Raw genomic sequence first — 41,283 nt, forward strand, 5'->3', positions numbered from 1 at the left:
GGAAAACCGAACGCCCATCCTGCCAGGCGTAACCACGGCGGAGACGGCCTCCACTACTTCACGCAGAAAGCGCAGGCGGTTGGACAGGCTACCGCCATAGGCATCGGTGCGGAAATTGGCCCGTTCGGAGATAAACTGATTGATCAGGTAGCCATTGGCCGCGTGGATCTCCACCCCATCGAACCCGGCGGATAGTGCGTTGCGCGCTGCCTGCGCATACATCTCCACCAGTTCATGGATTTCGGGGATGGAGAGTGCGCGTGGCATGTCGGGAGGCACTAGCTTTCCCGTGCCCGGCCCGGTGGGGATGAACACGTTCACGCCTGTTGCCGCAACGGCAGACGGGGCGATCGGAGCTTCATGGTCGGGTTGCAGGGCGCGGTGAGAGACCCGACCGACATGCCATAACTGCGCGAAGATGGGTCGCTGCTTTGCATGCACGGCATCGGTGATCAGTTTCCAGCCCGCGACCTGCTCAGGTGAGTAGATGCCCGGTGTCCAGGCATAGCCCTGCCCGCGGGGTTCGATCTGCGTGCCCTCGGTAATCAGGAACCCCGCCTGCGTACGCTGCGCGTAATATTCGGCCATCAGCGCGTTGGCGATGTCCCCGGGCTGGGTGCTGCGGCAGCGTGTCAGCGGTGGCAGGAAGATCCGGTTTTCCAGAGACAGGTCGCCCAGCCGCACAGGTCCGAATAAAGAAGGTGAAGACATAATCAACCCTGTTTACAAATGCAGGCCATCCGTCCGGCCTGCATGTAAACATTGACCCACCCTCTGGTGTGCGCAAGAACGCACATAAACCGCCACTAGTGTCAGGAATGATACCATGCCCCGCATCCGTCACACCACGCTGGCCTGTAGCCCCGGCTGCACGGTGGAAGCCACGCTCGAACTGTTCGGGGGCAAGTGGAAGGCGCTGATCCTGTATCATCTGTTCGAGGACGGGGTGCTGCGGTTCGGCGAACTGCGCCGCCGCCTGCCCAACGTCACGCAGCGGATGCTGACCAACCAGTTGCGCCAACTTGAGGCGGATGGGCTGGTGTCACGCACCGTCTTCCCCGAGGTACCGCCGCATGTGGAATATGCCCTGACCGAGTTGGGAAAGACGCTGAAGCCGGTCATTCAGGCGCTCAAGAAGTGGGGGGATCGGTATGCGCATTCTGTCCAGCGGAACACAGCTGCTGATTGAGATTGACGGCGAAGCGTTATGGACAATTCCTGCAGCAATCTGCCTGTCGGCATAGCAGAAGCAGAGCGGACAGGCAGCAGTCGCCCTCATCGCGGCCATGTATAAGCTTGCTCAAGGTTTCAATAAGCAGACATTCTATGTTGGCGACGCAAGCCACGCCGCCAGTTGCCGGACCATGGATCTGGCGACACGACCCGCCCCCAGCAGGGTAGCGCATGCAGGACCACACCAGGAGCCATAACCCAGCAGCCAGAGACGTGGCTCCCTGACGGCCTGCTGCCCGTTAACGCGGATCAGCCCGTCCGGCTCGATCACGTCGAGTGGCGCAAATGCGGAGAGCGCGGGTCGGAAGCCGGTACACCAGATGATCGCGTCGATGGCTTCTTCCCGCCCGTCGGGCCAGACGACGCCCGTTGCGGTCATACGTACAAACGGGCGCACCGCGTGGAGCACGCCTCGCTCCCTGGCGGCGCGCACAGGTGGTACCATGACGATATCGCCAAAACCGCTGGCAGGCATGGCCGACGGGCCGCCGAGAACGCGAGCGGTCGCCCGCTCGAACAGAACCCGTCCATCCACGTCATCGGGCAGGAAGACGGGGTCATGCAGCGTGACCCATGTTGCCTGAGCGACAAGCGACAGCTCCGCCATAATCTGTGCCCCGGAGTTGCCCCCACCCACCACCAGCACACGTCGGCCGGCAAAGGGCGCGGCATTCCGGTAATGGCTGGAATGGAGTTGCGTCCCGCCGAAGAGGTCACGCCCCGCGACATCGGGAACAAAGGGGGCTGACCACGTACCGGTCGCCCCGATAACCGCACGGCCAAGAAAATCACCCGCGCTGGTTCTGACAGTCAGAAGTTTTCCGTTCGCGCGCTCCACACACTCGACCATGACCGGACGGCGGATCGGCGGCGCATAGCGCGCCTCGTAGCGGTGCAGATAGTCCAACACCTCGTCACGGGTCGGATAGCCGCCATCCGGCGTGTCTGGCATCGGCCAGCCGGGCAGCGAACTGTAGGACGCGGGTGAAAACAGATGCAGGGAGTCCCAGCCATGCACCCATGCACCACCCGCCTGCGTCCCGTTATCAAGAATGACGTAACGCAGTCCGGTCCGTCGTAGAAAATACGACGCGGCGAGGGCCGCCTGACCGCCTCCCACGATCACAACATCGAACTGTTCCGCCATTGCCCGGCTCACAGACTTTCCGGGAGACGGAATTCCGCCTTGCGTTCGCTGTAGCGATCAACGAGGTAGTCGGTCCGGTCGCGCAGCAGCCATGTGAACTTCATCAGCTCCTCCATGACATCTACCATCCGGTCATAGAGGGGGGATGGCTTCATCCGGTCATCGTCACCGAACTGGGTATAGGCCATCGGCACGCTGGACTGATTGGGGACGGTGAACATCCGCATCCACCGGCCCAGCACCCGTAGGGCATTGACGGAATTGAAGCTCTGCGATCCGCCCGAAACCTGCATGACCGCCAGCGTGCGGCCCTGCGTCGGGCGGATCGAGCCTTCGGTCAGGGGCAACCAGTCGATCTGGTTCTTGAACACGGCAGTGATGTTGCCGTGCCGTTCGGGGCTGCACCAGACCTGGCCTTCAGACCAGATCGAGAGTTCCCGCAGTTCCCGCACCTTCGAATGACTTGCGGGCACGGAATCCGCTACCGGCAGGCCGGTCGGGTCGAACACCCGTGTCTCGGCCCCCAGCACCTTCAGGATGCGTTCTGCCTCAAGCACCAGCAACCGGCTGAAGGATCGGGGGCGCAAAGAGCCGTAGAGAAGAAGGATACGCGGCGGATGGTCATCCCGTGGGTGTGGCTCAAGCCGCGCGAGGTCAATCCGTTCGAGATATTCAGGATGCAGGGCGGGCAGCTCAGATTCGGTCATAGATATCGGTCCCTTCGTGCATTACGGATGGCTGATCCGGGGCAGCCACAGAGCCAGCGCCGCGAGTGTTGCCAGCAGGACGGGCGGCGTAATCGCCAGTCCAACTTTCATATACTGCCCCCATGTGACCCGATGGTTCTTGGATGCCAGCACATGCAGCCACAGCAGTGTTGCGAGACTACCAATCGGCGTGAATTTTGGCCCGAGGTCGCAGCCGATGACGTTGGCATAGATCATCAGGTCGCGTGTCAGCGGCGTGATGTCGTGAGCCTGTTGGATCGCCAGCGCCCCGACCAGCACACTCGGCATATTGTTCATGATGGACGACAGAACAGCCGCCAGAAAGCCGGTGCCGATGGTGGCCGTGAACGTCCCCTGATGGCCAAGCCAGACCAGTGCGGTCGCAAGGTAGTCAGTCAGCCCGGCATTGCGCAGCCCGTAGACCACCAGATACATGCCCAGGGAGAAGATCACGATCTGCCACGGGGCGCCCCGCAGCACCTTGCGAACAGGGATCACCCGGCCATACCCGGCGACGAGCAACAGGGTTCCGGCGGCCAGGCAGGCTACGACACAGACCGGGATATGAAACGGCGCTGTCAGGAAATAGGCCGCCAGAACGAGGGCCAGCAGCGGAAATGCCGCCCGGAATACATGGTGGTCACGAATGGCCGTGGCAGGTGCGGGCAGTTCGGCGACGGGATAGGTCGCAGGCACCTGCCGCCGGTACCACAGCCACAGGACGGCAAGCGTTGCACCAAGTGCTACCAGATCGACAGGGACCATGATCGCGGCATAGCGATCGAACGCAATGCCAAAGAAATTGGCGCTGACGATGTTCACCAGGTTGGAGATGACAAGCGGCAGGCTGGTGGTATCCGCGACGAAGCCAGTGGCGATAATAAAGGCCAGCGCCGCAGCAGGGCTGAGGCGAAGCTGCGTGAGGATGGCGATGACGATGGGCGTCAGCAGCAGGGCCGCGCCGTCATTGGCGAACACAGCCGCAATGGCCGCTCCCAGCACCACGATCAGCGGGAACAGCGTCCGGCCTCGCCCTTTGCCCCAGCGCACGACGTGCAGGGCGGCCCAATGGAAGAATCCGGCCTCATCCAGCAACAGCGAGATGACGATCAGCGCGATAAAGGTAAAGGTTGCGTCCCAGACGATGTGCCAGACGACAGGAATGTCGTGCCAGTGGATCACGCCAGCCGCCAGGGCCACGGCGGCGCCTGCCATGGCACTCCAGCCGATACCCAGCCCCCGAGGCTGCCAGATGACAAAAACCAGCGTGGCAACGAAAATCAGAAGCGCCAGCATCAGACGATCCGCTTGCCGGATTCATCGACGATCTTCTCCCCGTCCTCTTTGACGAAAGCGCCTCTCTGCGGGTTGGGCAGGATGTCCAGAACCACCTCGGACGGACGGCAGAGTGCCGTACCCAGCGGGGTGACGACGATGGGCCGGTTGATCAGGATTGGATGCGCCATCATGGCGTCGATTAGGTCGTCATCGCTCAAGGCCGGATTATCGAGGCCAAGCTCATCATAGGGCGTGCCCTTGCGCCGCAGGAGATCGCGAACCGAGATCCCCATGCGCGTGATCAGACTGACCAGTTCGGCGCGCGATGGCGGTGTTTTGAGGTATTCGATGATGGTTGGCTCGATCCCCGTATTTCGGATCAGGGCAAGCGTATTGCGCGATGTGCCGCAATCCGGGTTATGATAGATCGTGACGCCGGTTGGCTCGATGCCAATGTCGCGCAATTTCGTCACCAGACTTGCAGTCGCAAGCTTGGCCAGCGGCAATGCGACAAGCAGGGAAATCCGGTTCTTCAGACCCTTGAACGCCGAGACGAACGCTCGCTCCCGGTCGGCATCGGTTCCCGAAACATTACTCGGATCGGGAATGCCCCAATGGGCCGTGATGGGTTTCCCCGGCCATACCGGACAGACTTCTCCAGCAGCGTCATCGCAGACGGTAAAAACGAAATCCATAACGGGAGCGTTCGCAACAGCAAACTCATCCCAGGGCTTGGAACGCAGTCCCTCGGTCGGGTAGTCGAAGTTCGCCAGCACTTTCAAGGCGAGAGGATTGACCTGCCCCTTGGGATGGCTACCGGCGGAGAAGACCCTGAACTGGCCGGCACCATCCTTGCGCAGGATGCTCTCGGCCAAGATTGAACGTGCGGAATTACCCGTACACAGAAACAAGACATTGAAGACGCGATCGGTCATTGGGGGGCTCACTCGGATGGGCAGCAGGACGACAGTTCTGCAACCAGTGGCTCACAAAGTTCAGGGCTTTGCCCGCAGCAGTCCTTGACGAGAAACAGCATCAGTTCCCGTAGGCGCGGCAGGCAGGCACGATAGACAATCACACGGCTATGGCGCTGCGAGGTCAGCAGGCCAGCACGGGTCAGAGTGGCGAGATGGGCCGAGATCGTGTTCTGCGGGACATCGAGATGCCGCGCGACGTCTCCGGCCGGCAGCCCGTTCGGTTCGTGGCGCACCAGCAGGCGGAAGATTTCCAGCCGCGTGGACTGCGACAGGGCGCCGAGTGCGGCAAGGGCGGATTCTGTATCCATAAATCGACGATCACGGATATGTTGTCGTAAGTCAAGCTATTCTATGTGAGAAAACAGAGATCAGGACCGTCGGCTTCGTTAATTTTGATGCTCAGACCAGACCTTCCGCCCTCCCCCCCCGTTGCTGCCATTAGTCTACGCTTCGAAACCCCTGACAGCCCGAAGTCAGTCATCACACAGTTTGGAAACTCTACTCGCGCGCGTCACTGAGGGTACGGGCACGCTGGTATTACGGCTTCAAGCCTCAATGCGCACGAGAATCTTTTTCCCCTTGATGCGCCCGTGCTTCAGGGCGGAGAGGTTTGCCGGCAGGTCATCGAACGCGGTGACTATATGCGGCTGGAGGCCGAGGGCACCAATCCGCACAGCGTCGAGCAACTGCGCTCCGGCCTGGCGCCACTCCCGCCAGTTCTCCGCCGTCGCATGGCCGTGCGCGCTGTTCAGCGCGACTTCATGCAGGGACAGCGCCGTCGTGAACGGCGGCAGAGGCAGTGATTCCAGCCGATCCTGAATGCAGACCAGATGTCCGTTATACCCCACCAGTGGCGCCAGACCGCGTGCATACGCCCCGCTCGTGGTGTCGAATACAGCAAAGAGGCGGCGCGGCCCGAGAGCTACGGTCAATTGCGCACGCCAGCGCTCATCGCGATAATCGAACGTACCGGCAACGCCCAACGCAAGCAGCCGTTTGTGATGAGCCGGCGACGCGGTCGCCCAGACACGCCAGTTCCGACGCAATGCCAGTTGCACCAGGATCAGCGACACAGCGCCGCCAGCCCCGGTCACCAGTACATCCCGGTTCGGCATATCCGGTACCTTGGCGAGCGCCTGCCACGCCGTCAGCCCCGGACACGGAATTCCGGCGGCGCTCTCGTCGCTGACACCGTCGGGAATAACGAGCGCACAATCGGCATCCACGATCGTATATTCCGCGAAGCTACCCGGTTTGCCGATCCCCTGATGATATGCGATCCGCGTTCCCAGGGGGATACTCACGCCGTCGCCGACCTCCGCGACGATTCCGACACCGTCCACGCCCGGCACATGCCCCGGCCTCCGTCCGTCGGGACTGGCGGCAATGACTTTCCAGTCAACGGGATTGAGCGCGATCATGGTATTCCGCACGACGATCTCACCCGGTCCTGGAGACACGAAGGCCCGGTCCACCAGTTGAAGCTGTTCGGGCTCGCCCGGCGCGTGCCAGCTCCAGGCACGGTATGTCGTTACGGAAGCGTCCATCACCGATCGTCCCTCTTGCGCTGTAAAAGCAGCGTCTGCTCCGCTCGGAAACAAGCGCTGCCTTTCAGAAAATATCCGCATTTCTCCGCGACCCTGCACGACGTCGCGTGTTCCGGTGCGATGATACAGACCGTGCGATCCACGCCGCGCCCGTCCATCCATGCCAATGCAGCCTGAAGGGCTTCGGTCGCAAATCCCTTGCCATGCGCCCAGCGCGCCAGAACCCAGCCGGCTTCCGGCGCAGCGTCCAGAGATGGCTCGATATCGCGCTTCCAATCGGCGAAGCCGACATCGCCGACATAGCGCCCATCCGCTTTCGTGCGGACACACCAGTATCCATAACCCAGAAGATCCCACAGGCCCCGATAGCGAAGAAGGCGAAACCAGCACTCCTGTTCCGACGATGGAACACAGCTGATGTGTCGAACGACATCCGGATCGCTCCACATCGTATGTAGATCGTGGAAATCCGTCATCTGATGAAGCGAGAGACACAATCTTTTGGTTTCGATCACAGTGGTCTCCCTTCCCGATCACCAATACACAGGGCACGTTCCACAGCATGCCGGAGCGGTTCCATGTCGCCCTCGGTCGTGATCCAGAGCGTTGCCCCTTCGAGTTGCGCGAGTGTATCCGTCGCGACGGATACCGGTTCAGAAACTTCCCCGGCGTCCAGAATCCCGGCCATCGCATCGCGCAATCGTGCGAAAAACGTCCGCACCGCGTCCCGAGCGTCCGGTGTCTGCGCCGTCACGCCATACGCGAGATGCAATCCCACGCAGCGCCCTCGTGCCTCGAACGTCTCCGCGATCCTCCCGATCAGCATCCGCCAGGCAGCACGCCAGTCCCCCGCTGGATCCGGAAGATCGACCAGCGTATCGTCGAGAGTCAGGGCCAGCACTGCTGGCACCAGCGATTCCTTCGACGGAAAGCGCGTGTAGAGGCTTTGCGGACGCAGACCCACGCGATCGGCCAGATCGCGCATGGATGCCCCTTCGTAGCCATATTCGCGAAACAGTTCGCGGGCTTCGACAACGATCTGGTGGATAGGAACGGGTTCTCTCATTTCGCCTTTGACTCACGAACAGTCGTTCGTCACACTAGAGCCCATGGTGCTGCCGGGCAAGCTCCGTCTGTCTCCTGCCCTCTTAATTTCCAACCACAGGACACTCCGTGATGCTTCTCTATGATCTGGACGTCTCCGGAAACTGCTACAAGATCCGGCTTTTCGCGGCCCTGACCGATACGAAGCTGGATCTCGTTCCGGTCGATCTCGCAGCAGGTGAGAACCATGATCCGGATTTCCGGAAACTGAACCCGTTCGGGGAAGTCCCGGTTCTGGTGGATGGTGACTTCACACTTCGGGACTCTCAGGCCATCTTGGTTTACCTTGCCGCCCGGCTGGCGGACCGCGCTTGGTGGCCTGAAGACGCCATGTCACAGGCCACCATCACGCAATGGCTTTCAGTGGCGTCGAGCGAGGTGCGCAACGGCCCCAACGCCGCCCGTCTGATCCGGAAATTCGGGTATCCCCTCGATATGGGCACTGCCATGCGCTGGACCGACAAACTCCTGCCGGTGCTTAATGCGCATGTCGAGACACAGGACTGGTTTGCGCTCCGCCGGCCTACAATTGCCGACTGCGCTCTCTTTCCCTACCTTGCACTAGCACCCGAAGGCGGTATCAGCCTTACCCCCTACCCGGCTCTTATGCGCTGGCTCGATCGCGTCCGCGATCTACCGGGTTTTATCCCCGTACCGGGTCTCTACGGAGATTGCTGAGACATGAAGGCAGTTCCTGCCGTTTTGAGGTCATATCACAGCAATATGTGCAGAAAGCAAAGATCTAAGCGGGAAATATCAGCCATGTTCGGCATGAATCGTCCCCAATGACTTCCTCGGCCAGAGAGTATATAACGCTGGCAGAAAAAGGAGTGTCAGCACGGTACCGGCGGCAGTTCCGCCAATCAGAGTAAATGCCAGTGCTCCCCAAAAAATCGACTCAGTCAGTGGAATGAATGCCAGGACTGCCGCCAGGGCCGTCAGGATGACAGGGCGTGCCCGTTGTACCGTGGCTTCGACAACTGCATCGGAAAACTCCATGCCGTCTGCCAGATTAGTGTGGATCTGACCAATCAGAATCAGCGTATTGCGCATCAGGATGCCTGAAAGACCGATGAGACCAAGGATCGCATTAAACCCGAAGGGCTGGTGAAACAGGAGAAGCGTGGGAACCATTCCGATGAGGCCGAGAGGTGCCGTCAGAAAGACCATCGTCATCGCCGATAGAGATCGGGTTTCGACAACGATAACCCCGAGCATGAGCAGAATCATGATCGGAAAAATCGGTGCCATTGCTGCGTTGGCCTTCGCGGACTCTTCGGTATTACCTCCCGTTTCAATACGATACCCTTCTGGAAGGGTCGTTCGCAAAGGCTGCAGCACTTTGTCCAGTCGCGCGGCGACCTCGGGCGGCTGAAGCTGATCATTGATATCCGCCTGCACGGTCATCGTCGGAATGCGATCTCGCCGCCACAGAACAGGCTCTTCGCTGCGATATTCCAGCATGCCGATCTGCCGCAGCGGGATACGACGGCCGTCACCGGCAATGATATCCTGATCGAGAAGCCGGGCCGGGTCTGCACGAGACTGGCCGTCGGAGCGCACGATCAGATCAACCGACCGAATATCCTTGGTAGCCTGGGCCGCGCTTATGCCCTGCAACATAAATCGGGTTTGACGCGAGACAGTGTCAGGTGAGAGACTCAACTGCGCCAGCCTGCTCTGATTCATCACGAAATGCAGGGATGGCTGTTTTTCTCCCCAGTCGGTATTCACCTGCCGCGTCTCGGGATCGGCCCGGACAATATCGCTGACCTGCTGAGCGATATGACTTACTGTTTGGGCGTCCGGCCCCATGACGCGGTACATGATCGGAAAATGCGTATAAGGACCAAAGACGAACTCGGTCGCACGCACCCTGGCCTCTGGCGCCAGGCCCTTCGCGACTTCCTGGCGCAAGCTATCGCGCAGCCTGTCTCTCTGCTTCGCGTTTGCGGTCATAATAACGATTTTTGCAAATGCCGGATCAGGCAGTTCCGGATTATACGCCAGAAAGAACCGGGGAGCGCCCCCACCGATATAGCTTGTGACGCTGAGAGTTTCAGGCTGCTTCTGTAGCCAGTCACTGACTTTCCTTGCTGCTTCGGCCGTGCTTTCGATGGGTGCTCCTTTCGGCATTATTACTTCTGCCAGCAGCTCCGGTCGATCCGAACTGGGAAAAAACTGCTGCCGCACAAATCCCATACCGACAAACGCCAGCACGAACAGGCAGACCACGCCTGCACAGACGGCCTTATTATGAGTTATTACGCTGCGGACCAGCCGCCTGAAACGCTCATACCGTGCGGATTGATACGGTGGCTGCGCATGTGCTGCCCGGAGATCAGGCAGAAATTTGACACCCAGATAAGGCGTAAAAATAACGGCGACAAACCATGACGTGATGAGAGCGAACGCGACGATCCAGAAGATGTTTCCTGCGTATTCACCTGCGGCTGATTGTGCAAAACCGATAGGTGTAAAACCAATGATCGTCACGAGTGTTCCCGCGAGCATCGGTGCCGCCGTGTGAGACCATGCGTAGGACGCGGCCGCAATACGGTTCATGCCCTCCTCAAGCTTCACGACCATCATTTCAATAGCAATGATCGCGTCATCGACAAGAAGTCCAAGTGAGATGATCAGGGCGCCAAGCGTGATCCGATCGAGCGCGCGCCCCGTTACAAGCATGAGGATCATGACGATTGCCAGCGTCAGAGGCACGGCAGCTGCCACAACGAGACCCACACGAAAGCCGAGGCTGATAAAGCTGACCAACATGACGACGCTCAACGCCACGAAGAATTTCAACATGAACTCGCCGACGGCCGCGTGAATATTTTGCGCCTGATTAACGATCCGCGTGAGCGTAATCCCGACCGGCAGGCTCCGGTTGATCCCATCTTCAGCATGAGACAGCGCAGCACCGAGCTTCAGGCCATTCCAGCCAGGCCGCATGACAACATTGAGAACCAGGCTGGACTGGTTGTTATGACGGGTCAGAAAATCCGGTGGTTCCTCATAACCTGTGTGGACCGCCGCGATATCACCCAGTCGAACAGTCCGGCCCCCCACACTGATCGTTGTGTTTCCGATAATGTCCGGTCGCGACAGTGGTTGCCGCGTACGAACATAAATCCGACTGGCACTGGTTTCGACAAAACCCCCATCTACAACATCATTCCGTTCCTGAAGCGTCTGGATAACGTCCGTTACGCTCAGGCCGAGTTCCGCCAGCTTCGAGTGTGAGAGATCGATATACAGCCGCTCCGGCTGCTCCCCGACAATCGCTACTTTTTGGACCCCTGGCACATGCAGAAGCTTCTCTCTCACGGTCTCCGCAGCACGGGTCACCAAGAAGAGCGGAACATCCCTGCCTTCAAGGGTATAAACCGTGAAGACCACGTCGGAATATTCGTCGTTGACGAAGGGGCCAATAGCACCTCGTGGAAGCACATGCGCGCTGTCCCCCAGTTTCTTCCTCGCCTGATAGAACTCCTCCGGCACGGCAGATGGAGGTGTATTGTCCTTGAGGGTGAGCATCATGACCGCCATGCCGGGGCGTGCCATTGTTTCCACCCGGTCATACCAGGTCAGCTCCTGCAAGCGCTTTTCCAGCGGATCGGCAACCAGATCCTGTACCTCCTCTGCTGTAGCGCCTGGCCATAGAACAGTAGCTGTCAGCGTCTTGACGGTAAAACTTGGTTCCTCTGCACGGCCGAGTGCAAAGAAAGCATAGGCACCGGATAGGGCGAGCGCGACGATCAGGAACAGCGTGATCGCCTGTTCCCTAACCGCCCATGCCGAGAGATTGAACGCCTTCATTGCATCTGCGCCTGGTCAGGCGCGATCGTCACAACTTCCCCCGCATGGAGGTCATGGACACCAGCAGCGACCACCTGTAATTCGCCGGAAGCACGCAGGTCGCGCATTCTCTGATCGGGCATTATAACAGCCGCGCTGCCTTCAACACGCCGGAGAGGCACCGGGTGAAACGCGACCTTCTTGTTAGATGGTTCGATGATCCATACGCCCGGTGCGCTTCCCATATCGAAAAGAGCAGAAAGAGGAACGACCATATCGTCGGACAGTGACGATGTCAGCGTAACAGTGAGCGTCTGTCCGATCCGTAAGTTCGTCGGAAAATTCGGGATGATGTACCGTGCGTTCACCGTTCTCGTTGCAGTATCTTCAATAGCGGCGATCTGGCGGAGCGACGCGGCGCGCGTGATGATCTGATCGCTCTTTGCATCTGAAACGATCGCTGAAGAGCCGATAGGAAGATTCATGTCTTCGGGGAGATCAACCGACGCCTCCAGAGGACCGGCTGATGCGAAGGTCAGGACCTGTTGGCCTGCCGATACAACATTACCGGCCTCGGCAAAAACGGAAAGCACCGTACCGTCATGGTCGGCCCTCAAAACCGTATAGTCGTCCCGGTCAGTCGCGATCCTGCGATTGGCGTCCGCCGCCATGAGTTGTGCGTGGAGACTTTCGGCACGACTGCGTATTCCATCGTAGAAAGACTTCGACACGGCGCCCGTCTGATCCAGACCCCGATAACGACGTTCGTCAGCCGCTGCATTCTCCCAGGCCGCACGCAAGGATGCCGCATTAGCGCTCTGGCTGGTCACGTCATGCGCAAGATCGGTTCTGTCGAGGGTCATCAGTACATCACCGCGATGTACGACCTGACCCTCGTCGACCTTCCGGGAAACTATTTTCCCCGCAACACGAAAGGCAAGCGTGGGCTGCACGCGTGCTGCGACGACAGCGGGATATATCGGGGACGAAGAGGTCGTGCTGCCGGGAACAATCACAAGGACGGCACGCGGAGCCGTGCGCGGATCTGACGGCGTATGCCTATTGCAACCAACTACGGGCATGAGGAGCAATATGCCCAGCCACTTCCCGAAAAACCGTCTTCTTGGCGGCATTCAAATTGCTCCCTCGATACATCGTGGGAGCCATCTTCGCCGCGAGTGATTATATTGTCAATTCGTCACTTGTTAATTCTATACTGAAAGGCTCCTCAGCACCAGGCCGGCCAGGAGAGAGGCATCCTCAATAAGGGTATTATGATTGAACTCGAGAAGCACGGGATGTCTGACAGGCTGGAGTGCAAGGACCACTCCACGGCAGGCTTCTTCTAGTGGAGTCTTGCGCTCAAACTCTCCTGCGTCCCTGCCATCGGCAATCACCGATCTGACGTGTGACAGCAATTCCGCGTCGAAGTCGGCGGCCGTCGACCAGCCTTCTTCCAGAGCCGCGAGCACAATGTCGTGCATTTTCCGGTCATTGAACAGAAGGTCGATTCCGTCACGGGCAAGGGTCAGAAAGATGAGGCGAAGCCTCTCCGACGCTGGTTTGCCGGAGCCCATGGCATCCTTGACGTCCGCCATCACCCGCTCGTGACACTGGCGACAGATCTCTTCGCCGATAGCCCGTTTGGAATCAAAGAACTTGTAGATATATGCAGTCGAGAGACCGATCGCCTTGGCAAGGTCAGCGACAGTCGTTTTCTTGTATCCATAGTGGCGGAAATGCTCATTGGCGGCATCGAGAATCTGCTCCCGCCGCTCATGGTCTATCGGGCCTCTCTGACCTTTGCCTGCTGACTGCATCCGAACCTCACGTCGAAAAAGGGAACACTTAATTCATACGTTGAGCTACTCACGTTGACAATGAGTGACGATTTATGGAACACGTCATACGACACACTCCATGCGGCTGCACCAATTCATGACAGAGGTTCCCCAGGTGATTCAGAACCGTACCCTGAAGGAAGGAACGCGTTGCCTTATTTACCCAGGGGCGAGACGCCGCCCCGCCGCAGCCATTATTCGACAGTCGGTATTCGCCGCAGTGATGTCATGCCTGACGGCATGCGCTGTCGGTCCGAACTATCGGACACCACAAATATCGCTTATCCCGTTCCACAATGTCAGCAAAACAGCGTTCTCGATATCTTCCTCGGAGAACGCGGTTTCTTGGTGGAAATCATTTCATGATACAGAACTCGATAAAATTGAGTCCCGAGTGCTTACCCAGAATCTTGATCTGAAGGCAGCCTATGCGAGAGTGCTTCAGGGACGGGCAATCGCGCGCTCAGCAGCCGCACAGATGTTACCAACTCTCGATTTTTCCCCTCAGGTTTCGGCGACAAGATTGTCCGAAGAAGGACTCATCGGTCACATTGTTCGGGAAATTCCACACTTCAATCGGGATTATCGCGAGTACAACGTCGGTGGGGTGGCAAGTTGGGAACTGGACATCGCCGGCGGTTTGAGAAGAGCACACGAAGCCGCACGGGATGAGTTTCAGGCTGCTGAGGCAGAAGGTGATGGTACGAGACTGAGCCTCGCGGCCGAGGCTGCCGATACATACCTCCGCATCCGGGGCGATCAGGCCCGGCTACGCATAGCCAGGGATGTTTTCACCTCCAACCAGAAGATGATGGACCTTATCCGGCAGCGTCGCAGTCGAAATGTTGCCGACGACCGGGAATTGTCCTCTGCTACAGTAGTCGTCGAGGCCGCCCGGCAAAACATGATCGATATAGAAAAAGATGAGGAAACGCAGTCAAACCGACTTGATGTCCTGATGGGAACACAGCCCGGAACATACGCTGTAGAACTCAGGATTTATGCTGAATTACCCGCTGTTCCCGCACCATCCGCGAATGCGCAGCCTCTGGAAGTTCTCCGGCGTCGGCCCGATGTTATCGCCTCGGAAAGAAGACTGGCAGCAAGCAACGCCCGCATCGGCGAGGCTCTGGCAAATTATTATCCAAAAATATCTCTTCAGGGCGCGCTGGGTTTCGAAAGTATGAGCCCGCAACAGCTATTCACTGCGCCTGGATTCCAGCCGACTGCGACAGGAGCATTACGATGGCGCATTTTCGATTTCGGAAAAATATCCAGCGATGTCTCCCGTGCTCGTGGTAGTTACGCAGAGGCGCTCGCCAGCTATCAGGCCACCATGTTACGCGCAGCAGAAGATGTAGAAGATGCATTCTTTCATCTTTCCCAGACACGGCAAGCGATCGCGTCACAAATGCATAATGTTGAAGCGTTGCACCATGCTGCGGCTCTCACATGGCAGTCCTATACAGCGGGCACTCTGGCTCTAAATGATGCCCTTCAAGCAAACATCACCTTATTGAACGCGCAGGATCGACTGGCATCCATGCGGGCAGAAGAGGATCGCGCCGCAGTTGAATGCTTTCGCGCACTTGGGGGAGGCTGGCAGTCGTGAATATTACCGATCGCATCATGAATGTTCTTATCCGGCGCGGCGAAACTCTCACAACGTCATCCGATCTCGATCAAGTGTCGCCTGAATATGATTTCAAAGAACAACATGCAATCAAGGTCAGAAGCGATCAGAACTCATTGTTCAAAATCGCTTTGGCATTCAAGCTGAGGGACGACCCTCTTATCCGTTTCTTCCTTTCGCTACGCTTTCCGGCGCGACGTCTGAAAGCATCTGATGCAACGGATATGTTTGATTTTGAAGATTTTATCGTCCTTCGCGAAATTCCCTCCAAAGAAATCATACGCGGCCTTTTAGGCACATTCGATTCTTCGAATACATCTCCTGTGATGCGATCCCCCTCTGATTTTATCCATTTTACTCGGCCCGGTTTCTATAAAGTGTTTGTATCAATTATGGTAACGTCAATTACAAAAGGCGAGTGCCTCCTAACTACAGAAACGCGAATAAAATGCACAGATAGAAAAACAAAGCGGCTATTTCTTCCCTATTGGATATGCATCCGGTGGGTAAGTGGTATTTTACGGCTACGAATGCTAAATCACATCAAGAAAATTTCTGAACAGGGCGGAGACATTAATGTCTCCGCAAGATGAGTTTTATCAGCGTCATTTTATTTAGCTATGTTTTCGGAGGCGTAACAACACCCAATCACAGGATAAAACTGCCATGTTTATTCTGCCCATCTATGCTCGTTTTATACAATTAACGGACAATACGGTTTTGAAACCATGCCGTGGCAAGATGGTGTGACGGGCCATGCGGCGCCCACCGTTCGATCTGTGGCAACTCCTATGCGTGCGGGCAATCGCCGAGCAAGGCAGTATCCACGGCGCGGCACGTTTCCTGAACACCCGGCAATCGGCCGTCAGCCGCTCCCTGCACAACCTCGAAGAGCGGCTGAATGTCAGGCTGTTCACCCGCTCCCCGGCCGGTGCTACCCCGACAGCCTTCGGTGAAGAATTTATCCTCTGGACCCAGATGATCCTGGATAACGTGGCTGGCATGAACGCCCGCGCTCGGCGGACGGGCAAGGGCGAGAATGGCCAGATCTCCATCGGCATCCAGACCTGCGTCCTGCCTGGACGCCTCTCGGCCTTCACGGCGGAGTTCCGTGCTACGCATCCCGATATCATCTTTCGCTATTCCGAGGGCACAGGCAAGAGACTGGTGCGTCGGCTCCAGCGCGGACAGATCGATTTCGCGGTCGTCACACGTCGCAATCTGACGCCAGTCCTGCGCGTCATGCCCCTTTGGAGCGACCGCATCGTGGCGGCGCTCTCCACCGATCACCCTCTGGCGACACGACGGGAAATCTCATGGCAAGATCTGCGTCATGAAACATTCCTGATCGGACGTGATAATGCCGGTCATGATTTCAAGGAACTTATCCGGCGAAAACTCGGTGAAACCGATATCCATCCCAGAATCCGTCATCATGATATCGGCAGCAATCGGGTTGTCGCACTCGTCCAGAACAAGGAAGGCATCGCGCTACTTCCGGCCTCGTGGCTGCCGCTGATCCGCGATCAGCATGGCCACGACATCGCGATCATGGAAATCCGTGACGCAGGCGGTTCCTCCCATCTGGAATTCGGCATTGTCTGGCGGCCCGACAATGAGAATCCCTGCGCCCAGAGCTTCGCCCGATATATCGAAGCCCATCAGCCGTGGCCGTGAGGCTACTTTTCCGACGATGCTGCTTTTGCCTGCCTCCGCGCCCTGGCGAATCCCTTGTCCGACATCATGAACTGCCGAAGCATGGGCGCGACCAGCCGGGCCGGGTCCATCGCCCCATCGTTGCCGGAAAGAAGTGCCGCATAGGCAAGCAGGTCACGATGGAGGTCGGCGGGTAGCGCCACGGTCATTCTGACCGGTTTCTCATCGGGAAGTTCCCGGATTTTCAGGTCCGTCATCGTATATGTCCTTGATCCCGGTAGGGTTTGAGTAGCAGGTCGTGCCCGACCAGAACGGTAAAGGGCAGCCCCGGCCGATCGGTCAGGGTGGGCTGGACGTTCAGACTGCGATCGATCAGCCGGTTACCGACCATGGAAAACCCGTTGCTGGCGCCAGAACGGATCGCCTGCATCAGGTTGTTCTCGTTCCATGACGTCCCGGCTTCGGAGCCCACGCTGAGCAGGGTCGTGGCCAGGGCGGCTTTGAACAACTGCCCCCAGTGACTGTTCACCTCGTCGGACAGGCCGGACTGGCCAATGGCGTCGCCGCCGGGCAGCTTTTCCAGCACCAGGCTTTCGCCATTCGGGAAAATCAGCCGGGTCCAGATAATCTGGGTGCGCTGCTGCCCGAAGGAGACGCTGCTGTTATAGGCCCCGAACAGCAGGCTGCCCTGTGGGATCAGCAGGAAGCGCCCGGTCGGGCTGTCATAGACGTTCTGGGTCACATGGCCCACGATCTGGCCCGGTAGGTCAGAGCTGATTTTCGTGTTCAGCGCGCCAGCGATCGCCGTGCCCGCCTGGAGAACGTAGGGCGAGACCAGCGGCATGATGCGATCGGGGCTGGTTGTCGCGCGATCCGGCTGCCCTTCCAGGAAGGCAATGTTTCCAGCCTGTGGTCCGTCCGTGGTGGACGCCCGCCCCTGAGAGGCAGGAGCGCCCGGCACGGGTGGCATCGCCTGGTCACTGGCACGGTCGCGCTCCCCCGTCTGCACGAACAGCCGGCTGGCGATCGCCGCCTCGGCCTCCTGCGCGGCGCGGTGGTCTTCGGTACCGGAGGCCGCCTTCCCCTGCCCTTGCGCATGCAGGATGGCGCGCCCGAGATCACCGGGCAACGCTGGCCCGAGTTTCGGCACGTCCTTGCCGATATAATCGGAGGGCAGCCCCGCCAGCCCGTCGGCCGAGGGACGGACATCGGTATCCTGTGTGGCCGACGTGGACGGCGGCCTATGGCTGGCCTGAAGGGCGTAACCCAGCGCGAAGGCCACCGCGACCATGCCGACCCCGCCCAGCGACCAGACCACGGTGCGCGACAGACGCACCACGCGCGGCCGATCGGCCCGCAGACGCAGATCGGGCGGCGGCGTTGCAGCACCTGCGGGATTTTCGCCCACTGTCGGCGCCTGCCCGGTCATGTCCGCCGTCCGTCGGTACGGACGATGCGCACCCGTTGCTCGGAATGCTTGTCGCCCAGCCGCAGTTCGGCGGCGGCAAACAGGCGATCCACGATCATCCAGTTCTGCCGCACCCGGTAATTGACCAGTTCCGGCCCACCATCGGCCCCCAGCACAAAGAGCGGGGGCAGTTCCCCCTGCCCGATCCCGGATGGGAAAGCGATATAGACCTTATGCCCATCATCGAAAGCCCGGCTGGGTAACCAGGGCGGTGTGGCGCCTTTCACCGGCTGGATGGCGTAACGGAAATTCAGCGCGTCGAGATCCAAACCCACGTCCACAGGAGCAATGTCATCGGCCGCATCGTTTTGCCGGTGCAGGGCGATCAAATCATCCTCGGGATAGTCCCACGATACCGACGCCATATACGTCACCGGCGTGGAGCGCAGTTCGGCGAGATAGGTGCGCCGATCCGTATTGACGATCAGGTTGGTAGCCAGGTCCGGCCGGGTCGGCTTGACCAGGATATGGATGCGCTTCGTGGCCCCCGCCCCGCTCTCGGTATCGCCGATGATCCAGCGCACGGTATCGCCAGCGGCCACCGGCCCGGTGCCGACCAGCTTTTCACCCTGCTGGAGCATGATATCGGTGATCTCACCGGGCGAGGCATAGACCTGATAGAGCGCGCCGGCAGAATAGGGATAGACCTGCACCGCGTTCACATAACCGGCCCGCGTCGGCTGGATACGCGCCGCCAGATTGGCCTGCGTCACGCGCACGGTCGGGTCGGCGACTTCGGGCACCGGATGGGCCGTGCGTCGTGGCGGCAGCGGCTTGAGCTGGCCCGGCAGGGGAAGGATTTTTGGAACCTCCACGACCTGCACCGGCTTCGGCGGATCGGGCTGGCGCAGGGCCTGAGCGGCATCATCGTAGCGGATGATCGGCGGGTGGTAATGCTGCGCGCAGCCTGCAAGAGGCAGGACAAACAGCGGGAGGAAACGAAGAGCACGACGGATCATTGGCCCAGCTCCTTCGACCAGTTGATGGCGGAGACGTAGATACCCAGAGGATTTTTCCGCAGATGATCGGCGTCACGCGGTGTGCGCAGGACGACCGAGACGATGGCGGTCCAGCGCTCGGTGCCAACAAAAGCGCCGTCGCGGTAATGGCGCTCGCTCCAGGCCACACGAAAGCTGCCGGGCGAGGCCCGGATCACCGAGGCGATATCCACCTCGACCTGCTCGTGCCCGATCCGCGAGAACGGATCGTTGAGGCGGGCATAATCGTTCAGCGCCTGCGCGCCCGACGTGGTGGTGAAATCATAGGACCGCAGCCAGTTCTGCCGGACTACCACAGGGTCCGACGACAGGGCGCGCACGTCGTGGACGAACTGCGCCAGATACCAGGCGATCTGCGGATCGGCGGGCATATAGCCCGCTGTCGCGGGGGCCACGACCTGCGTCTGCCCCAGCCGGTCCACCTGCACCACCCACGGCGTGATGGTGCCGCGCGCGGACTGCCAGACCAGCCCGGCCCCGAGCCCTGCCGAGAGAAAGAGCGATCCGAACGTCATCAGCCGCCAGTTTCTTGCCTGGACGCGGGCGGAACCGATCCGTTCGTCCCAAACCTGCGCTGCTTTCTGATAGGGCGTCACGGGTTCGGGCGTGGTCCCGTAGCGGGTGGTGGAGCGACGGAACATCGTCCTCATTCCTTTTCCGAGAGATCAATGGACGCCGAGCCACTGCCGCCGTCGGCCGAGCGGATGATGTGGGCGGCCTCGGCGGCATGGGTTGCGGCATTGCGACGCTTCATCTTCTGAGCCCAGCGGGGCGGTTCACCAGAACCGCCACCATCTCCACCAGATGGACCATCACCGGCAGGGCCACCTCCCGAGGGGCCGCCGCCACCAGCTGGACCACCCCCACCCGATGGAGACGGCCCGCTGCCACCGGTTTCGTCACCCTCTCCACCGCCCATCCCGCGCGCGGCCCAGCGTCCACCGGCGGCGTAGCTTTCTTTGAGGGATGAACCGGCACGTGATGCCGCCCCTTTGACGGCATTCGCGACGTTCCCGCCGACGGCCCGGCCCATGCCTCCGATCCCGGCGGCCATGCTGCCCGCGCCGCCAGACGCGCCTGCGGCTCCCGCCGAATAGGCGGACGTGGCGGCCCCGGCGATCGCGGCCCCTCCCCGTGCGGCGGCAGCCGTGGCGCCGAGGGCTGCGGCGCCACCGGATGCGACAGCCCCGACACCCGCAACAGCCGCAGCGCCCATGGCACCGACGGCCATGCCGGTCCCTACGGCCGCGCCAGCCCCAAGCTGGGGGGCACCGGAGATCAGCCCGTTGGCGATGCTGCCGCCATAGATGGACAGACCGACGATCGACACCGACGCCAGCACGACCGAGACCGCCTGGCCAATCGTGGGAACCGCGTCGCCATAGGAGGTGTTGAACTGCCGGAACAGGACGGACGCGATGGCGGAGATCACCGCCAGCACCATCACCTTCACGCCCGACGACACAACATTGCCCAGCACCTTCTCGGCCAGAAACGCCGTCCGGTTGAACAGGGCGAACGGGATCAGCACGAAACCAGCGAGGCTGGTCAACTTGAACTCGATCAGGGCCACGAAAAGCTGCACGGCCAGGATGAAGAACGCTGCCAGCACGATCAACCAGGACAGGCACAGCACAAAAATCTGGATGAAGTTTTTGAAAAATGCGACAGGGCCGAGAAGATTATGAACGGACTCCAGCAGCGGCTGGGCCGCATCGAACCCCGTCGCGGCCAGTCGGCCGGGATGGAGGAAATCCGAAAGTGGCAGACTTCCGCCACCGGCCCTGAGACCCATGGCGGCGAAACTGTCGAACACCACCTTCGCAAGATGGTCGAAATTGTTGATCAGGAACGCGAAGAACCCGATATACAGCGTCTTCTTCACCAGACGCTGGATGATGTCCTCATCAGCCGCCCAGGCCCAGAACAGTCCGGCAAGGGCGACGTCCAGCACGGATAATGACCCCGCCAGTGAGATGACATTTCCTTTCAGAAGGCCGAAGCCACTGTCGATCGTGGTCGTGAAGGTATTGAGGAAAGTGTCGATAACACCGACATCGTTCGTGGCCATGACCGTCAGTTCCCACTGCCGCCGAACATGGACACCGTGCCCGGCACGTAGGCGTCATGCTGCGAGAAATGCTGATACTGCGCGTCACTTTCTGCTTCTGTCGCGGCATCGCGCGACTGTTGCAGGGCCATGGCACGCCCGTTCGCGGCCAGTTCCGCCTGGATGTCGGACAGTTGCCGGGATTGCAGGGCCAGAAGCTGATTGCCCGCCTGCGCGGCCTGTAACGCCCCGGTGGAAGTCTGGCTGGCGGAAACCAGTTGCGTCATGGCCGAACTATCGCTCGGGATGTTTCCTACCACCCGCGCCTGCAATTTCAGGGCGTCCTCAAACCCGCCGACGGAATTCTGCCACCGCGTCTGTGCCTGGCTGAACAGGGCGCCGTCAGACATGCCGGCCGAGACGGACGTGTACGCCTGCTGATACTGCTGCTCGACCGACTGCACGCTGTAGGCGATGTTCTGCGCCTGCGCGAGCAGTGCCGTCGTCTGCGAAATCGTTGATTGCAGGGTCGACAATGTCGAAAGTGGCAGGCTCGCGAGATTGCGCCCCTGGTTGACCAGCATCTGCGCCTGATTGGCGAGGGACGTGATCTGGTTGTCGATCTGCTGGAGGGTCCGGGCCGCGATCAGCACGTTCTCGACGTGGTTTGCACCGTCATACACCGCCCACTGGGCATGGGCCGGATGCAAGGGAGAGAATGTCCCGCCAACCGCCAGCATTGCAGAGGTAAAAAGGACACCTCGTCGGAAATGTTTTTCGCTCGCACGACCGAAAAATTCAGCCCAAAGCCGGAAAGATTTTTCAATCATGGCACGCCCTCTGGTCCACGATCATCGCGCAACAGATCTGCCGCCCACATGACGCCACGCGCCTCGAACCACGCGGGGAGAAAACCATTCCGTCCATGCTCCGCCAGCACCGCGTCGATCAGCTTGTGGTCGTCCTTGCCGGATGCCGCGCACAGGGCGAGTGCTACCGGCCCGAGCCCCAGTTCGAACAGACGGTTGCCACGCTGGGCCTGACAGTAATACTCCCGCTTCGAGGCCGCACGGGCGATGATGGCGATCTGCCGCTCGTTCAGCCCGAAATCCCGATAGATCGTGGCGATCTGCGGCTCGATCGCCCGCTCGTTCGGCAGGAAGATCCGCGTCGGGCAGCTTTCCACCACTGCTGGCGCGATCGGACTGTTGGCGATGTCGGACAGGGATTGGGTCGCGAAAATCACCGACGCATTCTTCTTGCGCAGGGTTTTCAGCCACTCCCGTAGCTGGCCGGCGAAATCCCCGTCATCCAGCACCAGCCAGCCCTCGTCGATGACCAGCAGCGTTGGGCGACCATCCAGACGGCCTTCGATGCGATGGAACAGGTAGGACAACACGGAAGAGGCTGCGCCAGAACCGATCAGACCTTCGGTCTCGAACACCACCACGTCGGCTTCACCCAGCCGCTCGGCGTCTGCATCGAGCAGGCGGCCATAGGGACCACCAAGGCAGTAGGGCGCCAGGGCCTGCTTCAGGACGTTGGACTGGAGGAGTGCCACCAGACCGGAGATCGTGCGTTCATGGTCGGGCGATGACGCGAGGGAATTCAGGGCCGACCAGAGATGGGCTTTGACGTCCGGCGTCAGCGTCACCCCCTCGCCGACAAGGATCTGCCCCAGCCATTCGGTAGCCCATTTGCGTTCATCGGGATCATCAATCCCTGCCAGCGGCTGGAGCGAAACGGCGGGGTGGCCGTCATCATCCGTCAGGCCACCGCCGAGATCGTGCCAGTCCCCGCCCATCGCCAGCGTCGCGGCCCGCATCGAACCACCGAAATCGAAAGCGAACACCTGCGATCCTGTATAGCGGCGGAACTGGAGCGCCATCAGCGCCAGCAGCACCGACTTTCCGGCCCCTGTCGGGCCTGCAATCAGCGTGTGACCCACATCACCAACGTGGAGGCTGAAACGAAACGGTGTGGCACCGGCCGTTTTGCCGTAGAACAGAGGTGCCGCCTTGAAATGCCCATCCTGCTCCGGTCCCGCCCACACGGCGGAAAGCGGGATCATATGCGCAAGATTCAACGTCGAGACAGGTGGCTGGCGCACATTGGCGTAGACATGACCGGGCAAAGAACCCAGCCACGCTTCCACCGCATTGAGGCTTTCCGCCATGCAGGTGAAATCGCGGCCCTGGATGATCTTTTCGACCAAACGGAGCTTTTCTGTAGCGATGGAAGCGGAACCATCCCAGACTGTTACCGTGGCGGTGATGTAGGCCTGCCCGACGTCATCAGCACCGAGGGACTGCAAGGCAAGGTCCGCATCCGCCGCCTTGTTGGCGGCGTCGTTATCCACGAGAACCGACGCCTCGTTGGTCATCACCTCCCGAACAATCGCCGTAATGCTCTTGCGCTTTGCGAACCACTGGCGACGGATTTTCGTCAGCACCTTTGTGGCGTCGGTCTTGTCGAGCAGGATGGCACGAGTGGACCAGCGATACGGCATCGCCAGCCGGTTCAGGTCATCCAGGATTCCGGGGAAGGTCCGTGACGGGAAACCGGTAATGGTCAGGGTTTTCAGATAAGCATCGCCGAGCTTCGGCTCCAGACCACCCGACAGCGGCTGGTCCACCAGCAGCGCATCCAGATGCATGGGAATTTCCGGCACCCTGACGCGCTGGTTCCGTGTCGAAATGGTGGAATGGAGATACGTTAGCGTTTCGCCGTCATTGAGCCATGCCGCTTCAGGCATGAACCCGTCCAGCAGGGCAAGCATCCGATCCGTGCGGTCCACGAACGTATGGAGCATGCCATGCGGATCCGGTCCCTCCCGCTCCCGGCCCTCATAGAGAAACCGTTCGGCACGGCCTGATGATTCCGCAGGCGGCAACCAGACCAGCGTCAGGAAATACTGGCTCTCGAAATGCACGCCCTCATCCTCGAACTGCTCATGACGTTCGAGATCGACCATCTGGCTGGCCGCATCGGGGAAATCGCTGTCGGGATATACTGTCGCGGGCACGCGCTGCGCCTCGACGAACATCGCCCAGCCCGAGCCCAGACGGCGCAGGGCATTGTTCAGCCTGCCAGTGACTCCAACCAGTTCCGCTGGTGTGGCACTGTCCAGATCGGGACCACGAATTTTTGCCGTGCGCTGGAATGAACCGTCCTTGTTCAGGACCACACCCTGTTCCATGAGCGCGGCCCATGGGAGAAAATCCGACAGGAGGGCAGCACGGTTGCGATATTCGCCAAGGGACATCATCGCCCTGCCCTCCCTATGACCGCAGCCAGGCGGGGTAACGGAGATGTCGCCGTCCCACCTCGACGAACTGCGGATCGCGTTTGGCACCCCAGACCGCGAGCCCGTGCCCGACGATCCAGAACACGGCTCCAACCAGCCAGAGCCGCAGCCCCAGCGAGATCGCAGCCCCCAGCGTACCGTTGGCGATCGCCAGCGTACGGGGTGCGCCACCCAGCAGGATCGGATCGGTCAGGGAGCGATGCACCGGGACATGAAAACCCGGCACCGCGTCATCGTCATATCCGGCGGCCATCAGATCAGTGCTCCACCCGAGAAGGAGAAGAACGACAGAAAGAACGAGCTGGCCGCAAAAGCGATGGACAGGCCGAAGACGATCTGGATCAGGCGACGGAAGCCGCCGGATGTTTCGCCAAAGGCCAGGGTCAGGCCGGTCACGGTGATGATGATCACCGACACGATGCGCGCCACCGGTCCCTGCACCGATTCCAGAATCTGGTTGAGCGGTTCCTCCCACGGCATGTCCGACCCGGACGCCAGGGCCGAGGAACACCACACCACGGACAACAGCAGCATGGCGGAAAGGACAGGCGCGTGTCGACGCACGCGGATTATGGCATGGGTCATTGAGGTTCTCCCGGATGCTGGAAGGGATGGATGCGATAGGCGCCTGTGGCGGGATCAAGCCCATCCACCGTGGCGAGTTCGGACAACCGGCGCTGCACGCCCCGTCCGGACAGGACGGCGATCACGTCGATCGTCTCTGCAATCAGCGCGCGGGGCACGGTGACGACGATCTCCTGGATCAGTTGCTCCATGCGGTGCAGGGCACCTATGGCGGTGCCCGCATGCAGCGTGCCGATGCCGCCGGGATGGCCTGTGCCCCATGCCTTGAGCAGATCCAGTGCCTCGGGACCGCGCACCTCACCAATCGGGATACGATCAGGCCGCAGGCGCAGGGCCGAGCGCACCAGTTCGGACAGGGTCACGATGCCGTCGCGCGTACGGAGCGAGACAAGGTTGGGCGCAGCACATTGCAGTTCGCGCGTATCTTCGATCAGCACGACCCGGTCGTCGGTTTTCGCAACCTCGGCCAGCAGGGCGTTGACCAGCGTGGTCTTGCCGGTGGACGTGCCGCCAGCGACCAGGATGTTCTTTCTCTCGGCAACGGCCTGGCGCAGGAAATGTGCTTGCCCCTCAGTCATGATCCCGGCCTCGACATAGTCGTCGAGGGTGAACACCGCGACGGCGGGCTTGCGGATCGCGAAGCACGGAGCCGTCACCACAGGTGGCAGCAGTCCCTCAAACCGCTCACCGGTCGGGAGTTCGGCCGAGACACGCGGCGCACCGTCATGCACCTCGGCTCCGACATGGTGGGCGACCAGACGCACGATGCGCTCGGCATCGGCAGGTGTGATGGTTTCCCCCGTGTCGGACAGCCCCTCGGACAGGCGGTCGATCCAGAGCCGCCCGTCGGGATTGAGCATGACCTCGACCACGGCCGGATCAGCAAGGTGCCCCGCAATCGCTGGTCCCATCGCCGTGCGCAGCATGGAAATCCCACGTTGTCGGGCGCCACTCTCAATCGATGTAACCGCCATGGAAGCCCCCCGTCCATTTGGGTCATCCGGCCTTTCCGGACGACGACGGGGATCATTAGAGAGTGTTGTTTTCTCCCGTTTTCAACAGCATTTTCCTGCGATCGTACAGGATCGTAACGGATGCGGTTTTTACTTGCTGGCTGCGGACATCATGATTCCGATGTGGGAGGTACATCCTCCGGGATCTCATGCCGAAAGAACGGCCCCCGGCTGAGTCGTCGGCCAAGGGCAGCCACGAACGCTTCGTAGCGTTCCGCCCCCTGCGCCCGCGCCGCCGCTGCAGCCGGTTCCGGCAAGGGCGGACTGACCGTCATCCAGTAGCGGATGAACAGCGCCAGCGTCTCAAGGCTGATCCCGAGATCGCGCTCCATACGGGCGACCTGCCGGTCGAGGCGGTCCAGCCTGCGACTCATCGCCGCTTCCCGCCGCTCATCAGCATCGGGCGATAGGAAGGATGCGATGGCCGCTTCCGCCACCAAGGAGAGGGACAGATCGCGCCGCGCCGCATGGGCTGTCAGGGCGTCCAGCAGCTTGGGTTCCAGATAGACCGACAGCCGCGCCTTTTTCGGGGATGTCCTCATTGCGCCCTCACAGCCCGAGATCGTTGCCACGGTCGAGACCAGCCTGCCGGGCAATCCGCGTCAGGTCGGCACGATCCCGCGCTTCCGGATCCGGTGGCAGTTCCTCGCCAAAGAGGTCAGGCGCTGTGGGCTTCCTGTGCTTGCCGATATCCGCTGGGTCATGCTCGCGCGACCATTTCCGTCCCGTGTCGAGGGATTCATCACTATCGGCATCGCCGGGTTTATCCGGTGCCGCCGACGCCCCCGCCTGCTCCGGTGGCGGGGTGACAGGAGACGGACGACCACTCCAGTCATCGGGCCGGACAGGCCGGGGCAATTGCGTGGGATCGGGCGGCGGCAGGACGCGCTCGACGAAGCGGCGATCCCGGAAATACCGCGCTTTCCGTGCGCGGATCGGTGGACACCCCGCCACCATGACGACTTCCTCCCGTGCCGGGATCTGCATGACTTCGCCCACCGTCATCAGGGGCCGCGCACTCTCCTGCCGTGATACCATGAGATGCCCGAGCCAGGGCGACAGCCGGTGCCCGGCATAGTTCTTCTGCGACCGGATTTCGGTGGCCACACCCAGCCCATCGGACACCCGCTTCGCGGTGCGTTCATCGTTCGTGGCGAAACTGACCCTGACGTGACAATTGTCCAGGATGCTGTTGTTCTGGCCGTATGCCTTGTCGATCTGGTTAAGGGATTGCGCGATCAGGAACGCCTTGATCCCGTAGCCCGCCATAAAGGCCAGCGCGCTCTCGAAGAAATCCAGCCGGCCAAGAGCAGGAAACTCGTCGAGCATCAGCAGCAGGCGACGCCGCCCCTCCCGGCCAGACAGATCCTCCGTCAGTCTCCGCCCGATCTGGTTGAGGATCAGGCGGATCAGCGGTTTGGTGCGGCTGATATCCGAAGGCGGGATGACGAAATACAGGGAGACGGGCTGCTCGCCCTCCAGCAGGTCACCGATCCGCCATTCGCAGCGACTGGTCACGGTAGCCACCACCGGATCACGGTAGAGGCCGAGAAACGACATGGCGGTGGACAGCACGCCGGAGCGCTCGTTATCTGATTTGTTGAGCAGCTCCCGCGCCGCCGAGGCCACGACGGGATGCGGTCCCTTCCCGTCCAGATGGTTCGTGCGCATCATGGCCGACAGGGTCGCCTCGATCGACCGCTTGGGGTCGGAGAGAAATTTCGCCACCCCGGCGAGCGTCTTGTCGTCCTCGGCATAGAGCACATGCAGGATCGCACCGACCAGCAGGGCATGGGAGGTTTTCTCCCAGTGATTGCGCCGTTCCAGCGACCCTTCGGGATCGACCAGAATGTCGGCGATGTTCTGCACGTCGCGGACCTCCGACGCCCCGCGTCGGACCTCCAGCAGCGGATTGTAGGCCGAGGACGCCGGATTGGTGGGATCGAACAGCAGCACCCGCCCGAAGCGATTCCGGAAACCGGCCGTAATCTGCCAGTTCTCGCCCTTGATGTCATGGATGATGGCCGAACCCGGCCAGGTCAGGAGCGTGGGGATCACCATCCCCACACCCTTGCCGGTGCGCGTCGGCGCGAAGGTCAGGACGTGCTCGGGACCGTCATGTCGGAGATAGGCCCGGCGGTATTTGCCCAGCACCACGCCATCCTCGCCCAGCAGTCCGGCCGCGCGGATTTCCGCGTCCTCGGCCCAGCGGGCGGAGCCATAGGTCGCGGCCCGCTTTGCCTCACGGGCGCGGTGGACGGACAGCGCCACGGCCGCTGCAAAAGCCAGCACCCCGCCGGAACCCGCGATCCAGGCGCCGCGCGCGAAGACCGCCGGCACGTAGGCGTCGAACTCATACCACCACCAGAAAAAAAGCGGCGGAGCGTAGACCGGCCAACGATGCAGAACCGTGAACCACGGTTGACCGAGTTCCGGTTGGAACGCCAGTTCCCAGGCCGTCCATTGAGTGGCCGTCCACCAGGACAGCACGATCATGGACAGGACCACGAGCGCCTGTCCCCACTGGATACGTGTTCCCGGCTGGTCCATCGATCCCTCCCCTTGTCATGGGAGACAGCGAAGAACCGGGATTTTCCGAGAAGCAAGCGTCCTGTGTCACCTGTCGTACCAGTGCGTACAGGAGCGAAAAAATACTTGCACGTTGCGGACTACAGCCAAACCCGCACATCATGCGCAGAATAACCCCGGAAGGAGTCGAGCCATGACCGGATCATCGCCCCTCTTCCCCCCGTCTGACGATACCGTCGATCAGCAATGCACGGAGGAACAGCGGAAGCTCGACCATGTGATTGATGCGGTGAACGCATTGCACACAGGGCACGGCTTCCTGAGCGATGAATTTCCAACGCTTTGAACTGCCCGCCATAGTCACTCTGGCCAAGGCGCTTGACGGGCAATATAAAGAAAAAGGCCCGCCTTTCGGCGGGCCTTAATATATCCTTGGACGATGAGGGGGGGCATAAGCCCGCGTTCTCAAAGCCGCTGCGTTCTTATATCGTGGCTCTGATGCCACCGTCAATATCGTGCCTACAGGAACTCCTCATTGCCTTTCTCCCCGGCCGAGATACAGGATCTGCCCGTCGTCATTTCCGCACCACGCTTTGCAACATACCTGCAAGCCATGGGCAACGACCGGGAAAAGGCTCTCGCACTTTATGAGTGGAATCTCGACGTTTCATCGGCGCTGATCATCCCGCTTCAGGTCTGCGAGGTTGCTGTCCGCAATGGCATCGCTGAAGCGATTGAGCACGTCCATGGTGCCAACTGGCCATGGAACAATGGCTTCATCCGAAGCCTGCCTCGCCCGAAAGGTCGGGCGCGATATAACCCGGCGATCGATCTTCAGTCTCGCGCCTCGACGCTGCCCACAACCGGCAAGATCATAGCTGAATTAAAGTTTGCATTCTGGGAGAACATTTTCACTGCTGGTCAGGACAGTCGCATCTGGAACACACATTTGCGTAACTGTTTCCCCGGAGCCCCATCAGGACAAACGATACCGCAATTGCGGGCAGCGGCCTATGCGGACCTCCAGATCATTCGACGTCTGAGGAACCGGATCGCGCATCACGAACCAATCTTCACTCGCAATATCGCCGATGATTATCAACGGATCCATGACATGATCGCATGGCGCAGTCAGGTGGCCGCCGCCTGGATGGACCGAAAGCAGACCGTTCTCACCCTGCTCGCGATGAAGCCATGACCCACAAGTTCTCTCCGTTTGTCATCAAAGCCTTGGTCGACACAATCACGAGTGGTGCTGGAAACGATAATACACCCCCAATCGGGGTCTATCGCTCAGGCCCCCAAATCGAGCAGTTCTTTCTCAACTGTGGCCTCGACATGCGTATTGGCGCGAGTTCGCGCGTCCCGGCCACAACTGACTTCCTCCGCAGGGTCGCCAACCACCCTGATGGTAACGCTGAGGTCTATCTCACCCGGATTATCGAACAGGTCTGTGACCCCCGCACCTATCTGGAGCATCCTGACAGAGCGACCGCTGTACGCGAGCATCTCAACAAGGCTCTTGGAGCTGACCAGTTGGCCGTCGTTATCGTCGGCGGGAAGGCTGTTCTGACAGAGCGTCAGGGAGCCGGCGGAATTGTCGAACCATTTATCAAGAAAGTGGCCACGCTGGATTTCGACACGGTCCAGATGGAAATCGCACGGGCTCTCCCCAATCTGGAAAGCGATCCGGAAGATGCGGTTACAGCGGCCTGTTCCCTGATTGAGGCGGTGTGCCGTTCGATCCTCGTGGAACTTGCCCTGCCACTGCCGCCCAAAAAGGATATTGATGGGCTGATCCGCGCTGTGCAGATACCCCTTGGCCTATCTCCTGGTCGTACCGATCTCCCGTCGGAAATAGAAGCGGACATCCGTCAGACGCTCAGTGGTCTCACCTCCGTTGCCAAAGGCATTGGCGCATTACGAACGCACGGTGGAGATGCGCATGGTCGCGAAAAAGGTTTCCGGCGCATTGACGCGCGGATTGCTCGGCTTGCCATCAATGCGGCGAGTTCGTTGGCACTGTTCCTGATCGAAACCTGGGAACGCCAGGAACATCGTGCCCTGCCCCAACATGCTGAGCAAATCTGAAGATCAGTCATCCGATTTGCCCATCACAATCCGAGTCCTCGCTTGCGCGCGAACGACCAGTCAATCCCCCCATCGCCGCGCATGATTCCCGACACCTCCCGCCCTCGCTGTTTTTCCAGCGACGGCGACCACGGCACCAGCTCGAAGCCCAGCCCGTCGTCGATCATGGCGAACCGGCCCGACGCCAGGTTGAGACGCTGACGATAGGTGCCGGCAACGGGATTGCCCTCGTCACTCCGCCGGAAGGGGATTCCCGACTTCCCGGCGAGGTTCCGGCCCAGCGCGTCCAGTTCCCGCTGACGCAGGGTGCCGATCAGGTTCCGCGCATAACGGATGCTCCCGCCGTCGCGGCTGGCCAGCCCCTGCTTCACCAGATGATCCGCCCGCTTTTCCATGGCTTCTTTGGCCTCGGCGCCGAACCCGGTGGACGCCAGAGCAGGAGGCTCCCGAGCGATGGCCTGCCGGTCGAGCCAGGTCGCGCCCTCCGCCGTCACCTGCCGTTCCAGCGTGACGTCCGAGCGCACGGCCAGCGCGACACGGTCACGTCCCTGTTTGTCGGTGAAACGCCGCAATTCCACGATCGAACCGACCGATCCATCGCCAGCGGCTTCGAGGTGCGGCAGGCGGACATGGTGCGTGCGTCCGTCAATCCCGTCGATGACCGCATAAGCCGTGCCGCGCAGTTCATCATCCAGACCACGATCGACCAGCCGACCGATAACGGGATCGGTGGTATCCTCGGCGGCCATTACCCAGGATGACGCGGCACGGTCGATCTTCTGCTCCGCCAGCCCCCGGTGGATCCGTTTGATGATGTCGTTGCGCTCGCTGATCTCCCGCAGGGTCGCCTCCGCGCTCTCGTCCATCCGCCAGCGATCCGGCCCGACCTGGTGCGCCAGCCCCATGGTTTCCAGACGGCGCAGGCGCCCCAGCTTCACGGTGGCGAAGGCGTCCGGCGTTTCGCCCGGCGCGCGCCCAAGATCGATGACACCATCCTCTCCCGCGTCCCTCTGAAGCTGGCGGTCCAATTGAGTCCAGCGGTCGGCGTTCACCTGCCGCTCGACCGCCTGATGGATATCATGATCGGTGCGTGGTCCGAGTTCCAGCGTCACCAGATCCTGAGCACGGGCACGCATGCCTTCGCGGATATAATCGCGCGCGATCACCAGGTCGGTGCCATCTTCCGCGACGCCCCGGACGATAACGTGCAAATGGGGGTGCGCGGTGTTCCAGTGATCGACGGCGACCCAGTCGAGTTTCGTGCCGAGATCAGATTCTATCTGCCCCATCAGATCCCGTGCGAAAGCCCGCAGGTCCGACATCTCCGGCGCATCCTCGGGAGAGACGATAAAGCGGAAATGGTGACGGTCCCCATCGCAGCGTTCTGCGAAGTCCGAGGCACGGATATCGTCGCTGTCCTTGCCGAACAGGCGCGCATCCTCGCCGTCCCGCGTCACGCCCTCCCGGCGGAGATAGCGAAGGTGTGCTGCCAGCGGTGTGGCGCGCGGCGCATGCCTCACGACGCGGGCCTTGATGACGACGCCGCGTGAGCGGCTGGTCAGCAGGCGATTGGCGGCATGGGCGGCTGCCCTGCCGCGCCCGAAACTGGAGCGACGCCCGGCACTGATTTTTCCCGCGCGGGAAACCCTGCCACCGGCCCGCTGCACGGACGCCAGCACCTGCGTCACGAAAGGCCGCGCCTGCCGGGCGCGGGTGGAGCGGATGCGCCCCGGTCGAACCCGGAATTCCTCATCCCTGTTCATAAAAAATGCCCTACACCGCGCGAAAGATCGCGTCGGATCAAAGAGATGACACCTCAACGCGAGGTGCGGAAAATCCACGCACCTCGCAACGAGACCTAAAAAACCCCGGAAAACAGCCAACCCGACCGAGCCGCGATGTGCGGCCTTTTATCCAGCCCTCACTTTTTCTGTCCTTTTCCGGGGTTTTCGTGATTCACTTCCCCTGCGCCAAACCCACTCCCGGCGCGCTACGGACATGACCTGCGAAGAGCGTGGACGGAGTAAAAATCGTCTGCCCGGATCGTCTTAAAAAAATGCCCTGAGATGACGATGAAAGCGCACTTTCGCTGCCGGAAATGAAGAGCGACGCGGAAGTCCAGCCACCCGCCGGAGCAATGGAAAGCGGGATGGAGAAATGCGCGCTGAACGACGGGTCATCGATCAGCCGGGCGACAGATGCGACATAGGAAACCGTCTCGGCAGGCAATGGCCGACCAGTCGCCAGATGATCGTCATAGCGACCGGGACCGGCATTATAAGCGGCGAGAAACCCTGCATCGCCGTAGCGATCATGCAGCCATCGCAGATAGGCTGCCCCGGCCGCGATGTTGTCATGTGGATCGAAGGGATCATCCCCCAGATTGAGCGTGCGGCGGACGTCCCTCCACGTGCCGGGCATAAGCTGCATCAGACCCATCGCACCGGCGCCGGAGACCGCGTGCCGATCGCCAGCACTTTCGGCACGGAGGACTGCCCGCACCCACGCTGGCGGGATCGCGTTCCGTTCCGCCGCCTGACGCACCAGATCGTCGAAATCCTGCGCGTGGGCGATGGTCGGCGAGAGCGTTAGCGCGAGCACGGCCAGCACGCCGGCGGACATAAAAAACCGGGCGCTCATTCCCGGCCTCCTGGGCGTTTTGCAGGCCGGTTCCAGACCAGTTGCCACTCGCGGCCACCACGTCCGGCCTGGAACAGTGTGGCGCGGATCGGCTGCATGAAAGTGGGATCGTCCAGGAGCACAGAAACATACTCGCCGGCACGTTCCCCGGTGCGTTTCCATCCCGCGCCCAGCTCGGGGCCAGTATCCCCGTCACCCAGGTGAATACGATAATCCGGAGCATGCTCCGCGCCATTGTTTTCCGCTGGTACGAAGGTCAGTTCAGCATCCAGCGATAGGGTGCGCACGCGTCCGGCAAAACCATCAGCGGTGCGGGTGAAAAATCCGATCTGGCTCATGGGAAAAATCCTTTCAGACAGAGTGGGAATGACGGAAAATCCGACGACCACGTCACCGTCATTGGATGGGCGGTTCGCTCTCTTTCGCGGGCAGCATGGGCGGAGCCAGAAGCAGTCCCTTCCGCGCGGGATCATCCGGTTCCGGGAGGGGATCGAAATGCGGCGGCGGCTCCGCCTCTCCCGTCCTGACATGCACCGGCACGGCGCGTCCGATGACGGTGTCCATCGGCAGGACACCGAAATACCGCCCGTCCAGACTGGTTGGCACGGCAGCGTTCATGACGAAGACCTGCCCCGGCCCGAGACGTTGACAGCCCTGCCAGACCGGCAGGACCCGGCCCCGATGGTCGATGGGTTTCGCATCACCGACGGCCTTTCCGTCGATGGTGACATGCGCGCCGTTACGGCAGACACTCTGCCCCGCCAGTGCTGCCACAGGCTTTAGCAGCGGCACGCCGAAAGGCAGGTAGCCGCGTGTCGCCAGCAGCGTCGCCTCGCGCTCCGGCAGGCGGATGGCGACGATGTCACCTACGCGCACCGGGACCGTGGGCTGAATGCGATACAGCCCGACCGGAACACTCGCCGTTTCGTTCCAGACCCAGCGTGGCGCGGGATGAAATGCCAGCGAGGCACCGACGCCGAGCACGGCGAAATACGTGGTAAAAAACCAGCCGCGCCGGGTCATGACGCCGCCCTCCGGCGCAGCCACGCCTCGTGGCGCTCTGACGTGTAGGGACGCGGCTCCTGCGCCGCCGTGAGCCGGTGATGCAGATGCCGCCAGTGATCGGGACAGGCGGCGACAGGATCGATCCCCAACGCCTCCACGCCGTCGATAGCCTCCAGCACCCGGCGCACTTTTGGCCAGCCGCTCTGGCGCAGCAGGCTCTCGCCGCCGGGACGAACAAAGGGCACGGTCTGGCATGCTTCCTGCGCCCCGACGGCGCGCACGATGTCGATGCAGGACACCACAGTGCCGAAATCGTTCGCGGCCCAGCGGATGAAAGCGAACACGCTGTCCGGCGTGAAGCTCATCAGCCTGCGCCGACGGTCGAGAATGAGATCCTCTATGGGATGACCGAACCGGACCCAGTGCTCGATGCGCTTCTCGATCCAGGTCAGTTCGACCGTGGTGAGCACATCGCCCCGTAGCCGGAAAGAACAGTCGGTCATGGGACACCGACCATGCGATCCGCGACCGCTTCCCGAGCCTCTTTTTCCCGTCTCACCGGGGCTATCGGGAAGGTGTCCGAAAGGCCGGAATCCCCTACATAATAAGTTATTATATAAGTTATATAAGTTAAGAGGCCGATTCCGCCTTCAAAACCAATGGGTTGCGCCGTTTTTCGCCAATGGTCCGACGATGAATCCGCCAACGGTCCCACGATATGATGCGCCGCCGGTCCGACGACAGGTTTCACATCGTTATCCACAGTCCCAGTGGATTGACTCGTTGGAGCGGCGCATAAAACTCCCAGTTTTCCGCCAGAAATGACACGAAACGTGTAACCTGGAACCGTGCGGGCGAGGGCTATGGCACGGATTTTGGCGGCGAAGTCGCGACGCCGGGTCAGGCTGCCCGAGCGCGCATGCAGGTCCGCCAGATCGAAGCACCATCCCTCCTTCTGTCGCCCGGCATGGCGTCGCGCCAGGCGGTAAAGCCACCGCTCCAATCCCCCGCCAAGACGGAAATAGGCAGGGTCGACGCTCAGGACGCGGGAACGGTCGCAGGCGGCCTCCATCAGCCAGTCCGCCAGCGTCAGGGCCACCCCATCCTCACGGGAAATCCGGACGTCACTGATCCAGGTAAACGGCTTCTCCCGCCAGTCCGCGCCATTGCGGATGTTGGTAGCGACGGTCGTGGCCGCCAGACGCCCGAGCGCGCCGTGCAGGCGCCGATACTCGTTCGCCCCCGTCGCCCAGCCCAGATCCTGGAACAGACGCCAGGGCGTGAAGCGCACATGGCGCGATACCCACAGGTCGTGGTTCAGGGCATCGACGATCTGTCCGGTCAGCCACAGCAGCACGTCCGCATCCCAGATCGTGGCCATGCCCGATCCGTCCGGTGCCGACACCGTCACACTGGCATGCCGCGCCTCGTAATCGACGGGGATGACACGCGGCGTTTTCCCCAACGGGAAGAACGGGCGGCCCATTAGATCGCGGACGTCGCGGGGCCTTGCCGCCCCCGTGACCACGAAGCGGCGGTCGGGCTGACGCCAGCTATCGGCGGCTGGCATCATCGTCCGGCACTCCGCTGCGCCTTGCGAGCCCTGGCCTGCAAGCGGATGATATAGGCGCGGGGATCGGCCGGCATGGGAATGCCGCCACCATCCCCGGTGGACAGCCGGACGTTTAGATCGGCCCAGGCGCAGAGATCTTCCACGGCATAGACGATCCGGCCGCCAAGCTGGCGGTAGAGGGGACCGGTGCCGCAACTCCGGTGTTTTTCGAGGGTGCGGATGGACAGGCCAACGAAATTGGCCGCGTCCGGGGTGCGCAGATAGCGCGGTGGCAGAGTCGGCTGGACACGCATGGGGTCTTCCTCCCGGTGGATCGGGCCGCGTGCGGAATGTCGCGGCTCATGGGAGGACGCTGCCGGAGAATGAGCTGTGGGGAGGGATGACAAAGTTCAGGCCGCCAGACTGTCACCCCCCTGCTTCAGCCCCTGAAGGAGGGCGATGTGGCCGCCGTTCAGATAGAAGTCGGCACCGTCGAGGTCGCGGTAGAAAGCCCGGTGCCATGAGCTGGCACGCCACTCATTGCGGGACAGGTGCAGGATGCGCTCGCCGTAGATGCCGGCTGCGATCCGGCGCGCTGTCACCCCCGTGCGCCGGCCTTCGGCGATGCAGAGCATGCGGATCTGGCGCAGTTTCTGCTGGGGACTCAGGCGCAAGCTGGAAGGAAGAGGACCGGGCGCCTGGCTGGCAAGCAGGCGGCCGAAGCGTGCAACGCAGGCCAGACGGGTCGGGAGGTGCCCGTCATCGATGACGAACCAGGTTCCTGACGCATCGGGCTGCCGATCGACGACTATGACAAGGCGCAGCGGACCCGCCGCACTGTCCAGCACGAGATGGATGCCATCGGGACCATCATGTCGTGCCCGCTCGTATGGCGTGAGACGGGACAGGATGTCACCCCCATCGCCACGCACGGCAACCTCCGGCGCGATGTCCGGATCCCAGAATGCGGGGGCAAGCCAGGCGGGGAGATCAGGATCGACAGGGAAAACGCAACCCCCAGCGACGAGCAAAAGCGCGCCATGCCTCGGCGTCAACCTTGCCCATCGTCATGGTTGCTGCATGATCGCGCCGGTAGGCCGGATTGTGTCGCAGCCATTCCTGGGCGAGACCGGCAGAGTCGAGCCCGGCGTAGGCGCGACGAAGGGGTGCGGCATCCCACGGCCGGATTGTCGGCACGTCCCCCTCCCCCGATATGTCATGGATTCGACCCAGTATCCGGTGCGGAACCGGAACGGATAGTCCCGAAGACTCAGGGAGGTGATCCCAAACATATCCGGCAAGGTCCGGGTAGTTTCGATATTGAGGGGTAATTCACGCCAGATGGGCCGGAAACTTCGGTTTCCGCGACATCACGTGATGCCCATAGCGCATCACGGGAGAAGGCGTTTGACGTCCGTGTATTATAATACGTAGCGCGATAATACACAAATCGTTCCTATCCTGCGGATGGACATCCGAGGACTTTTCGGCGCGAACGTGAGGCGCCTGCGGCGCGCCGCCGGTCTCAGCCAGGAGGCCCTGGCGGAACGGATGGGCGTGGACCGCGCCTATATCAGTTGGATCGAGACCGGGCGCCAGAACGCGACGCTGCTTTCGCTGTGGCATGCGTCGCAGGCACTGGACGTGCGGCCGGCCGCGCTACTGGACGAAAGTCACTTCCCGACGGACGATCAGAAATAGGCTTCCTCACCCTGCCGTATCCGCCCTCAATGGGGCGGTGGCGGCCTGTGTGATTCGATACGGGTCTGTTGTGCAAGCGCCTCTTTGAGTTCGCGCTCGATCTGTCGGCGCTCGCGTTTGCTGAGATGAAAGCTGGTCAGTTCGGCGCGCAGCATCTGGATATGGTCGTGTAGCGTGGTCATCGTCCTGTTCCTTTCGTTTCTCGAAGACAGGACGGACGGCTCATGCCGGGGCGGACCGGGTCAGGGATCGCCGCAGGCGACCGGCTCGCCGGCGCGTGGGGGAGCCGATTTTGCTCGGCGTGCCCGGCACGGGTGCGCCGGGCAAAATTGGGGGGACCACGCGTCCTTGACGCGGTGCGCCCTCGCGCATGGTACAATGGGAAGGCTGAGGGAAAGCCTCGTGTTCCTCCTGCGTCTCACGTCGGGCGACCAGCGCTGTCGCCCGCGCCCCGGAAGAGCACCCGGAAAAAAGACCCAGAAGGCCCCGCCCGGAGAGACCGGGCGGGGTTGGGTGTGGGAGGTTCAGTCCCCGTTCCGGCTGCGGGGCCGGGTCCAGATCAGGGAGTAACCCTCGCCGTCCTCGTCGGTGAACAGGTTGGCGAAGATCGGGGCGGCGAAGGAAGGATCATCCAGCTTCAGGCTCAGATAGGTGCGCCCTTCGCTGGAGCGGCGGGTCCAGGCCGCACCGAGTTCAATCCTGCCCAGATAGACGCGGTAGTTGGGGGCGTTGTCGTTGGGACGGTTGGTTTCGGCCACCAGCCGGACGTTGCGGGCCTGCAGGGCCAGGGTGACGATTTCGCCTTCGAAGCCTTCGCCCACCTTCTTGAAGGAACCGATGTTAGCCATTGTCGTATCTCCATGCTGTTATCGGGCCGCGACCACCGTGGCCTCGATGGCGATCGACCAGCCGGAGGCGAGCGGCAGAGCACCCCGCAGGGGCCGCAGCGCAGCGGAGGACGGCAGGGCCGGAACTTTCTTGTTTCGCGAGGAATGGCGGCGCAGCCGTCAGGGGAAGAAAGTTCTGGAACGCCGTTGCGGCCAGCCGATCGAGGCGCAGCCGGTCTTCGGCTAGATCAGCCATCCGACAGAGGCCATGGTGTGCGAACCCGCCAGCCCCATGGAGAGACGATGCCGGCATGACTGGTCCGTCAGGTGGGGGACGATGCGATCTGGCGCGAGACTGTCACGCTGCCACTGTTGTAAACTGGCCCCATCTGGTGGTCGTTTTTGCCGTCCCCGATATTACGCCCCCTTTTCACCCGCTCATGGGCAGGGTTACTCGTGCGGTGCTACAGGCCCCCGCTCCCGGCACAGGCGCATCCTTTCAAAGCGGGCTGGATGATCCCTCGTTCGCTGCCTGCCGTCCCGCCGGTTCTCCGGGCGGGGCCTTCCGGGGGGTGGGCGAACTTGCTTCCCGCCATCAGGTGCGCAGGAACTGGGGAGCCCGACGTCATTGCGGATCAGTCGTCTGGCAGCAGATGTCAGGCCGCTTTCATGAAACAGTCATGGGAATAGCGCTCACGCGCCACTCCCTTTCTGGAACCTCCAGACCGGGATGCCCATCTGCTTGGCCTTGTCGGCCAGATTGTCCTGAATGCCAGATCCGGGGAACACCATGACGCCTACGGGCAGGACTTTCAGCAGGGCGTCATTGCGCCGGAACGGGGCGGCCTTGCCGTGCCGGTTCCAGTCCGGCTTGAAGGCGATCTGGGCGACCTGCCGGTGATCGGCCCAGCGGGAGGCGATGAATTCCGCCCCCTTGGGTGAGCCGCCGTGCAGCAGCACCATATCGGGATGCTTCTCGCGCACCTTGTCCAGACGGTTCCAGATCAGAAGATGGTCCTCGTAATCAAGCCCGCCAGTCACTGCGACCTTTGGTCCGCGGGGCACGAGCAGTTCCGTTTCGGCTTTACGGCGGGCGTTGAGAAAATCACGGCTGTCGATCATGGAGGCCGTCAGGGTGCTGCGACTGACCAGCGAACCGGAGCGTGGCCGCCAGGGTGACATCGTCAGGCGTTCGAACTGGTCGCAGGCGAGGTCGCGGAATATCTCACAGGCATTGCGTCGCTCCAGCAGGGTCAGCCCCTCGGCAATGAGGCGCTCCAGTTCCACCGAGCGTATCTCGCTGCCATCCTGTTCCTGCTGGCTGCGTTTCTGCGCCTGCTCATTGCGGTCAAGATCCCGCTCCACCTGCCCGACCATGCGGTGGAAGACGTTGACCGTGGACCAGAGCAGCGGTTCGAGATCGGGTTCCAGCCGGGTTTCGGTCAGTGTAGCTGACAGGGCATCGAAGATATCGGCCACCGCACCCTCGATCTGGCTGGCGTCAGGCAGCGGCCTTGGGTCCGGCTCGTCTTCAAAGGGACGATGGCCGTAAAGCTGGAGTTCGGCCAGCACATGGGCGGTGGAAGATGTGGCGTGTACGGGTTCGAAATCGTCCTGTGTGCGGGTCATGGGTCTGTCCTCCGGTTCTGGCCGCGCCCCTCGCGGCCTTTCCGGGGGCGGATAGCGGCAGACGAAGGCCGGGCCGGAACCGCGCAACGCGCGGCCGGAACGCAGTGAAGGATGGCAGGGAGACGGCTATTTTGCTTCGCGATGCAAAGCGCGGCACGCGCGGCGGAAAATAGCCGTCTCCGCCATTGAAGGCCCGGCCTGGCTGACGCCCGCTCCCCTTCCTGAAAGGCCGCGGGCGCGCCCCATCCGGAAACAGGACAGCCCCGTGCTACACGGGAAAGAAGGAGACCCTCACCTCCTTCCCGGCCCGCCTCAGTGCGTAACCGGATGCAGAAACCGCGCCACGTCCTGAGGGGCAAGCTGGGGATGCAGGATCGCCCGCATCGCCCCACGCCCGAGATAGCGGAGATCATCGTTGAAATCCGCCAGACGCGGTGACAGCACGAGGCACTCGATCCCGGCTTCCTGCGTCCGGGCCTGCAGGGCCGTCACCGCATGGTCCCCGGCCGGGTCGTCATCGCGCAGCACGTAGAGGCGGCGCAGCGCGGACGGAAACGTCATGGCGGCGAGATGCGCCGAGGACAGGCAGGCGGCCAGTGGCAGATCGGGCATGATCTCATGGAGCGAGAGCACCGTCTCGATCCCCTCGCCCACCGCCTGAACGTCGGACACCGCGCCAAAGCGCACGGCATTGCCAAGCAGGTCGCCCATCGCCCGGCGGGGCATGGCGACGGGTGCCTTGCCCTTTCCATCCCGCGCCAGCCAGGTGCGATGGATGCCGGTAACACGGCCATCCAGGTCGGTCACGGCGGCAATCAGCGCGGGCCAGGTCTGGGTCGGACTGTCGGCATCGGCCCGGTAGTAGCAATTCGGGTGCAAACGCAGGGATGACAGGTCTGGCAGGTGGGTCAGATCACGATGCCGCAGCCAGGTTTCCGCCAGT

General features: G+C 61.6%; 47 protein-coding genes and 1 pseudogene. 10 read left to right on the forward strand and 38 right to left on the reverse strand.

Annotation, left to right across the window (positions count from 1 at the left end):
- A partial coding sequence (locus HNH97_RS07260) for an oxidoreductase (RefSeq protein ID WP_456305398.1) occupies positions 1 to 711 on the reverse strand: 711 nt, incomplete at its 3' end.
- Positions 712 to 826: 115 nt separating this feature from the next.
- Between HNH97_RS07260 and HNH97_RS07265 the strand changes: the two genes are divergently transcribed.
- Positions 827 to 1,189 (forward strand): winged helix-turn-helix transcriptional regulator, encoded by a 363-nt coding sequence (locus HNH97_RS07265; protein WP_171790463.1) that lies wholly within the window; start codon positions 827 to 829, stop codon positions 1,187 to 1,189.
- Between the two features lie 135 nt (positions 1,190 to 1,324).
- Here the strand turns inward: HNH97_RS07265 and HNH97_RS07270 are convergent, their stop codons facing one another.
- The 9 genes and pseudogenes from HNH97_RS07270 to HNH97_RS07305 all read right to left on the reverse strand — a co-directional run bounded on the left by HNH97_RS07270 (position 1,325) and on the right by HNH97_RS07305 (position 7,976).
- A complete protein-coding gene (locus HNH97_RS07270; protein WP_159263357.1) occupies positions 1,325 to 2,380 on the reverse strand; it encodes an ArsO family NAD(P)H-dependent flavin-containing monooxygenase in 1,056 nt (351 codons plus the stop codon).
- Positions 2,381 to 2,388: 8 nt separating this feature from the next.
- The gene (gene arsH, locus HNH97_RS07275; protein ID WP_007400749.1) at positions 2,389 to 3,087 is read right to left on the reverse strand and encodes an arsenical resistance protein ArsH; all 699 of its coding nucleotides are present in this window, start codon (positions 3,085 to 3,087) and stop codon (positions 2,389 to 2,391) included.
- A 21-nt stretch (positions 3,088 to 3,108) separates the two neighbouring features.
- Positions 3,109 to 4,404 carry an arsenic transporter gene (locus HNH97_RS07280; protein ID WP_007400750.1) on the reverse strand — a complete coding sequence of 432 codons (1,296 nt, stop codon included), beginning with the start codon at positions 4,402 to 4,404 and terminating at the stop codon, positions 3,109 to 3,111.
- Positions 4,404 to 4,835, reverse strand: coding sequence for an arsenate reductase (glutaredoxin) (gene arsC / locus HNH97_RS17890; RefSeq protein WP_040000225.1), 432 nt, complete (start codon positions 4,833 to 4,835; stop codon positions 4,404 to 4,406). The genes HNH97_RS07280 and arsC overlap by 1 nt, the downstream gene beginning before the upstream one ends.
- Before the next feature lie 147 nt (positions 4,836 to 4,982).
- Positions 4,983 to 5,321, reverse strand: a pseudogene (locus tag HNH97_RS17895) (arsenate reductase ArsC); the annotation flags it as partial.
- A gap of 8 nt (positions 5,322 to 5,329) precedes the next feature.
- Positions 5,330 to 5,671, reverse strand: a complete 342-nt coding sequence (locus HNH97_RS07290) for an ArsR/SmtB family transcription factor (protein ID WP_007400752.1) — start codon at positions 5,669 to 5,671, stop codon at positions 5,330 to 5,332.
- A 237-nt stretch (positions 5,672 to 5,908) separates the two neighbouring features.
- Complete coding sequence (locus HNH97_RS07295; protein WP_171790464.1) at positions 5,909 to 6,910, reverse strand: zinc-binding dehydrogenase; 1,002 nt, start codon at positions 6,908 to 6,910, stop codon at positions 5,909 to 5,911.
- Positions 6,910 to 7,425 carry a GNAT family N-acetyltransferase gene (locus HNH97_RS07300; RefSeq protein WP_039998457.1) on the reverse strand — a complete coding sequence of 172 codons (516 nt, stop codon included), beginning with the start codon at positions 7,423 to 7,425 and terminating at the stop codon, positions 6,910 to 6,912. Before HNH97_RS07300 ends, HNH97_RS07295 begins: the two co-directional genes overlap by 1 nt.
- A complete protein-coding gene (locus HNH97_RS07305) occupies positions 7,422 to 7,976 on the reverse strand; it encodes a TetR/AcrR family transcriptional regulator (protein ID WP_007396814.1) in 555 nt (184 codons plus the stop codon). Before HNH97_RS07305 ends, HNH97_RS07300 begins: the two co-directional genes overlap by 4 nt.
- Positions 7,977 to 8,086: 110 nt before the next feature.
- On the opposite strand from HNH97_RS07305, the gene HNH97_RS07310 reads away from it, so the two are divergent.
- Positions 8,087 to 8,692, forward strand: coding sequence for a glutathione S-transferase family protein (locus HNH97_RS07310; protein ID WP_007396815.1), 606 nt, complete (start codon positions 8,087 to 8,089; stop codon positions 8,690 to 8,692).
- 78 nt (positions 8,693 to 8,770) lie between these two features.
- Here the strand turns inward: HNH97_RS07310 and HNH97_RS07315 are convergent, their stop codons facing one another.
- The 3 genes from HNH97_RS07315 to HNH97_RS07325 form a co-directional block, all read right to left on the reverse strand.
- Positions 8,771 to 11,836, reverse strand: a complete 3,066-nt coding sequence (locus HNH97_RS07315; protein WP_007396816.1) for an efflux RND transporter permease subunit — start codon at positions 11,834 to 11,836, stop codon at positions 8,771 to 8,773.
- A complete protein-coding gene (locus HNH97_RS07320; RefSeq protein ID WP_007396817.1) occupies positions 11,833 to 12,831 on the reverse strand; it encodes an efflux RND transporter periplasmic adaptor subunit in 999 nt (332 codons plus the stop codon). The genes HNH97_RS07315 and HNH97_RS07320 overlap by 4 nt, the downstream gene beginning before the upstream one ends.
- Before the next feature lie 195 nt (positions 12,832 to 13,026).
- Entirely contained in the window at positions 13,027 to 13,635 is a 609-nt protein-coding gene (locus HNH97_RS07325; RefSeq protein WP_007396818.1) for a TetR/AcrR family transcriptional regulator, read from the reverse strand.
- Between the two features lie 118 nt (positions 13,636 to 13,753).
- On the opposite strand from HNH97_RS07325, the gene HNH97_RS07330 reads away from it, so the two are divergent.
- From HNH97_RS07330 to HNH97_RS07340, 3 genes are all read left to right on the forward strand, one after another.
- Complete coding sequence (locus HNH97_RS07330; RefSeq protein ID WP_230975727.1) at positions 13,754 to 15,268, forward strand: efflux transporter outer membrane subunit; 1,515 nt, start codon at positions 13,754 to 13,756, stop codon at positions 15,266 to 15,268.
- Positions 15,265 to 15,882: a hypothetical protein gene (locus HNH97_RS07335; protein ID WP_007396820.1), complete on the forward strand. Its 618-nt coding sequence runs from the start codon at positions 15,265 to 15,267 to the stop codon at positions 15,880 to 15,882. The genes HNH97_RS07330 and HNH97_RS07335 overlap by 4 nt, the downstream gene beginning before the upstream one ends.
- Positions 15,883 to 16,045: 163 nt before the next feature.
- Positions 16,046 to 16,966: a LysR family transcriptional regulator gene (locus HNH97_RS07340; protein WP_099347859.1), complete on the forward strand. Its 921-nt coding sequence runs from the start codon at positions 16,046 to 16,048 to the stop codon at positions 16,964 to 16,966.
- A 2-nt stretch (positions 16,967 to 16,968) separates the two neighbouring features.
- Here HNH97_RS07340 and HNH97_RS07345 read toward each other — a convergent pair whose 3' ends face one another.
- The 12 genes from HNH97_RS07345 to HNH97_RS07400 all read right to left on the reverse strand — a co-directional run bounded on the left by HNH97_RS07345 (position 16,969) and on the right by HNH97_RS07400 (position 28,916).
- Positions 16,969 to 17,202 carry a DUF2274 domain-containing protein gene (locus HNH97_RS07345; RefSeq protein WP_007396822.1) on the reverse strand — a complete coding sequence of 78 codons (234 nt, stop codon included), beginning with the start codon at positions 17,200 to 17,202 and terminating at the stop codon, positions 16,969 to 16,971.
- On the reverse strand, positions 17,199 to 18,374 hold the full coding sequence (locus tag HNH97_RS07350) for a TrbI/VirB10 family protein (RefSeq protein WP_039998459.1): 1,176 nt from the start codon (positions 18,372 to 18,374) through the stop codon (positions 17,199 to 17,201). The genes HNH97_RS07345 and HNH97_RS07350 overlap by 4 nt, the downstream gene beginning before the upstream one ends.
- On the reverse strand, positions 18,371 to 19,372 hold the full coding sequence (trbG, locus tag HNH97_RS07355; RefSeq protein WP_045543510.1) for a P-type conjugative transfer protein TrbG: 1,002 nt from the start codon (positions 19,370 to 19,372) through the stop codon (positions 18,371 to 18,373). Before trbG ends, HNH97_RS07350 begins: the two co-directional genes overlap by 4 nt.
- On the reverse strand, positions 19,369 to 20,052 hold the full coding sequence (gene trbF / locus HNH97_RS07360) for a conjugal transfer protein TrbF (protein WP_007396825.1): 684 nt from the start codon (positions 20,050 to 20,052) through the stop codon (positions 19,369 to 19,371). The genes trbG and trbF overlap by 4 nt, the downstream gene beginning before the upstream one ends.
- 5 nt (positions 20,053 to 20,057) lie before the next feature.
- Positions 20,058 to 21,482, reverse strand: coding sequence for a P-type conjugative transfer protein TrbL (trbL, locus tag HNH97_RS07365; RefSeq protein ID WP_007396826.1), 1,425 nt, complete (start codon positions 21,480 to 21,482; stop codon positions 20,058 to 20,060).
- Between the two features lie 5 nt (positions 21,483 to 21,487).
- Positions 21,488 to 22,291, reverse strand: a complete 804-nt coding sequence (gene trbJ / locus HNH97_RS07370; protein ID WP_039998460.1) for a P-type conjugative transfer protein TrbJ — start codon at positions 22,289 to 22,291, stop codon at positions 21,488 to 21,490.
- Positions 22,288 to 24,729, reverse strand: a complete 2,442-nt coding sequence (gene trbE, locus HNH97_RS07375; protein ID WP_007396828.1) for a conjugal transfer protein TrbE — start codon at positions 24,727 to 24,729, stop codon at positions 22,288 to 22,290. The genes trbJ and trbE overlap by 4 nt, the downstream gene beginning before the upstream one ends.
- 13 nt (positions 24,730 to 24,742) lie before the next feature.
- Positions 24,743 to 25,021, reverse strand: coding sequence for a VirB3 family type IV secretion system protein (locus tag HNH97_RS07380; protein ID WP_007396829.1), 279 nt, complete (start codon positions 25,019 to 25,021; stop codon positions 24,743 to 24,745).
- Positions 25,021 to 25,353, reverse strand: coding sequence for a TrbC/VirB2 family protein (locus HNH97_RS07385; protein ID WP_039998461.1), 333 nt, complete (start codon positions 25,351 to 25,353; stop codon positions 25,021 to 25,023). The genes HNH97_RS07380 and HNH97_RS07385 overlap by 1 nt, the downstream gene beginning before the upstream one ends.
- Positions 25,350 to 26,327: a P-type conjugative transfer ATPase TrbB gene (gene trbB / locus HNH97_RS07390; protein ID WP_007396831.1), complete on the reverse strand. Its 978-nt coding sequence runs from the start codon at positions 26,325 to 26,327 to the stop codon at positions 25,350 to 25,352. The genes HNH97_RS07385 and trbB overlap by 4 nt, the downstream gene beginning before the upstream one ends.
- Before the next feature lie 149 nt (positions 26,328 to 26,476).
- Entirely contained in the window at positions 26,477 to 26,908 is a 432-nt protein-coding gene (locus HNH97_RS07395) for a ribbon-helix-helix protein, CopG family (protein WP_007396833.1), read from the reverse strand.
- A gap of 7 nt (positions 26,909 to 26,915) precedes the next feature.
- A complete protein-coding gene (locus tag HNH97_RS07400) occupies positions 26,916 to 28,916 on the reverse strand; it encodes a conjugal transfer protein TraG (RefSeq protein WP_039998462.1) in 2,001 nt (666 codons plus the stop codon).
- Positions 28,917 to 29,088: 172 nt separating this feature from the next.
- Between HNH97_RS07400 and HNH97_RS07405 the strand changes: the two genes are divergently transcribed.
- From HNH97_RS07405 to HNH97_RS07415, 3 genes are all read left to right on the forward strand, one after another.
- Positions 29,089 to 29,241, forward strand: a complete 153-nt coding sequence (locus HNH97_RS07405) for a hypothetical protein (protein ID WP_007396835.1) — start codon at positions 29,089 to 29,091, stop codon at positions 29,239 to 29,241.
- Between the two features lie 189 nt (positions 29,242 to 29,430).
- Positions 29,431 to 30,093: a hypothetical protein gene (locus tag HNH97_RS17900; RefSeq protein ID WP_007396836.1), complete on the forward strand. Its 663-nt coding sequence runs from the start codon at positions 29,431 to 29,433 to the stop codon at positions 30,091 to 30,093.
- Positions 30,090 to 30,986: an abortive infection family protein gene (locus HNH97_RS07415; RefSeq protein WP_007396837.1), complete on the forward strand. Its 897-nt coding sequence runs from the start codon at positions 30,090 to 30,092 to the stop codon at positions 30,984 to 30,986. The genes HNH97_RS17900 and HNH97_RS07415 overlap by 4 nt, the downstream gene beginning before the upstream one ends.
- A gap of 23 nt (positions 30,987 to 31,009) precedes the next feature.
- Here the strand turns inward: HNH97_RS07415 and HNH97_RS07420 are convergent, their stop codons facing one another.
- From HNH97_RS07420 to HNH97_RS17905, 9 genes are all read right to left on the reverse strand, one after another.
- On the reverse strand, positions 31,010 to 32,749 hold the full coding sequence (locus HNH97_RS07420) for a relaxase/mobilization nuclease domain-containing protein (RefSeq protein ID WP_039998463.1): 1,740 nt from the start codon (positions 32,747 to 32,749) through the stop codon (positions 31,010 to 31,012).
- A 193-nt stretch (positions 32,750 to 32,942) separates the two neighbouring features.
- Entirely contained in the window at positions 32,943 to 33,626 is a 684-nt protein-coding gene (locus tag HNH97_RS07425; RefSeq protein WP_025811796.1) for a lytic transglycosylase domain-containing protein, read from the reverse strand.
- Entirely contained in the window at positions 33,623 to 33,964 is a 342-nt protein-coding gene (locus HNH97_RS07430; protein ID WP_007396840.1) for a DUF736 domain-containing protein, read from the reverse strand. Before HNH97_RS07430 ends, HNH97_RS07425 begins: the two co-directional genes overlap by 4 nt.
- A gap of 58 nt (positions 33,965 to 34,022) precedes the next feature.
- Positions 34,023 to 34,649, reverse strand: a complete 627-nt coding sequence (locus HNH97_RS07435; RefSeq protein ID WP_039998471.1) for a S26 family signal peptidase — start codon at positions 34,647 to 34,649, stop codon at positions 34,023 to 34,025.
- Positions 34,646 to 35,134 (reverse strand): DUF2840 domain-containing protein, encoded by a 489-nt coding sequence (locus tag HNH97_RS07440; RefSeq protein ID WP_025811800.1) that lies wholly within the window; start codon positions 35,132 to 35,134, stop codon positions 34,646 to 34,648. Before HNH97_RS07440 ends, HNH97_RS07435 begins: the two co-directional genes overlap by 4 nt.
- Positions 35,131 to 36,204 (reverse strand): replication initiator protein A, encoded by a 1,074-nt coding sequence (locus tag HNH97_RS07445; RefSeq protein ID WP_007396843.1) that lies wholly within the window; start codon positions 36,202 to 36,204, stop codon positions 35,131 to 35,133. The genes HNH97_RS07440 and HNH97_RS07445 overlap by 4 nt, the downstream gene beginning before the upstream one ends.
- A complete protein-coding gene (locus HNH97_RS07450) occupies positions 36,201 to 36,497 on the reverse strand; it encodes a helix-turn-helix transcriptional regulator (protein WP_007396844.1) in 297 nt (98 codons plus the stop codon). The genes HNH97_RS07445 and HNH97_RS07450 overlap by 4 nt, the downstream gene beginning before the upstream one ends.
- A 96-nt stretch (positions 36,498 to 36,593) precedes the next feature.
- The gene (locus HNH97_RS07455; protein WP_240906421.1) at positions 36,594 to 37,115 is read right to left on the reverse strand and encodes a DNA -binding domain-containing protein; all 522 of its coding nucleotides are present in this window, start codon (positions 37,113 to 37,115) and stop codon (positions 36,594 to 36,596) included.
- A 58-nt stretch (positions 37,116 to 37,173) separates the two neighbouring features.
- The gene (locus tag HNH97_RS17905; RefSeq protein ID WP_007396847.1) at positions 37,174 to 37,380 is read right to left on the reverse strand and encodes a transcriptional regulator domain-containing protein; all 207 of its coding nucleotides are present in this window, start codon (positions 37,378 to 37,380) and stop codon (positions 37,174 to 37,176) included.
- A 270-nt stretch (positions 37,381 to 37,650) separates the two neighbouring features.
- Between HNH97_RS17905 and HNH97_RS07460 the strand changes: the two genes are divergently transcribed.
- Positions 37,651 to 37,884: a helix-turn-helix domain-containing protein gene (locus tag HNH97_RS07460; protein WP_015074649.1), complete on the forward strand. Its 234-nt coding sequence runs from the start codon at positions 37,651 to 37,653 to the stop codon at positions 37,882 to 37,884.
- A gap of 26 nt (positions 37,885 to 37,910) precedes the next feature.
- On the opposite strand, the gene HNH97_RS07465 is transcribed toward HNH97_RS07460, so the two are convergent.
- Both HNH97_RS07465 and HNH97_RS07470 read right to left on the reverse strand, forming a co-directional pair.
- The gene (locus HNH97_RS07465; RefSeq protein ID WP_007396849.1) at positions 37,911 to 38,066 is read right to left on the reverse strand and encodes a hypothetical protein; all 156 of its coding nucleotides are present in this window, start codon (positions 38,064 to 38,066) and stop codon (positions 37,911 to 37,913) included.
- A gap of 342 nt (positions 38,067 to 38,408) precedes the next feature.
- Positions 38,409 to 38,732 (reverse strand): DUF736 domain-containing protein, encoded by a 324-nt coding sequence (locus HNH97_RS07470; protein ID WP_007396851.1) that lies wholly within the window; start codon positions 38,730 to 38,732, stop codon positions 38,409 to 38,411.
- Here HNH97_RS07470 and HNH97_RS07475 point away from each other — a divergent pair.
- On the forward strand, positions 38,722 to 38,958 hold the full coding sequence (locus tag HNH97_RS07475; RefSeq protein ID WP_171790466.1) for a hypothetical protein: 237 nt from the start codon (positions 38,722 to 38,724) through the stop codon (positions 38,956 to 38,958). The two genes, HNH97_RS07470 and HNH97_RS07475, sit on opposite strands and share 11 nt — an antisense overlap.
- Positions 38,959 to 39,404: 446 nt before the next feature.
- On the opposite strand, the gene HNH97_RS07480 is transcribed toward HNH97_RS07475, so the two are convergent.
- The gene (locus HNH97_RS07480) at positions 39,405 to 40,340 is read right to left on the reverse strand and encodes a DUF2493 domain-containing protein (protein WP_007396853.1); all 936 of its coding nucleotides are present in this window, start codon (positions 40,338 to 40,340) and stop codon (positions 39,405 to 39,407) included.
- Positions 40,341 to 40,652: 312 nt separating this feature from the next.
- A partial coding sequence (locus tag HNH97_RS07485) for a DUF7146 domain-containing protein (protein ID WP_171790467.1) occupies positions 40,653 to 41,283 on the reverse strand: 631 nt, incomplete at its 5' end.

This window comes from Gluconacetobacter entanii (assembly GCF_013155425.1).
Taxonomy (GTDB): domain Bacteria; phylum Pseudomonadota; class Alphaproteobacteria; order Acetobacterales; family Acetobacteraceae; genus Novacetimonas; species Novacetimonas entanii.

Bases quoted from the DNA above. Each gene is read 5' to 3' on its own strand.
- HNH97_RS07290 (WP_007400752.1), bottom strand. From the start codon at position 5,671: ATGGATACAGAATCCGCCCTTGCCGCACTCGGCGCCCTGTCGCAGTCC.
- HNH97_RS07345 (WP_007396822.1), bottom strand. From the start codon at position 17,202: ATGACGGACCTGAAAATCCGGGAACTTCCCGATGAGAAACCGGTCAGA.
- HNH97_RS07460 (WP_015074649.1), top strand. From the start codon at position 37,651: ATGGACATCCGAGGACTTTTCGGCGCGAACGTGAGGCGCCTGCGGCGC.
- HNH97_RS07315 (WP_007396816.1), bottom strand. From the start codon at position 11,836: ATGAAGGCGTTCAATCTCTCGGCATGGGCGGTTAGGGAACAGGCGATC.
- HNH97_RS07380 (WP_007396829.1), bottom strand. From the start codon at position 25,021: ATGGCCGCCGGATATGACGATGACGCGGTGCCGGGTTTTCATGTCCCG.
- HNH97_RS07435 (WP_039998471.1), bottom strand. From the start codon at position 34,649: ATGACCCGGCGCGGCTGGTTTTTTACCACGTATTTCGCCGTGCTCGGC.
- HNH97_RS07395 (WP_007396833.1), bottom strand. From the start codon at position 26,908: ATGAGGACATCCCCGAAAAAGGCGCGGCTGTCGGTCTATCTGGAACCC.
- HNH97_RS07480 (WP_007396853.1), bottom strand. From the start codon at position 40,340: ATGACCCGCACACAGGACGATTTCGAACCCGTACACGCCACATCTTCC.
- HNH97_RS07415 (WP_007396837.1), top strand. From the start codon at position 30,090: ATGACCCACAAGTTCTCTCCGTTTGTCATCAAAGCCTTGGTCGACACA.
- HNH97_RS07430 (WP_007396840.1), bottom strand. From the start codon at position 33,964: ATGAGCCAGATCGGATTTTTCACCCGCACCGCTGATGGTTTTGCCGGA.
- HNH97_RS07425 (WP_025811796.1), bottom strand. From the start codon at position 33,626: ATGAGCGCCCGGTTTTTTATGTCCGCCGGCGTGCTGGCCGTGCTCGCG.
- HNH97_RS07280 (WP_007400750.1), bottom strand. From the start codon at position 4,404: ATGCTGGCGCTTCTGATTTTCGTTGCCACGCTGGTTTTTGTCATCTGG.
- HNH97_RS07305 (WP_007396814.1), bottom strand. From the start codon at position 7,976: ATGAGAGAACCCGTTCCTATCCACCAGATCGTTGTCGAAGCCCGCGAA.
- HNH97_RS07295 (WP_171790464.1), bottom strand. From the start codon at position 6,910: ATGGACGCTTCCGTAACGACATACCGTGCCTGGAGCTGGCACGCGCCG.
- arsH (WP_007400749.1), bottom strand. From the start codon at position 3,087: ATGACCGAATCTGAGCTGCCCGCCCTGCATCCTGAATATCTCGAACGG.
- trbE (WP_007396828.1), bottom strand. From the start codon at position 24,729: ATGATGTCCCTTGGCGAATATCGCAACCGTGCTGCCCTCCTGTCGGAT.
- HNH97_RS07475 (WP_171790466.1), top strand. From the start codon at position 38,722: ATGTTAGCCATTGTCGTATCTCCATGCTGTTATCGGGCCGCGACCACC.
- trbB (WP_007396831.1), bottom strand. From the start codon at position 26,327: ATGGCGGTTACATCGATTGAGAGTGGCGCCCGACAACGTGGGATTTCC.
- HNH97_RS07330 (WP_230975727.1), top strand. From the start codon at position 13,754: ATGACAGAGGTTCCCCAGGTGATTCAGAACCGTACCCTGAAGGAAGGA.
- HNH97_RS07310 (WP_007396815.1), top strand. From the start codon at position 8,087: ATGCTTCTCTATGATCTGGACGTCTCCGGAAACTGCTACAAGATCCGG.
- HNH97_RS07470 (WP_007396851.1), bottom strand. From the start codon at position 38,732: ATGGCTAACATCGGTTCCTTCAAGAAGGTGGGCGAAGGCTTCGAAGGC.
- HNH97_RS07265 (WP_171790463.1), top strand. From the start codon at position 827: ATGCCCCGCATCCGTCACACCACGCTGGCCTGTAGCCCCGGCTGCACG.
- HNH97_RS07270 (WP_159263357.1), bottom strand. From the start codon at position 2,380: ATGGCGGAACAGTTCGATGTTGTGATCGTGGGAGGCGGTCAGGCGGCC.
- trbG (WP_045543510.1), bottom strand. From the start codon at position 19,372: ATGATCCGTCGTGCTCTTCGTTTCCTCCCGCTGTTTGTCCTGCCTCTT.
- HNH97_RS07450 (WP_007396844.1), bottom strand. From the start codon at position 36,497: ATGCGTGTCCAGCCGACTCTGCCACCGCGCTATCTGCGCACCCCGGAC.
- trbF (WP_007396825.1), bottom strand. From the start codon at position 20,052: ATGTTCCGTCGCTCCACCACCCGCTACGGGACCACGCCCGAACCCGTG.
- HNH97_RS07350 (WP_039998459.1), bottom strand. From the start codon at position 18,374: ATGACCGGGCAGGCGCCGACAGTGGGCGAAAATCCCGCAGGTGCTGCA.
- HNH97_RS07440 (WP_025811800.1), bottom strand. From the start codon at position 35,134: ATGACCGACTGTTCTTTCCGGCTACGGGGCGATGTGCTCACCACGGTC.
- HNH97_RS07400 (WP_039998462.1), bottom strand. From the start codon at position 28,916: ATGGACCAGCCGGGAACACGTATCCAGTGGGGACAGGCGCTCGTGGTC.
- HNH97_RS07405 (WP_007396835.1), top strand. From the start codon at position 29,089: ATGACCGGATCATCGCCCCTCTTCCCCCCGTCTGACGATACCGTCGAT.
- HNH97_RS07465 (WP_007396849.1), bottom strand. From the start codon at position 38,066: ATGACCACGCTACACGACCATATCCAGATGCTGCGCGCCGAACTGACC.
- HNH97_RS07325 (WP_007396818.1), bottom strand. From the start codon at position 13,635: ATGCAGTCAGCAGGCAAAGGTCAGAGAGGCCCGATAGACCATGAGCGG.
- trbJ (WP_039998460.1), bottom strand. From the start codon at position 22,291: ATGATTGAAAAATCTTTCCGGCTTTGGGCTGAATTTTTCGGTCGTGCG.
- trbL (WP_007396826.1), bottom strand. From the start codon at position 21,482: ATGGCCACGAACGATGTCGGTGTTATCGACACTTTCCTCAATACCTTC.
- HNH97_RS07340 (WP_099347859.1), top strand. From the start codon at position 16,046: ATGCGGCGCCCACCGTTCGATCTGTGGCAACTCCTATGCGTGCGGGCA.
- HNH97_RS07385 (WP_039998461.1), bottom strand. From the start codon at position 25,353: ATGACCCATGCCATAATCCGCGTGCGTCGACACGCGCCTGTCCTTTCC.
- HNH97_RS07445 (WP_007396843.1), bottom strand. From the start codon at position 36,204: ATGATGCCAGCCGCCGATAGCTGGCGTCAGCCCGACCGCCGCTTCGTG.
- HNH97_RS07420 (WP_039998463.1), bottom strand. From the start codon at position 32,749: ATGAACAGGGATGAGGAATTCCGGGTTCGACCGGGGCGCATCCGCTCC.